Annotated in this window: 60 protein-coding genes; 34 read left to right on the forward strand and 26 right to left on the reverse strand. The window is 74.5% G+C overall.

Annotation, left to right across the window (positions count from 1 at the left end; all coding sequences use genetic code 11):
- Positions 1-214: 214 nt before the first annotated feature.
- The gene (locus ACWEQL_RS11835) at positions 215-946 is read right to left on the reverse strand and encodes an alpha/beta fold hydrolase (protein ID WP_452150059.1); all 732 of its coding nucleotides are present in this window, start codon (positions 944-946) and stop codon (positions 215-217) included.
- A 525-nt stretch (positions 947-1,471) separates the two neighbouring features.
- Here ACWEQL_RS11835 and ACWEQL_RS11840 point away from each other — a divergent pair.
- Positions 1,472-2,989 (forward strand): protein kinase domain-containing protein, encoded by a 1,518-nt coding sequence (locus ACWEQL_RS11840; RefSeq protein WP_452150060.1) that lies wholly within the window; start codon positions 1,472-1,474, stop codon positions 2,987-2,989.
- A 56-nt stretch (positions 2,990-3,045) separates the two neighbouring features.
- Here ACWEQL_RS11840 and ACWEQL_RS11845 read toward each other — a convergent pair whose 3' ends face one another.
- On the reverse strand, positions 3,046-3,282 hold the full coding sequence (locus ACWEQL_RS11845; protein ID WP_452150061.1) for a DUF6296 family protein: 237 nt from the start codon (positions 3,280-3,282) through the stop codon (positions 3,046-3,048).
- Positions 3,283-3,465: 183 nt separating this feature from the next.
- Between ACWEQL_RS11845 and ACWEQL_RS11850 the strand changes: the two genes are divergently transcribed.
- Entirely contained in the window at positions 3,466-4,434 is a 969-nt protein-coding gene (locus tag ACWEQL_RS11850; RefSeq protein WP_452150062.1) for an LLM class F420-dependent oxidoreductase, read from the forward strand.
- 58 nt (positions 4,435-4,492) lie between these two features.
- Here the strand turns inward: ACWEQL_RS11850 and ACWEQL_RS11855 are convergent, their stop codons facing one another.
- From ACWEQL_RS11855 to ACWEQL_RS11870, 4 genes are all read right to left on the reverse strand, one after another.
- Positions 4,493-5,074: a hypothetical protein gene (locus ACWEQL_RS11855; protein WP_452150063.1), complete on the reverse strand. Its 582-nt coding sequence runs from the start codon at positions 5,072-5,074 to the stop codon at positions 4,493-4,495.
- A 71-nt stretch (positions 5,075-5,145) separates the two neighbouring features.
- Positions 5,146-5,382: a hypothetical protein gene (locus ACWEQL_RS11860; protein WP_452150064.1), complete on the reverse strand. Its 237-nt coding sequence runs from the start codon at positions 5,380-5,382 to the stop codon at positions 5,146-5,148.
- Positions 5,383-5,429: 47 nt separating this feature from the next.
- A complete protein-coding gene (locus tag ACWEQL_RS11865) occupies positions 5,430-5,597 on the reverse strand; it encodes a hypothetical protein (RefSeq protein WP_452150065.1) in 168 nt (55 codons plus the stop codon).
- A gap of 34 nt (positions 5,598-5,631) precedes the next feature.
- Positions 5,632-5,988: a PRC-barrel domain-containing protein gene (locus tag ACWEQL_RS11870; RefSeq protein ID WP_452150066.1), complete on the reverse strand. Its 357-nt coding sequence runs from the start codon at positions 5,986-5,988 to the stop codon at positions 5,632-5,634.
- 227 nt (positions 5,989-6,215) lie between these two features.
- Between ACWEQL_RS11870 and ACWEQL_RS11875 the strand changes: the two genes are divergently transcribed.
- From ACWEQL_RS11875 to ACWEQL_RS11890, 4 genes are all read left to right on the forward strand, one after another.
- Positions 6,216-6,590, forward strand: coding sequence for a VOC family protein (locus ACWEQL_RS11875; RefSeq protein WP_452150067.1), 375 nt, complete (start codon positions 6,216-6,218; stop codon positions 6,588-6,590).
- Between the two features lie 177 nt (positions 6,591-6,767).
- Positions 6,768-6,962: a hypothetical protein gene (locus ACWEQL_RS11880; protein WP_452150068.1), complete on the forward strand. Its 195-nt coding sequence runs from the start codon at positions 6,768-6,770 to the stop codon at positions 6,960-6,962.
- A 184-nt stretch (positions 6,963-7,146) separates the two neighbouring features.
- Positions 7,147-8,040, forward strand: coding sequence for an SDR family oxidoreductase (locus ACWEQL_RS11885; protein ID WP_452150069.1), 894 nt, complete (start codon positions 7,147-7,149; stop codon positions 8,038-8,040).
- Between the two features lie 321 nt (positions 8,041-8,361).
- On the forward strand, positions 8,362-9,774 hold the full coding sequence (locus ACWEQL_RS11890) for an oxygenase MpaB family protein (RefSeq protein ID WP_452150070.1): 1,413 nt from the start codon (positions 8,362-8,364) through the stop codon (positions 9,772-9,774).
- Between the two features lie 56 nt (positions 9,775-9,830).
- Here the strand turns inward: ACWEQL_RS11890 and ACWEQL_RS11895 are convergent, their stop codons facing one another.
- Positions 9,831-10,382, reverse strand: coding sequence for a hypothetical protein (locus ACWEQL_RS11895; protein ID WP_452150071.1), 552 nt, complete (start codon positions 10,380-10,382; stop codon positions 9,831-9,833).
- A 349-nt stretch (positions 10,383-10,731) separates the two neighbouring features.
- On the opposite strand from ACWEQL_RS11895, the gene ACWEQL_RS11900 reads away from it, so the two are divergent.
- Positions 10,732-11,631, forward strand: coding sequence for a GNAT family N-acetyltransferase (locus ACWEQL_RS11900; protein WP_452150072.1), 900 nt, complete (start codon positions 10,732-10,734; stop codon positions 11,629-11,631).
- A gap of 131 nt (positions 11,632-11,762) precedes the next feature.
- Here the strand turns inward: ACWEQL_RS11900 and ACWEQL_RS11905 are convergent, their stop codons facing one another.
- Together ACWEQL_RS11905 and ACWEQL_RS11910 are read right to left on the reverse strand one after the other, a co-directional pair.
- Entirely contained in the window at positions 11,763-12,470 is a 708-nt protein-coding gene (locus tag ACWEQL_RS11905) for a response regulator (RefSeq protein WP_452150073.1), read from the reverse strand.
- Complete coding sequence (locus ACWEQL_RS11910) at positions 12,467-13,783, reverse strand: sensor histidine kinase (protein ID WP_452150074.1); 1,317 nt, start codon at positions 13,781-13,783, stop codon at positions 12,467-12,469. The genes ACWEQL_RS11905 and ACWEQL_RS11910 overlap by 4 nt, the downstream gene beginning before the upstream one ends.
- Before the next feature lie 258 nt (positions 13,784-14,041).
- Between ACWEQL_RS11910 and ACWEQL_RS11915 the strand changes: the two genes are divergently transcribed.
- Positions 14,042-16,249 (forward strand): MMPL family transporter, encoded by a 2,208-nt coding sequence (locus tag ACWEQL_RS11915; RefSeq protein WP_452150075.1) that lies wholly within the window; start codon positions 14,042-14,044, stop codon positions 16,247-16,249.
- 73 nt (positions 16,250-16,322) lie between these two features.
- On the opposite strand, the gene ACWEQL_RS11920 is transcribed toward ACWEQL_RS11915, so the two are convergent.
- Positions 16,323-17,828, reverse strand: coding sequence for a hypothetical protein (locus ACWEQL_RS11920; protein ID WP_452150076.1), 1,506 nt, complete (start codon positions 17,826-17,828; stop codon positions 16,323-16,325).
- Between the two features lie 634 nt (positions 17,829-18,462).
- Between ACWEQL_RS11920 and ACWEQL_RS11925 the strand changes: the two genes are divergently transcribed.
- Positions 18,463-19,035, forward strand: a complete 573-nt coding sequence (locus ACWEQL_RS11925; protein ID WP_452150077.1) for a hypothetical protein — start codon at positions 18,463-18,465, stop codon at positions 19,033-19,035.
- Positions 19,036-19,039: 4 nt separating this feature from the next.
- Here ACWEQL_RS11925 and ACWEQL_RS11930 read toward each other — a convergent pair whose 3' ends face one another.
- A complete protein-coding gene (locus tag ACWEQL_RS11930; protein ID WP_452150078.1) occupies positions 19,040-19,462 on the reverse strand; it encodes a MarR family winged helix-turn-helix transcriptional regulator in 423 nt (140 codons plus the stop codon).
- A 184-nt stretch (positions 19,463-19,646) separates the two neighbouring features.
- Between ACWEQL_RS11930 and eno the strand changes: the two genes are divergently transcribed.
- On the forward strand, positions 19,647-20,927 hold the full coding sequence (gene eno / locus ACWEQL_RS11935) for a phosphopyruvate hydratase (RefSeq protein WP_452150079.1): 1,281 nt from the start codon (positions 19,647-19,649) through the stop codon (positions 20,925-20,927).
- Positions 20,928-20,991: 64 nt separating this feature from the next.
- Here the strand turns inward: eno and ACWEQL_RS11940 are convergent, their stop codons facing one another.
- A complete protein-coding gene (locus ACWEQL_RS11940; RefSeq protein ID WP_452150080.1) occupies positions 20,992-21,546 on the reverse strand; it encodes a Uma2 family endonuclease in 555 nt (184 codons plus the stop codon).
- Positions 21,547-21,783: 237 nt separating this feature from the next.
- Between ACWEQL_RS11940 and ACWEQL_RS11945 the strand changes: the two genes are divergently transcribed.
- The 4 genes from ACWEQL_RS11945 to ACWEQL_RS11960 all read left to right on the forward strand — a co-directional run bounded on the left by ACWEQL_RS11945 (position 21,784) and on the right by ACWEQL_RS11960 (position 25,082).
- On the forward strand, positions 21,784-22,410 hold the full coding sequence (locus ACWEQL_RS11945; protein ID WP_452150081.1) for an NAD(P)H-dependent oxidoreductase: 627 nt from the start codon (positions 21,784-21,786) through the stop codon (positions 22,408-22,410).
- 109 nt (positions 22,411-22,519) lie between these two features.
- A complete protein-coding gene (locus ACWEQL_RS11950) occupies positions 22,520-23,233 on the forward strand; it encodes a VanZ family protein (RefSeq protein WP_452150082.1) in 714 nt (237 codons plus the stop codon).
- Between the two features lie 69 nt (positions 23,234-23,302).
- Entirely contained in the window at positions 23,303-24,007 is a 705-nt protein-coding gene (locus ACWEQL_RS11955; protein WP_452150083.1) for a response regulator transcription factor, read from the forward strand.
- Positions 24,000-25,082, forward strand: coding sequence for a sensor histidine kinase (locus ACWEQL_RS11960; protein ID WP_452150084.1), 1,083 nt, complete (start codon positions 24,000-24,002; stop codon positions 25,080-25,082). The genes ACWEQL_RS11955 and ACWEQL_RS11960 overlap by 8 nt, the downstream gene beginning before the upstream one ends.
- 34 nt (positions 25,083-25,116) lie before the next feature.
- Here ACWEQL_RS11960 and ACWEQL_RS11965 read toward each other — a convergent pair whose 3' ends face one another.
- Positions 25,117-25,470, reverse strand: coding sequence for a helix-turn-helix transcriptional regulator (locus ACWEQL_RS11965; protein ID WP_452150085.1), 354 nt, complete (start codon positions 25,468-25,470; stop codon positions 25,117-25,119).
- Positions 25,471-25,639: 169 nt separating this feature from the next.
- Here ACWEQL_RS11965 and ACWEQL_RS11970 point away from each other — a divergent pair, with 169 nt between their 5' ends.
- The 3 genes from ACWEQL_RS11970 (at position 25,640) to ACWEQL_RS11980 (ending at position 26,870) form a co-directional block, all read left to right on the forward strand.
- On the forward strand, positions 25,640-25,945 hold the full coding sequence (locus ACWEQL_RS11970) for a hypothetical protein (RefSeq protein WP_452150086.1): 306 nt from the start codon (positions 25,640-25,642) through the stop codon (positions 25,943-25,945).
- A gap of 10 nt (positions 25,946-25,955) precedes the next feature.
- Entirely contained in the window at positions 25,956-26,366 is a 411-nt protein-coding gene (locus tag ACWEQL_RS11975) for an STAS domain-containing protein (RefSeq protein WP_452150087.1), read from the forward strand.
- 72 nt (positions 26,367-26,438) lie between these two features.
- Complete coding sequence (locus tag ACWEQL_RS11980; RefSeq protein ID WP_452150088.1) at positions 26,439-26,870, forward strand: ATP-binding protein; 432 nt, start codon at positions 26,439-26,441, stop codon at positions 26,868-26,870.
- A 39-nt stretch (positions 26,871-26,909) separates the two neighbouring features.
- On the opposite strand, the gene ACWEQL_RS11985 is transcribed toward ACWEQL_RS11980, so the two are convergent.
- Both ACWEQL_RS11985 and ACWEQL_RS11990 read right to left on the reverse strand, forming a co-directional pair.
- The gene (locus ACWEQL_RS11985) at positions 26,910-27,131 is read right to left on the reverse strand and encodes a hypothetical protein (RefSeq protein WP_452150089.1); all 222 of its coding nucleotides are present in this window, start codon (positions 27,129-27,131) and stop codon (positions 26,910-26,912) included.
- A gap of 67 nt (positions 27,132-27,198) precedes the next feature.
- Entirely contained in the window at positions 27,199-27,480 is a 282-nt protein-coding gene (locus ACWEQL_RS11990) for a hypothetical protein (RefSeq protein ID WP_452150090.1), read from the reverse strand.
- Between the two features lie 291 nt (positions 27,481-27,771).
- On the opposite strand from ACWEQL_RS11990, the gene ACWEQL_RS11995 reads away from it, so the two are divergent.
- The 6 genes from ACWEQL_RS11995 (at position 27,772) to ACWEQL_RS12020 (ending at position 32,832) form a co-directional block, all read left to right on the forward strand.
- The gene (locus ACWEQL_RS11995) at positions 27,772-28,380 is read left to right on the forward strand and encodes a DUF2975 domain-containing protein (protein ID WP_452150091.1); all 609 of its coding nucleotides are present in this window, start codon (positions 27,772-27,774) and stop codon (positions 28,378-28,380) included.
- Entirely contained in the window at positions 28,380-28,601 is a 222-nt protein-coding gene (locus ACWEQL_RS12000) for a helix-turn-helix domain-containing protein (protein ID WP_452150092.1), read from the forward strand. Before ACWEQL_RS11995 ends, ACWEQL_RS12000 begins: the two co-directional genes overlap by 1 nt.
- A 152-nt stretch (positions 28,602-28,753) precedes the next feature.
- On the forward strand, positions 28,754-29,281 hold the full coding sequence (locus ACWEQL_RS12005; protein WP_452150093.1) for a SigE family RNA polymerase sigma factor: 528 nt from the start codon (positions 28,754-28,756) through the stop codon (positions 29,279-29,281).
- Complete coding sequence (locus tag ACWEQL_RS12010; RefSeq protein WP_452150094.1) at positions 29,278-29,979, forward strand: hypothetical protein; 702 nt, start codon at positions 29,278-29,280, stop codon at positions 29,977-29,979. Before ACWEQL_RS12005 ends, ACWEQL_RS12010 begins: the two co-directional genes overlap by 4 nt.
- Before the next feature lie 221 nt (positions 29,980-30,200).
- On the forward strand, positions 30,201-31,535 hold the full coding sequence (locus tag ACWEQL_RS12015) for a pectate lyase (protein WP_452150095.1): 1,335 nt from the start codon (positions 30,201-30,203) through the stop codon (positions 31,533-31,535).
- 751 nt (positions 31,536-32,286) lie between these two features.
- Positions 32,287-32,832 carry an ATP-binding protein gene (locus ACWEQL_RS12020; protein ID WP_452150096.1) on the forward strand — a complete coding sequence of 182 codons (546 nt, stop codon included), beginning with the start codon at positions 32,287-32,289 and terminating at the stop codon, positions 32,830-32,832.
- Positions 32,833-33,200: 368 nt separating this feature from the next.
- Here the strand turns inward: ACWEQL_RS12020 and ACWEQL_RS12025 are convergent, their stop codons facing one another.
- The 3 genes from ACWEQL_RS12025 to ACWEQL_RS12035 form a co-directional block, all read right to left on the reverse strand.
- Positions 33,201-34,034: a maleylpyruvate isomerase family mycothiol-dependent enzyme gene (locus ACWEQL_RS12025; protein ID WP_452150097.1), complete on the reverse strand. Its 834-nt coding sequence runs from the start codon at positions 34,032-34,034 to the stop codon at positions 33,201-33,203.
- Positions 34,035-34,179: 145 nt separating this feature from the next.
- Entirely contained in the window at positions 34,180-35,280 is a 1,101-nt protein-coding gene (locus tag ACWEQL_RS12030) for an alanine racemase (RefSeq protein ID WP_452150098.1), read from the reverse strand.
- Positions 35,281-35,418: 138 nt separating this feature from the next.
- A complete protein-coding gene (locus tag ACWEQL_RS12035; protein WP_452150099.1) occupies positions 35,419-36,102 on the reverse strand; it encodes an FMN-dependent NADH-azoreductase in 684 nt (227 codons plus the stop codon).
- Positions 36,103-36,193: 91 nt separating this feature from the next.
- Between ACWEQL_RS12035 and ACWEQL_RS12040 the strand changes: the two genes are divergently transcribed.
- Together ACWEQL_RS12040 and ACWEQL_RS12045 are read left to right on the forward strand one after the other, a co-directional pair.
- Complete coding sequence (locus ACWEQL_RS12040) at positions 36,194-37,129, forward strand: sigma-70 family RNA polymerase sigma factor (protein WP_452150100.1); 936 nt, start codon at positions 36,194-36,196, stop codon at positions 37,127-37,129.
- Between the two features lie 507 nt (positions 37,130-37,636).
- A complete protein-coding gene (locus tag ACWEQL_RS12045) occupies positions 37,637-37,858 on the forward strand; it encodes a hypothetical protein (protein WP_452150101.1) in 222 nt (73 codons plus the stop codon).
- 255 nt (positions 37,859-38,113) lie between these two features.
- On the opposite strand, the gene ACWEQL_RS12050 is transcribed toward ACWEQL_RS12045, so the two are convergent.
- The 3 genes from ACWEQL_RS12050 to ACWEQL_RS12060 all read right to left on the reverse strand — a co-directional run bounded on the left by ACWEQL_RS12050 (position 38,114) and on the right by ACWEQL_RS12060 (position 41,286).
- Positions 38,114-38,722 (reverse strand): SGNH/GDSL hydrolase family protein, encoded by a 609-nt coding sequence (locus ACWEQL_RS12050; RefSeq protein ID WP_452150102.1) that lies wholly within the window; start codon positions 38,720-38,722, stop codon positions 38,114-38,116.
- 192 nt (positions 38,723-38,914) lie between these two features.
- Entirely contained in the window at positions 38,915-40,225 is a 1,311-nt protein-coding gene (locus tag ACWEQL_RS12055; RefSeq protein ID WP_452150103.1) for a serine hydrolase domain-containing protein, read from the reverse strand.
- 449 nt (positions 40,226-40,674) lie between these two features.
- Positions 40,675-41,286, reverse strand: a complete 612-nt coding sequence (locus tag ACWEQL_RS12060) for a CGNR zinc finger domain-containing protein (RefSeq protein WP_452150104.1) — start codon at positions 41,284-41,286, stop codon at positions 40,675-40,677.
- Between the two features lie 103 nt (positions 41,287-41,389).
- On the opposite strand from ACWEQL_RS12060, the gene ACWEQL_RS12065 reads away from it, so the two are divergent.
- A complete protein-coding gene (locus ACWEQL_RS12065; protein ID WP_452150105.1) occupies positions 41,390-42,241 on the forward strand; it encodes an SDR family NAD(P)-dependent oxidoreductase in 852 nt (283 codons plus the stop codon).
- A gap of 129 nt (positions 42,242-42,370) precedes the next feature.
- Complete coding sequence (locus tag ACWEQL_RS12070) at positions 42,371-42,844, forward strand: DUF5680 domain-containing protein (protein ID WP_452150106.1); 474 nt, start codon at positions 42,371-42,373, stop codon at positions 42,842-42,844.
- Positions 42,845-42,953: 109 nt separating this feature from the next.
- Here the strand turns inward: ACWEQL_RS12070 and ACWEQL_RS12075 are convergent, their stop codons facing one another.
- On the reverse strand, positions 42,954-43,280 hold the full coding sequence (locus ACWEQL_RS12075) for a carboxymuconolactone decarboxylase (protein ID WP_452150107.1): 327 nt from the start codon (positions 43,278-43,280) through the stop codon (positions 42,954-42,956).
- Between the two features lie 377 nt (positions 43,281-43,657).
- Here ACWEQL_RS12075 and ACWEQL_RS12080 point away from each other — a divergent pair, with 377 nt between their 5' ends.
- Positions 43,658-44,056, forward strand: coding sequence for a DUF7144 family membrane protein (locus ACWEQL_RS12080; protein ID WP_452150108.1), 399 nt, complete (start codon positions 43,658-43,660; stop codon positions 44,054-44,056).
- A 312-nt stretch (positions 44,057-44,368) separates the two neighbouring features.
- Here ACWEQL_RS12080 and ACWEQL_RS12085 read toward each other — a convergent pair whose 3' ends face one another.
- The gene (locus ACWEQL_RS12085) at positions 44,369-45,421 is read right to left on the reverse strand and encodes an AraC-like ligand-binding domain-containing protein (protein ID WP_452150109.1); all 1,053 of its coding nucleotides are present in this window, start codon (positions 45,419-45,421) and stop codon (positions 44,369-44,371) included.
- 196 nt (positions 45,422-45,617) lie between these two features.
- Between ACWEQL_RS12085 and ACWEQL_RS12090 the strand changes: the two genes are divergently transcribed.
- The 5 genes from ACWEQL_RS12090 to ACWEQL_RS12110 all read left to right on the forward strand — a co-directional run bounded on the left by ACWEQL_RS12090 (position 45,618) and on the right by ACWEQL_RS12110 (position 48,271).
- Positions 45,618-46,244 (forward strand): DUF309 domain-containing protein, encoded by a 627-nt coding sequence (locus ACWEQL_RS12090; RefSeq protein ID WP_452150110.1) that lies wholly within the window; start codon positions 45,618-45,620, stop codon positions 46,242-46,244.
- A 235-nt stretch (positions 46,245-46,479) separates the two neighbouring features.
- A complete protein-coding gene (locus ACWEQL_RS12095; RefSeq protein ID WP_452150120.1) occupies positions 46,480-46,797 on the forward strand; it encodes a gas vesicle protein GvpO in 318 nt (105 codons plus the stop codon).
- Between the two features lie 53 nt (positions 46,798-46,850).
- Positions 46,851-47,297 carry a gas vesicle structural protein GvpA gene (locus tag ACWEQL_RS12100; protein WP_452150111.1) on the forward strand — a complete coding sequence of 149 codons (447 nt, stop codon included), beginning with the start codon at positions 46,851-46,853 and terminating at the stop codon, positions 47,295-47,297.
- A 3-nt stretch (positions 47,298-47,300) separates the two neighbouring features.
- Positions 47,301-48,011: a GvpL/GvpF family gas vesicle protein gene (locus ACWEQL_RS12105; protein WP_452150112.1), complete on the forward strand. Its 711-nt coding sequence runs from the start codon at positions 47,301-47,303 to the stop codon at positions 48,009-48,011.
- 8 nt (positions 48,012-48,019) lie between these two features.
- The gene (locus ACWEQL_RS12110; RefSeq protein WP_452150113.1) at positions 48,020-48,271 is read left to right on the forward strand and encodes a gas vesicle protein GvpG; all 252 of its coding nucleotides are present in this window, start codon (positions 48,020-48,022) and stop codon (positions 48,269-48,271) included.
- 115 nt (positions 48,272-48,386) lie between these two features.
- On the opposite strand, the gene ACWEQL_RS12115 is transcribed toward ACWEQL_RS12110, so the two are convergent.
- On the reverse strand, positions 48,387-49,631 hold the full coding sequence (locus ACWEQL_RS12115; RefSeq protein ID WP_452150114.1) for a L,D-transpeptidase: 1,245 nt from the start codon (positions 49,629-49,631) through the stop codon (positions 48,387-48,389).
- Between the two features lie 370 nt (positions 49,632-50,001).
- Between ACWEQL_RS12115 and ACWEQL_RS12120 the strand changes: the two genes are divergently transcribed.
- A complete protein-coding gene (locus tag ACWEQL_RS12120; protein WP_452150115.1) occupies positions 50,002-50,160 on the forward strand; it encodes a helix-turn-helix domain-containing protein in 159 nt (52 codons plus the stop codon).
- Positions 50,161-50,234: 74 nt separating this feature from the next.
- Here the strand turns inward: ACWEQL_RS12120 and ACWEQL_RS12125 are convergent, their stop codons facing one another.
- Both ACWEQL_RS12125 and katG read right to left on the reverse strand, forming a co-directional pair.
- The gene (locus ACWEQL_RS12125; protein ID WP_452150116.1) at positions 50,235-50,507 is read right to left on the reverse strand and encodes a transposase; all 273 of its coding nucleotides are present in this window, start codon (positions 50,505-50,507) and stop codon (positions 50,235-50,237) included.
- 16 nt (positions 50,508-50,523) lie between these two features.
- The gene (katG, locus tag ACWEQL_RS12130; protein ID WP_452150117.1) at positions 50,524-52,710 is read right to left on the reverse strand and encodes a catalase/peroxidase HPI; all 2,187 of its coding nucleotides are present in this window, start codon (positions 52,708-52,710) and stop codon (positions 50,524-50,526) included.
- Positions 52,711-52,893: the final 183 nt, after the last annotated feature.

Below are 52,893 nucleotides of genomic sequence, written 5' to 3' on the forward strand. Positions count from 1 at the left end.
CGGGGCTGTTCGTCGTGTCGGGAATCCTCGGCATCGTCAGGGGCCACCTGCAGAGCCGGAAGCTCGCGCTGCTCCTGTGAGCCCCCCCCCCCCCCCCGCGGCACGGTCATCGCGGGGGTCGCGCGCGATCCGCTCCGACCACGCCTTGCCCGGTGCGGCCGAGGTGGCGGACGTCCGTTCGCCTCGATCGCGTCACGATCGGGGCGTGACGCGTTCAGCCGCGAGCAGGTAGGTGCAGGGCGAAGCGGCGGACGGCATCGGTGAAGGCCTCGGGATCGTCGAAGTTCGCGAGGTGCCTCGCCCGCGGGATCAATTCGATGCGGGCGTGCGGATGCGCGCGGACGAAGGCCCTCTCGCCGGATCGGAAGACGGGGTCCTTCTCGCCGTTCAGGATGAGCACGGGAGCCGCCACATGACGCATCGCATTCGCGTCGAAGCGGCCCAGCACCTCTCCCCAGGCCGCCGGCAGCGTGTGGAAGGCGTAGCCGGAGCGGATGGTGGCATCCACCACCCCGGGTGGATAGAGCCGCCGCAGGAACCTGTCGTTCCAGCGGGTCAACCGGTCCGTCGGAATACGAGGGACGAGCCCGGCGACCAGCCGGTACGGGATCGCCCACGGACCACGCGTCGAGGCGCTGGCCCCCGCGAGAACCAGTCCCCGCAGCCTCTCCGGGCGGCGCCGCGCGAACTCCAGCGAGGCGTATCCGCCGAGCGAGTGCCCGACGACCAGAGCCGGCCCGTGATCGAGCGAGTCCACCGCGGAGGCGATGATCTCCGTCGCCGCGTTCAGACTCCAGGGCTGGGCGGAGCGCGCGCCGTGGCCGGGCAGGTCGACGGCGGCCACCCGGAAGTCCTCTTGGAGCGCGGCGAGCTGGGGGCTCCATTGGCCCGCGCTGAACCGCGTCCCGTGGACGAAGACGATGGGTGGCGCGTCTGCAGCCGTCATGAGTCCCCCGGATCCGCTCTGTCTACGGAGCGACTCTACCGGCGGGCGTTCCCCGGCGCCGGGACACGGAAATGCTGGCCGGCCCCGACGCTCGAAGGTGCGCCGCACCGCGTGTCCCGCCTCCACCGACTTCGGCCGGTCCCTTCGGAGTTCGACCGGCTGCCGGTACGGGCCGGCATCCTGCCCGGCGTATGTACGCTTCCGGGGACCAGGGCCCGAAGGTGCTGCCCGCCGTCATCCGCCACGACGACTGAGGCCGCCCCGCGCCGGGCGGGCCGGGTCACGGTCGGCGGGGAGGGGCGGGAGATCGCGGCGGTGATATCGTCCGTCGATCGACAACTGCGCTCCCGGACGTCCTCCGGGGGCACCATCGACGGCACCTCGCGGTCCGCGGCGGCGTCGAGCGGGGAGGGGGTTCCCGGTGGTTCCGTCACCCGCCGATCGGCGGCACCCGCGAAGGCCTCCGGCCCCGCGGGCGGGGAGGGCGGGCCGCGGTGCACCGGCGGGAACCATGAGAGGCCAGGCATGACGCGCGGACACGCCAGAAGCATCGGCGATGTCGTGGCCGGGCGGTTCGAGCTCAGGGAGCACCTCGGCGCCGGAGGGATGGGCACCGTCTGGCGGGCCCACGATCCGGCGCTGGAACGCGACGTGGCGCTCAAGGAGATGCGCTCGAACGGCCACGACGACCCCGATCGGGCCGCGCACATGCGCGAACGGGCGCTGCGCGAGGCCAGGGCCCTGGCCCGGATCAACCACCCCGGCGCGGTGGCCATCTACGAGGTCGTCGACGACCGGCCCTACCCGTGGCTGGTCATGGAGTTCGTCGACGGCACCCCGCTGGACGCCTTGCTGCGCGACGGCGCGCTGACCCCCGTCCGGGCCGCGCGCATCGGCCTGGACGTCCTGTCCGCCCTGCGGGCCGCCCACGCGGCGGGCATCCTGCACCGGGACGTCAAGCCCGCGAACGTGCTCGTCCGCCCCGACGGCAGCGCGGTCCTGACCGACTTCGGCATCGCCGCCCTCCAGGGCTCCCGCACCCTCACCGCCACCGGCGACCTCATCGGCTCCCCCGAGTACATCGCCCCGGAACTCATCCGCCGCGAGGAGGCCCCGGCCGGCCCGGCCAGCGACCTGTGGGCGCTCGGCGTCCTGCTGTACGTGTGCGTCGAGGGCGCGAACCCGATGCGGCGCGAGAGCGTCTGGGAGGTCCTCGTCGCCGTCTGCGACGAGGACGTGCCGCCCCCGCCGAACGCCGGCCCGCTCGCCCCCGTCATCTCCGCCCTGCTCACCAAGGACCCGGGCGGGCGGCCGGACGCCGAGGAGACCGCCAGGGCGCTCACGGCCGTCCGTGACGAGCGGCCCACCGTCGTGGAACCCGGCGCGACCACGGGCACCCGGGGGCCCGCCGACGCCGCCGACAACACCGGTGACGACGGTGAGCCGACCCGGCCCCTGCCGCGCCCCTCCGGTGAGAACCCCGAACCCGCCCCGGGCACCACCGTCGAACCGCTCCGCCCCACCACACCGGCTCCCGCCCGCGGGCGGCGCCTCACCTGGGCGCTCATCGCCGCCGCCGCGCTCCTCGCCGCCGGGGCCGGCCTCGCCACGGCCCTGCTGCCCGACGCGCACACCACGGCCACCCCCGCCCCCACCGGCCCCGCCGTCACCCCGTCCGCGTCCGCCGGCCCCACGCCGTCACCGTCCGCGGCGGGCCTGTGGATCGCCCAGCTCTCCGCGATCCCCCACGGCGCCGACCCGGGCGCCCGCGACAAGGAACTCCTCGCCACCCAGCGCCAGATCCCCGGCGCCAGGCTCCTCGACAGCGACGACTGGAAGTCCCTCCAGCCGGGGTACTGGGTGATCTACACCACCGGCGACTTCCCGGACGGCGACAGCGCCCTCGCGTTCTGCACCCAGTACGGCCGCAGCAAGTGCGCCGGCCGCTACCTCAGCCAGGACAAGGCCGACATCCGCTTCATCTGCCTACCCCCGACCACCTCCGGACAGCCCTCCACCCGCGACGGCTGCCACCGCCCCTGACCAGCGACCGCGCCGGCCTCCCGCCGCAGGTCCGGGCGCGGGTGCGCGCCGCATCGTCACGGCAGCCGCGCGGCCTGCAGGCACGGATGGGCGATCGTCCTGCCGGGTGTGCCCACCACCATGGCCACCTCACCGTTGATCTCCACCCGGAGCGTGCCGTCGGCGCTCTCCCGGACCAGGTTTCCCCCGGGACCGACGGCGTCGGTGACATGGACCACGACGACCGTCGGCGGGCCGTGTCCCGCGACCGGCCCCGGCAGGGTCACCGCGTAACGGCGGCTGAGGTTCCTCATGCCCGGCCTCCTCACTCCCCCGCGCCGTGCGACTACCCGCGCCACGGTGACACCACGCAGCCGTCCGACAGATCCACCGGAGCAACCGTTTCCCGCACGGGCGGCCGGAAACGAGGCCGCGCCTGTTGGCGGCGGGTGCCGCCCCCGGTGTGAGCGATGCGGCGATCGGGGCAGGCGCGGGGCATGGTGCAGATCGGATACACGATGATGACCGAGCAGCGCGGCCCCCGCGGGCTGGTCGCGGACGTGGTGCGCGCCGAGCGGGCCGGTTTCGACTTCTCGGTGGTCTCGGACCACTCGTTCCCCTGGCTGGACGAACAAGGCCACGCGCCCTACGCGTGGGCGGTGCTCGGTGCCGCCGCGCAGGCCACCTCCCGGATCCCGCTCATGACGTACGTGACCTGCCCGACGTTCCGCTACCACCCCGTGGTGGTGGCGCAGAAGGCCGCCACGGTGCAGTTGCTGTCCGAGGGCCGCTTCCGGCTCGGTCTGGGCAGCGGTGAGAACCTCAACGAGCACGTGGTAGGCCGGGGCTGGCCCGCGGTGCCGGTGCGCCAGGCGATGCTCGACGAGGCGGTGCAGATCATCCGGGCACTGTTCGACGGCGGGTACGTCACCCGCCGGGGCCGGTTCTTCGACGTCGAGGGCGCCCGGCTGTGGGACCTTCCCGACCGGCCGCCGCCGATCGGGGTGGCGGTGTCCGGGCCGGACTCCTGCGCACTGGCGGGCCGCCTGGCCGACCTGGTCATCGCCGTCGAGCCGGACCCGGCACTGGTCACCGGCTTCACGGAGCACGGCGGGGCCGGGAAACCGGCGGTGGGCCAGCTGCCGGTGTGCTGGGACACCGACCGGGACGCCGCCGTCCGCCGGGCCCACGAGCAGTTCCGCTGGTTCGGCGGCGGCTGGGAGGTCAACGCCGAACTGCCCGGGACGGCGGGGTTCGCCGCCGCGAGCCGCTTCGTCCGCCCCGAGGACGTCGCCGGGGCCATCCCCTGCGGTGACCGCATCGAGGACTTCGTCGAGGCGGTGCGGCCCTTCGTCGACGCGGGCTTCGGGGAGGTCGCCCTGGTCCAGGTCGGCGGGGACAGCCAGCCCGCCTTCCTCGACTGGGCCCGGGACACCCTGCTCCCGGTGTTGCGCGCGGCGTTCTGAACCCGACCGTGCCGGGCCGCACCGGGCCGAACGCGGTCCCCCTGCGGGGGGCCGTCCGTCAGCCGGGGGAAACCGTGGGAGAGTCGGCCACCGTCCCGCGCGCGATGCGGGCGCGGCCGTCGAACGGCAGGACGACGAGGTAGAGCAGGCCGGCGTCCTCGACCCGGGCCAGCGTGGTGGACGTGTCGCCCACCGCGAGCGCCTCGGCGGCCGGGCCGGCCTCCTCCGTCATCCGGTCGAGCCGCGCGTGGGACCGGGCGAGGTCCTTCGCCCGGCCGGTGATCCAGGTGGCGATCCCCGCGCCCCGGCGCAGCGCGGTGAGCAGGTCCGCGCGCAGCGGCCCGTCGTCGGCCTCCCGGAGGATCAGGTCGTGCAGGCGTTCCTGCCCGCACGGCTCGGTCGGCGCCGCCTCGGCCAGCGCCCGGCAGGTGCGGCACGACGCCAGGCCCTGGGGCTCGAAGAGGTGCAGGTACCACGTGAGGTAGCGGCCGCGGATGCCGCACAGCGTACGGCCCGTGCCCCCGGCGTGCTGGACGCCGGGCACGCCGTGGACCTCGACGGCGGGGAACTCGGCGGGTTCCCGCGCGGTGGCGAATGACCACGTCCGGACCGGGGCGTCGGTGTCGGGGGTGTCGGCCATGCGCAGCAGGATGTCACGCCGCCGACGGCACGGTCGCCGGCCCGGCCGCCGGCACCGCCCGCCGAGGGCGGCTACGTGCCCCCGTCCTCGCCCTCGATGTCGGCGGCGGTCCGGGTGGCTTCGGCGGTCGCGTCGTAGCGCTCGCGCGGCGGCTCGTGGTCCGGGGCCGGGGTGGGGGCGGAGCGGGTGCCCGACGCCCGGTCGCCGTAGGAGCGGTCGGCGCTGGCCTCGTGCTGCGGTCTGGCCTGGTGCCGCGAGTGGGCGGCGTCGCCCGGGGAGGGTGTGGCCGGCTTCCGGTGGTACTTCATGGTGCTCCCTGTGTCGTCGCCGGGCGGGCCGCGGGCCGGTACCGGTGTCAGCGGGTGGGTCTGCGGCTGCCGTGCTTGGCCCGGAGCGCGCCGAGCAGCAGGGCCACGAGGAATACGATGACGCCGATGACGAGCAGGTAGAGCAGGCCTTCGGCGACCGCGCCGATCAGGCCCAGCACGATCGCCACGATGACCAGCAGCAGGATCCATGCCATGGGGGGTGCCTTCCTTCTTCCAGGTCGGGTCGGGTCAGGGTCGGGCGAGGCGGCGTTCGCCGCCGGCGCCGGCGGTGTAGGGGCGCTGGTAGTGGGCGAAGACGGCTGGTTCCTGCTCGGCCGCCAGCACTCCGTCGGTGTCGATCGCCGGAGCGTCCTTCACCAGGGCGCGGGGGAAGGGCACCTTGAGGTAGCCGGGCCCGACCACGGCCTCCTCCACGGGGACGAAGACCAGGCGGTGGCGGGTCGGGAACCCGACGGTGACCGTGGCGAACGAGGGCTCCTCGGTGACCGTGTCCACGTAGACGGATTCCAGCGTGCCGATCTTCTTGCCGTCCTGGTCCAGGACGGGGTGCTGACGCCACTCCCGGATGTCGCCGATCCGGATCATCCGCGCCTCCCTCCGGTTCGACCCGCGTGGGCGAGGGGCTCCCGGGGTCTTCTCACCGGTACGGCCCCCGTGCCAGGTCGCTCCGTTCCCCTGACCATGGGGGTGATGGACCCGCGTCTACCCCGGCCGCCCGGGGCCACACCCGTGGTGCCCGAAGCGGCGTCGGCGGTGCCGCACGACCGCACGAGGAGGTCGCGGGAGCGACCGAGGAAGGACGGGTGCCGGGCATGATCCGGAAGTTGCAGGCGGTCGTGCTGGACTGCGCCGATCCGGTGCGGCTCGCGGAGTTCTACGCGGGCCTGCTCGGCGGCCGGGTGGTCCCCGACCCGCAGGACCCGGGCTGGGTCGAGGTCCACGGGTTCGAGGGGACGCCGCTGGCCTGCCAGCGGGTCGACGACCACCAGGCACCCCGGTGGCCCGGGCAGCAGCACCCGCAGCAGCTCCACCTCGACTTCGACGTGGACGACCTCGACGGGGAGGAGCGGCGCGCGCTCGCCCTCGGCGCGAGGGTCCTGGAGCGCACCGACCGGCTGCGCCCGGACGCCAACTGGCGCGTCTACGCCGACCCGGCGGGCCACCCGTTCTGCCTCTGCGTCCACTGAGCCCCGGCGGGCTCCGCCAAGACCTGTCCCGGCCTCGCGGCCGCCCCGGCGAGGGCCGTCATCGGCCCTCGCCGGGGCGGCCGGGGCGGTGTGACGGCGGCCGCGGCGGGTAGCCGCCTTCACGGCCCGGTGACGGGATCGCCCCGGCGGCGGGCCCCCTGCCGAGAGGAGAGGGCCGTGACCCAGCCCCAGCAGCACGAGCCGAAGGACCCCGCGGCGACACCGGAGACGCCCGAGTCCCGTATGACCGGCGAGGGTGGCCCGCCCCCGGAGCACGAGGAGGACAAGCGCGCCGAGGACGGGCCCGAGTACGCGACGACCGAACCCGCCGCACCCGTCGATGAGCCCCCGCCCCAGGAGCCGCCGGACTGACGGACCGTCCCGCGTGCCCGGCGGCGTCGGCCCCGGGTGCCGCGGGCAGGGCGCGCCACCCGCCTGCCGGAGCCCGCGGTGCGAGGGGCGGACACGGCGGTGACACTCGAAAGGCGTCCCGGGCTCTGTACAGGCGGTGCCGGCCCGGGCGCATCCGCTCACGAGAGAGGCCGGCCTGTCGGTGATGAGCGATCAGTACACCCCGCGCAACCCGGTGGAGCAGTACCCCGCTCCCCCGATGCCGGAGCAGTCCCAGCCCCACCCCGGCAGCGGCGGGGCCATGCGGCCCGCGCCCGACCACGGCGAGGAGACCTACCGCGGGTCGGGCCGGCTCGCCGACCGGGTGGCGCTGATCTCCGGCGGCGACTCCGGTATCGGCCGCGCCGTGGCCCTGGCGTTCGCCCGCGAGGGCGCCGACGTCGCGTTCTGCCACCTGCCCGAGGAACGGGAGGACGCCGAGGAGACCGGGCGCCTCGTGGTCGCGGCCGGCCGCCGGGTGCTCGCCGTCGCGGGCGACATCCGTGACGAGGGCTTCTGCGCGAACCTGGTGGACCGGTGCGTGGACACGTTCGGCGGCCTGGACGTGCTGGTGAACAACGCCGCCTACCAGATGTCGCGGCCCGAGGGGCTGACCGCCATCACCACCGAACAGTTCGACCGCGTGATGAGGACCAACCTGTACGGCATGTTCTGGCTCACCCGCGCCGCTCTGCCCCACCTGCGCCCGGGCGGGTCGGTCATCAACACCGCCTCCGTGCAGGCCTACAAGCCGAGTCCGCACCTGCTCGACTACGCCATGACCAAGGCCGCGATCGTCGCGTTCACCCAGGGCCTGGCGATGCAGCTGGCGCCCGACGGGATCCGGGTCAACGCGGTCGCCCCCGGCCCGGTGTGGACGCCGCTGATCCCGGCGACCATGGACGAGGAGAAGGTCGCCCACTTCGGTGAGCAGTCCCCCCTCGGCCGCGCCGCCCAGCCCGCCGAGATGGCCCCCGTCTACGTCTTCCTCGCCTCCCAGGAGGCCTCCTACATCACCGCCGAGACCGTCAACGCCACCGGCGGCACCCCGCTGCCCTGAACCGCCCCTCCCCGGGGCCGCCGGGCCGCGCCCGGGCCCGCCGGGGCCGACGGGGCCGACGGGCCGTCAGAGATCGTCGCGGGGCCGTTCCGGGCCGGGCGAGCTCTCCCCCAGGGCTCCATCGTTCACCCCGGAGGGTGATCGCGGCGGGGAAACGCGGGTGCCGTCAGGGGCCACGGGGTTAGGTTTCCCGGCGGGCCGCGTCGAGGGGCGCGCCGGCGGCCGGGCCGCACGGACGAGTGATCCACGGTGCCGCCCGGCCCGGTGGCGCGTTGTACGTGGTGCCGCTCCGTCCACCCCGTCCCCCCTTTGGAGTTCCCCATGACGTCCGCGCCCTTACCCGACCCCGACCCCCGCAGCCCGCTGCGCCGCGGTCTCGGCGAGTGGCGGATCGGGCTGGTGGCCTGGCGGTTGATCGTCCTGCAGGCGGCGCACCCGGCCGTGGCGGCCGGCATGACCCGGTACTCCACCTACCGGGCGCACCCGTGGCGGCGCATCGAGCACACCCTGGACAGCGGGGCGCGGCTGTTCTCCGCCGGGCCGCAGGAACGCCGCCTCGAAGTCGCCCGGCTGGCCCGCACCCACCGCCGCATCCAGGGCACCGACGAGGCGGGGCGCCCGTACACCGCCGAGGACCCGGCGGTCCGCGCCTGGGTGATGGTGACGCTGTACGAGGCCATCACGGCGATGCACGCACTGTCCGGCGCCCGGCTCGGGCCCCGTGAACTCGACGCGCTGTACGCGGAGTTCAGGGACGTCTGCGAGGCGCTCGGCATCCCCGGCGAGGCGCTGCCGCCGACCGCCGCGGACGTGCCGGCGTACATGGAGCGCCATGTGCGCGAGGTCCTGGAGTACGGCGACCTGGTGCGCCACCTGCTGTTCGAGATGCTGCGCGAGGCGCCCGCGCCGCGCCGGCTGGGACGGCTGCGGCCCCTGTGGCCGCTGCTGCGCATCGCGGCGGCCCGGGTGCTGAGCGGCCTCACGGTGGCGGACCTGCCGCCGGTGTGGCACGAGCGGTTCGGCACCCGCCCGGCCCGCTCCGCCGTCCTCCTGTCCTGGGCGGTGCACCGCGGCACCCGGCACGTCATGACCCGCCTGCCGGAGCACCTGCGCTACCGCCACCGCTCCCCCGTCGGCGGCGGACGACAACTCCCCCGGCGCACACCGGCCCGCCCGCTGCCGCAGCCCCGCGCCGCCGACTCCCGCCGGGCCCGCCTGGAGACCTTCTTCCACCAGGTGCTGGACCAGACCGGCGACGGACGGGTCGACACGGCCGACCTCCAGGCCATGGTCCACACCGTCTGCTGGCAGCTCGAACTGCCCGCCGAGCGGGAGGACGTCCTCTACGCCGCGTTCGAGACCTGGTGGCGGCAGCTGCGCCCGGCCATGGACGCCGACGGCGACGGCACGGTGGACTGCGAGGAGTTCGTGTCCGCGATGCTCGCCGGCCTCGACCGGGACCCGGCCTACCTGGACCTGGGCCTGACACCGGCGGTGCGCGCCCTGTTCCGGGCCGCCGACACCGACGGCAGCGGCCACCTGTGCGCCGACGAATACCGCGTCCTGTTCGGCGGCTCCCGGGTCCACCCGGCCGAACTCAACGACGGCTTCCGCCAGTTGGACACCGACGGCGACGGCCGGATCAGCGAGGAGGAGTTCGTCACCGCGTTCGCCGACTTCTTCACCGCCCGCACGGACACCGTCGCCGGCACCGCCCTCCTCGGCCGCCCCTGAACACCGGCCGGCGGGGGCACGTGGCCGGGCACGGGCCGGGCGGTGCCCCCGGGGCCCTAGCGGTAGTCCCTCTCGAAGCCGAGGGCCTCGCAGTCCTCGCGGGTGACGGCGTCCGCGCCCTCGCCCTCGAAGGCGGCGTAGCACTCGACCTCGCCCCGGTGGTCGTCCCCCACCACGACGGTGAAGATCTTGAGCATCCGTTCGCCGTTCACCCGCACCCGCAGGCCCGCGAAGGGGGCGCAGGGCAGGGTGCACACCTTGCTCCACTGGCGGTCGTTCGCGAAGGTGATGACGCTGACGCGCACCGGGACACCGGTTCGCGCCGTGCGTGCGGCGCCGGAGGGCTCGGAAAATTCGACGAAGCCGAGCGATGCGCACTCCTTCACGGTGGGTTCGTGCCCGTCGTCGCCCGCCACCACGCAGGTCACGGCGCCGTCGGGGTCGTCGACGAGCACCGTGACGACGTTCAGCACCTCGTAGGCGTCGACGCGCACCCCCATGCCGGGGAACGGGGCGAAGGGCAGGTCCAGGTCCCGTACCCAGCTCTTGCCCTCCGCCTCGATGAGGAGGCGCACCTCGAAGGGGCCGGCCTGGTCCTGGCTGCGCATGTGTTCCTCTCCCCGCCCTCACCGGTCGTCGGCCGCCGCCCCGGGGGCATCGATCCACCCGGTCCTGCGGCCGCACAGAGGCTAACAGCCGGCCCCGAAACGCCCCATCCCGGGCGGCGTTCGAGAAGCGTGGGCGGCGGATGGTGGCGAGCAGGCGCGAGGGGCGCGGAAATCCGTGGACGGACCGACGGACGGTCACGTACCGTGTGGCTTCACGCCCTGAGACGAACGGAAGGAGGCGAGTGCCGTGCGGTTCACACCTTTCCAGCGCTCCCTCTTCCGCTGTCCCGGCGTGGCACGTCAGTTCTGACCGGGAGCGCTCCGAGCAGCCTGTATCCCGGAGGAATCCATGACCGGTCCGGTCATCCGCGCGCTCAGCGCGAGCGACGCCCATCTCTTCGACGCACTTCCCGACCCCCTGGGCGCCCGTGAGGCCCATCGGCTCACCCGTTTCCGTCCCGAGTGGAAGCGCGTGGCCCTGCGCGACGGCGAGGTCGTCGCGCGCGGCGCGTGGTGGGGCGGCCCCGACGACGCGGAGCCCGTCAACATCAACTGGTTCGACGTGGCCGAGGGCGAGGAGGAGGCGGGGGCCGAGCTCCTGCGCTCCGCTCCCTGGCAGGTCGAACTGGAGATCAACCTGCCCGGCGGCTGGCGGGAGGAGCCCGGCCTGCGTGCCGGCGCCGAGGCGCGCTTCGCCGCCGCACGGGCCGCCGGGTACGAGCTCCTGGTGGAGCGCTTCCTGTACCGCTGGACCCCGGAGCGGGGTCTGCCCGAGCGGCCCGGACGCCTGCGCTTCAGCGCCGAACCCGACGACGCCGTGTTCTTCGACGCGTTGCGCCGCATCCACTCGGCCACCCTGGACGCCCACGCGCTCAGGGCCGTCGAGGAGGGCGGTCTCGACCGGGCCGCCCAGGAGGAGCTGGACTTCTTCCACTGGTGCCCCTCCCCGCGGGAGTGGTGGCAGGTCGCGCACACGCCGCAGGGCGACCTGGCCGGCATCCACATCCCGGCCCACAATCCCTCCGGCCCGACCATCGGCTTCATCGGGGTCGTCCCGGAGCAGCGCGGTCGCGGTTACGCCTTCGACCTCCTCGCGGAGTGCACCCATCTCCTCGTCGAGCAGGGCGCGGAGTTCATCGGCGCGGCGACGGACCGGGCCAACGTCCCCATGGCCGCGAACTTCGCCCGGGCCGGCTTCCCCGTCGTCCGTGAACGCGTCAACTTCCACCCGGCGGGACGGGCGGGCTAGCGAGGAGGAGTACGCGGTGAGCGGTCCGGTCCGGGGGCGGGCCCGGACCGCTCACCCGTGCCCGGCGGCGTGCCGGTCGGCAGGTGTGAACGTGCCCTTCGCGTCAGGTGACGCCCGGGCGTGGGCCCGCCTCAGCGTCCTTCGGCGGCGGCCGGGTCGGGGCCGGTGGTGCGGGCGGTGACCAGGCCGGATTCGTAGGCGGCGATGACCGCTTGGGCGCGGTCGCGGACGTCGAGTTTGGCGAAGAGGTTGGTGATGTGGTTCTTCACCGTGGAGTGGCTGATGTCCATCGCGTGGGCGATCGCGAGGTTGTCGAGTCCGGTGGACATCAGCCGCCACACCTCCACCTCGCGGGGCGTGAGGTCGCCGGTGGTGGCGGCGGGCGGGGGCGGGGCGCCCTGGGGGGTGCGGACGTAGGTGGAGATGAGGCGGGTGAGCAGGCGCGGGGCGACGGCCGCCTCGCCGGTGTGGACGGTGCGGATCGCCGCGCCCAGGTCCTCCGGGGAGACGTCCTTGGGGAGGAAGCCGTGGGCGCCGGCCCGCAGCGCGGCCACCACGTACTCGTCCATGTCGAAGGTGCTGAGCGCCAGGACGCGGCAGCCGGGCAGGGTGCGGGCCAGTTCGGCGGTCGCGCCGACGCCGTCCAGGACGGGCATGCGGATGTCCATCACCACGACGTCGGGGCGCAGCCGGTGGGCGAGGGTGACGGCCTGTCGTCCGTCCTCGGCCTCGCCGACGACGTCGAAGGCGGGGTCCGGGGAGAGGATGAGGGACAGGCCGCGGCGGACGAGGGGTTGGTCGTCGGCGATGAGGATGCGGATGGCCGGGGTGGTGGTCACCGGTTCACCTGCGCGGGCCGGAGGGCGGCGGCCCCGGTGGTGTCGGTGGTGTCGGTGTCGTGCGGGGGCAGGGGCAGGTCGGCGTGGACGGCGAAGCCGCCGTCGGGGTGGGGGCCGCATCGCAGGGTGCCGCCGTGGAGGGTGACGCGTTCGCGCATGCCGATCAGGCCGTGGCCGCCGCCGTCGCGGGCCGGGCCGGTGGTGGGGGGCGGGGTGGCGGGGCCGTCGTCGCGTACGTCGATGGTGAGGTGGTCCGGGTGGTGGGTGAGGTGGACGCGGACGCGGGCGGGTCCGGCGTGTTTGCGGGCGTTGGTGAGGGATTCCTGGACGATCCGGAACACGGTGAGGCCGAGGGTGGGTGGCAGGGGGCGGGGGGTGCCGTGGACGGTGAGGTCGGTGGGCAGGCCGTCGCGGCGGGCCTCGTCGACGAGCCGGTCGAGGTCGCGGACGCCGGGCTGGGGTGCGGGCGGGACGGTGTCCGGTTCGTCGCCGGCCCGTAGGACGTCGAGGAGTTGGCGCATCTCGCTCAGGGCGAGGCGGCCGGAGGATTCCAGGGTGACCAGGGCGTCGCGGGCGACGTCGGGGTTGGCGAGGTTGGCGCGGGCGCCGCCGGCCATCAGCTGCATGGTGGTGATGTGGTGGGCCACGATGTCGTGCAGCTCCCGGGCGATGCGGCGGCGTTCCTCGGCGACGGCGCGGTCGGCCAGCAGTTCGCGGTGGGCGGCCACCTGGCGCTGCCAGCGGGAGAACGCGAGGCCGGCGCCGGCCACCAGGAGGGCGGAGAACGGGGTGGAGACGGCGGCCTGCCAGGAGGGCGTGTGGAAGTGGCTCTGGCTCAGGAGCGTCACCAGCGAGGTCACGGCGGCCGCGGCGGCGGTCACCGGGAGGGGGCGGGCCCGGGCGACGGAGTAGAGGGCGACGACCAGGACGGCGCCGAAGTGGGTGGTCGTCGGCGCGGACAGGTCGGCGGCGGCGGTGAGCGCCAGGACGGCGGCGAGGGCCGCCAGCGGGCGCCGGCGCCGGGCGAGCAGGGGCAGGGCGGACAGGACGACGGCGAGGAAGCCGGGCACGCTGGTGCCCTGGCCGGTGTCGGTGTGGTTGAAGAGCAGGTAGCCGATCAGGTCGATGGCGCAGGCGCCGACGGCGACCAGGGCGTCGGAGTGGGTCCACGGCGTGCCGTCGGGGCGGCTGGCCGGTGTGCCGTCGGGCCGGTGCCGCGGCGTGCCGTCCGGCCGGCCACCCGGTGCGCCGTCCGTCGCGTTCGGCGGTGTGCCGTCCGTGGTCGCCCCTGGGCGCCGGTGCAGCCCGTTCAACTTGCCCCTCCTGGCTGATCAGCGGTGATGTCCCCATTCTGGCATCGGTGCCCGGGGCCGGACGTGGTCCCCGGGGCCGAGGGCGGGAGGGCGGACCAGGACCGTGGTCCTGGTCGCGGGCCGGTGGGGGTCCTGGGGCCCGGGGTGGGATCGTCCGTTGCCACGACGCCCGGCAGGGCCCGCGCCTGATGGTCTGGAGGCCGGCCGGGAACCCCCGGCGTCGAGGCCGACGTTCGCGTCGATGAGCCGGAGGGCATCGTGATCCGCGCACTGACCGGATTCTCCACCAGACACGCCTGGAAGGTCATCGCCCTGTGGGCGGTGCTGGGCATCGGGCTGACGTTGCTGAGTCCGATGCTGATGGAGCGTGTCACCCAGTCCCGGGCGGGTGACTTCCTGCCGGCCGGCTACGACTCGGCCGCGGCGTTGCGGATCGCGGAGGACGACTTCGGGGTGCGGCCCGACGCGACCACGGTGACGGTGCTGGTCGCCCGCGCCGACGGCAGGGCGCTGAGCGTCGCGGACCAGCAGCGGGTCGAGGCCGAGGCGGCGGAGCTCGCCCGGCGCCGGGTCGTCATGCCGAGGAAGGAGGACGATCCCGCCTTCCTGGTGCCCGATCACTCCCAGACCCCCCGGATCGCGCCGGGGGTGGTGGCGCCCGACCGGGGCTTCGAGCTGCTCTCCGTGGAGCTGACCGGGAGCGCCGCGAGCGAGGGTGTGCAGGGTGTGTTCCGGGCCTTCCGGGACTCGGCCCGCGCGCAGTTCGCGCAGGCCGGGATGCGCACCGGGTTCACCGGAGGTCTGGCGGAGGCCGCCGACACGGCGGACGCCAACCGGGGCGCCACCAAGCTCGCCGGCATCCTGGTCTCGGGGCTGATCGTGCTGCTGAACGTGCTGGTCTTCCGCAGTGTCCTCGCGGCCGTGCTGCCGTTGCTGGCGGTGGCCCTGATCGGGGGTGCGGCGGGCGGGGCGGTGGCCGGTGCGGCGGCGCTGACCGGGCTGAAGCTGGACGCCTCGACGCCGGGTCTGATCTCCGTGGTCCTGCTGGGCATCGGGATCGACTACCTGTTGTTCCTGCTGTTCCGCTTCCGTGAGCACCTGCGGGCCCGGCCGGGGCAGAACGCCCGTGAGGCGGCCGCGGAGGTGTCCGGGCGGGTGGGCACCGCGATCACCTCGGCCGCGCTGACCATCGTGGCGGCCTTCGCCACCCTGGGCGTGGCGAGCTTCGGGCAGTTCCGGGCGCTCGGTCCGGCGATCGCCGTCGCGGTCCTGATCATGCTGCTGGGCAGTCTCACCCTGATGCCGGCCCTGCTCGCCGCCTGCGGCCGGGCGATGTTCTGGCCCTCCCGCGCCCTGCGGCGCCCGGCCCGTGAGGGCCTGGCCGCCCGCTTCGGCGTGCTCCTCGCCCGCCGGCCGTTCGCGCTGGCGCTCGCCTGCGTCGCGCTGCTCGGCGCGCTGGCCGCCGGGACGGCCGGGATCCGGATGGACTACGGCCAGGGCGGCGGCTCCGCGACCCCGGCGGCGGCCACCGCCGCGGAGATCTCCCGGGCGCTGCCGGCGGGCGTGTCCGACCCGACGAGCGTGTACGTGGCCACCACGGACGGCGCCGCCCTCGACGGCGGCCGGCTCGACGGCCTCTCCCGCGCCCTCGCCCGTGTCGACGGCGTCGGCCAGGTCGCCGCGACCGTCCTGAACGCCGACCGCCGTGCCGCCCGGATCGACCTCTTCCTGACCGCCGACCCGCAGAGCCCGCGCGCCCGTGAGCTCGCCTCCGGGCCGGTGCGCGCCGCGGTCGCCGCCCACACGCCCGCCGGGACGCGCGCCCACGTCGGCGGCACGGCGGCCGTCTTCGCCGACATCTCCACCGCCGTCGACCGTGACCTGCGCATCGTCTTCCCGGTCGCGGCCGCCCTCATCGCCCTGATCCTGCTGCTGCTCCTGCGCAGCCTGCTCGCCCCGGTGGTGCTGATGCTCGCCGTCGGCCTGGGCTTCGCCGCCACCCTGGGCGCCGCGACGCTGCTGTTCCAGCACCTGCTGGACGAACCCGGCGTCAGCTTCACCCTGCCGCTGGTGCTGTTCCTGTTCGTCGTGGCCCTCGGCACCGACTACAACATCCTCATCACCGACCGGATCCGCGAGGAGATGCGTCACCCCGGCCCGGCCCGCGCCGCCGTCGCCCGCGCGGTGCGGCACACCACCCCGGCGATCGCCACCGCCGGCCTCGTGCTGGCCGGCTCCTTCGCCACCCTGGCGGCCACCCCGGGCAGCGAGCAGGTCGCCTTCGCGCTGACCCTCGGGATCCTGCTGTCCGCCCTCGTGCTGTCCCTGGCGCTCGTCCCGGCCCTGGCCGCCCTCCTGGGCCGGGCCCTGTGGTGGCCGGTGCGGCCCACGCCCCGTACCGCTACGGCCGTGCCAACCGGTCCGGCCGCCCCGGAGTACGGCGCGGAGCGCGTTCCCGTGCCCTGACCCGCCCGGCTCCGACGCCACAGGCCCGGCCCGCACGGTGCGGGCCGGGCCTTCCCCCCTCCGGTCCGCGGGGTCAACTCAGCTGGCCCGTCGACCGGTTGTAATCGACGATCGCGCCCGTGTACGAACCCGCCACCGCGGCGTGCACCGCTTTGAGGTACGACGCCCGGGCCGGGTTGTTGAGCCACTTCAGGAACACCGCGCACAGCTTCTCGTCCTGGAGGATCGACATCAGCTCGCGCGGGCTGCCGTTCGCCGTCAGCAGTTCTCGCGGTGGCCGGTTGTCCGTCTCCCACGCCCGCCCGGCCCACATCGCCGCCACGACCGTCGTCGACAGCGTGCGGCGAACCTCCACACTGCGCCGCACAGCGGTGTCGATGACCTCCTCGTCCTGCGTCCGGTCACCCGGCCTGAACAGTTCCACCGCGATGTGCACCAGCACCTGGGCGGCCGCCACGACCGTGTTGTGCTCGCCCGCCGCCTTGGCGCCCGCGTCGACGGCCTCGGTGATCAGGACGATCGCCCCGGCCGCCATGACGCCCTTGGCCTTGTCCGCCTCCGCCTCTTCCTTGTAGTCGGCGCGGGTACGGGCCGAGTCGAGCGTCGCGATCAGGGCCACCGGCCCGGCCAGCCTGCGCTTGATCTCCTCGCTGCGGTTGGCCAGGTTCTTCCGGGTGTCGCCGAGCAGCCGGTCGACGGTGAGCGTGACGTACAGCAGGTCCTCGGTGAACAGCGCCTCGTTCTCCGCCGGATCGGCCGCCAGCGCGCCCAGCACAGACCGCAGTGCCTGCTCCTCGAAGGCGGCGTGGAACTGCGGTATGCCCGGCGTGATCGCGTCCTCGAAGCGCGCCCGCACGTACGGGGTGGGCTGCGGGACGATGCGCTCGGGGGCGGCCGGGTCGAGGGCGAGGGCGACATCGTTGAGGTAGCCACGCACGATGCGGCCGAAAGCCGGGCGCAGCCCGTCCGGCAGGTCGTCGCCGACCGCGTCGTGCGCGGCCCGCACGGCGGCCGCGGCAACTGTGGACCCCTCCTGGGTGTGTGGGGTGCGGCGGTCGGCCTCGGCGGCGGCCGCCAGCAGTTCACCCACGGCCGCGTTGCCCGGGTGCCAGCGCAGCCGCACGCCCGCGCCGCTGAGGGAGGCCGGGTGGTTGCTGCCGCTGATGAGCGCGCGCAGTGTCTCCAGGTCCGGCGAGCCGCTCGGGGAAAGGTAGGCGCGGGCGGCGATCGGGTTCTTGGCGAGGGCCTGAACGGTCCGGGTGGACCGTTCCTCGGCGCTGGCGATGTGGAAGGCGGTCACGACGGTGAGCACGAGTGCGATCGCCCCGCCGAAGAAGAAGCCGGCGGCGGCCGCTTCCTCGTCGAACCCCGCTCCGAGGAGGCCGAACGCGGCGCCCAGCACCACGATGCCGAACAAACAGGCACCGGCGAGCGCGAGCTCGTCGGACAGCCCCCAGTCGATCAGGGTGCGCACGACCGGCATGAAGAGGTCGGACCAGATCCAGTTGCAGCAGACGTTGCGCCAGAGGAAGCAGTAGACGGGGAGGTACCAGAGGTAGTGCGCGATCCAGTCGATCACGTGACCCCAACCCTTCCGAGGGCTCGGTCGTTCCGGTGTGTCGGCGTGAACTGCCGGGCTTTGGAATGGAGTCGAGGAACCCGTTCAGGCGTTCGGATGTGCACCGAGGGCCCGGCGGTCCCGCAGGGCCTTCGTGTCTCGTAGCGGGGGCGGGATTTCAACCACGGCGCCTCTGGGCAATCGGTCCAGCGGGCCGCCGAGCCGTTCCACTCCGGTCGGTGGGATCACCATAGAGCGTCCCGAGCCGGCAGTGCCAGCAACTTCCGATCTGTTCACGGGGAGTTGGGCGGTGCGCGGATCCGGACGGACGCGCGGCCCGACCCTCCGGGGCCGCCAGGGGTTCTGCCGTATCCGTATCGCTACATCTCGGTTCGATTGCTTCGAAGGCCGGGGGCAGCTCCGGTTCGGTACCTGTGGAGGACGAACGAGGCGTCCCAGCCCTCCCGAAAGGCCAACTGCTCTGAAAATCAAGCTCATTTGCAAGGCCTGCCACGAGGACGTCGAGCTGCGCGACGGCGTTCTCGCCCGCCACTGGCGCGACAGCGAGCCGCCCTCGCCGTGCCCTGCCTCCTACGGCCCCGCGAACCGGGCCCGCCTTCCGACCCGTGCCGACGAAAAGAGGCGGGAGCTGAGGATGGCCTCACGGGCCCTGCGACGCCAACGGCTGCGCGCGGCGCACGACGCCGCCCGACTCGCGATGGACCCGCACGATGCCGATCCGGTACCGGCCCCGGCGCTGCTGCCGAAACACGAGGGCCGCTGGTACGTGGCCGTCATGCTGCCCGGAACGGGCCCGGCGGACGTCTGGCTGCCCGACATGACCCGGGGCGACCAGCGGCGGTACATCGGACGCTACCTCCCCAACACACACGGCCTGCGATGGAACACCGCGCGGCACTGCTGGAGCGTCCCCACCCGCCACTTCCGGGAGTTGGCGTCACACCTGCTGCGTTTCCACCCGACGATCATGCTGGGCCGCGAGTTCAACCCGAATGAGAGGTGCAACGGTTCCTGCCGGCACGCGACGGGACTGGACTGCCAGTGCTCATGCCTGGCGAAGTTCCACGGGAGGGGGCGGTGGAAGGCAGGGTGGGTCGAGGTGAGCGAGTTCGACACCCTCCACCGGGGGTCGTCCTGGCACTGGACCCTCTTCTCCCGGCACGGCGAGTCCCGACCCCGCTCTCTCCAGCGCGGGACGGGGGGCTGACCGGTCAGTACGCCGCGAGCCGCTCCACCAGGGCGATCGCCCGGGTCAGCGACTCCCGCTCCTCGTCGGTCAGTTCCGCCTCGATCGCCCGGGCGAGCCAGTCCGTCCTGCGTCCGCGCTCCTCCTCCAGCAGCGCCTGCCCCGCGGGGGAGAGTTCGACCAGGCTCTTGCGGCCGTCGGTGGGGTGCGCCCGGCGCATGATCAGCCCCTGGTCCATGAGCAGTCCGACGGCCCGGGCCATGGACTGCGGCCGCACCCGCTGGTCGGCCGCGAGTTCGCTGGTCGTCATCGCACCGCTGCGGTCCAGCGCGCCGAGGACGGCCACCTGGCCGAACGGCATCTGGTCCTCGAGCTTGACGCGGCGCGTGAGCTTTCCCATCGCGGTGCGCAGTTCGGCCGCGACGGCGGCGGATTCCGGAAGGGGCATACCGGATGTTAACGCAGCACAGGTGTACAGCGTGGCTGTACAGCTGGGCTGCGCAGCGTGACTGAACAGCCAGGCTAAACAGCATGACTGCACAGCATTGCTGTAGAGTCTGGCGCGCCGGGTCCCGCGCCACCGTCGCCGCAGCCGAACCCCGGCACGCACGCGACAACGGGAAGGGCTCCCCATGACCGCCATCACCTCCGTCACCGGCCGCCGCGTCCTCGACAGCCGGGGCAACCCCACCGTCGAAGTGGACGTGGAGCTGGCGGACGGATCCCTCGGCCGGGCCGCGGTCCCCTCCGGCGCGTCGACCGGTGCCCGCGAGGCCGTGGAGCTGCGCGACGGCGACCCGGCCCGGTGGCACGGCAGGGGCGTCGACCGGGCGGTGCGTCACGTCAACACCGAGCTCGCGGCCGCCGTCGTCGGGCGTGAGGTGGAGGACCAGGCCGGTCTCGACGCCGCCCTCGTCGCCGCGGACGGCACCCCCACCAAGGCCAGGCTCGGCGCCAACGCGATCCTCGGCGTCTCCCTGGCCGCCGCCAAGGCCGCGGCCGCCGCCCACCGCCTGCCGCTGTACCGCTACCTCGGCGGCTGCGACGCCCGGCTGCTGCCCGTACCGATGATGAACATCGTCAACGGGGGCGCGCACGCCGACAATCCGCTGGACTTCCAGGAGTTCATGATCGCCCCGATCGGCGCGGAGAGCTTCGCCGAGGCCGTGCGGATGGGGTCCGAGATCTTCCACACCCTGCGCCGCGACCTCCTCGCCGCCGGGCACTGCACCGGCGTGGGCGACGAGGGCGGCTTCGCCCCCGCCCTGCGCACCGCCGAGGAGGCCCTGGACTTCGTGGTGGCCGCCGTCGAGCGCACCGGCTACCGGCCGGGCACGGACATCGGCCTGGTCATGGACCCGGCGTCGTCCGAGTTCTTCCGCGACGGCGTCTACGACTACACCGGGGAGGGGGTGCGGCGCACGCCCGCCGAACACGCCGACCACCTGGTCGGGTTGATCGACGCCTACCCGGTCGTGTCGATCGAGGACCCGATGGCCGAGGACGACCTGACCGGGTGGCGGGACCTGACCGCCCGGGTCGGCGCCCGCTGCCAGCTCACCGGCGACGACGTGTTCTGCACCAACGAGGCCATCCTGCGCGAGGGCATCGCCTCCGGCGTCGCCAACTCCGTTCTGGTGAAGGTCAACCAGATCGGCACCCTGACGGAGGCCCTGGCCACCGTCGACACCGCCCACCGGGCCGGCTACACCGTCGTCATGTCGCACCGCTCCGGCGAGACGGAGGACACCACCATCGCGGACCTGGCGGTGGCCACGGGCTGCGGCCAGATCAAGACCGGCTCGCTCTCCCGCTCCGACCGCACCGCCAAGTACAACCAACTCATCCGCATCGAGGAGGAGTTGGGCGACGCCGCCCGCTACGCCAGCACCACGGCCCTGCGCCGCCGCTGACCCGCCCGTCCGTCCCGTGCCCGCCTCACCGCATCGGGCACGGGGGCGGCACCGGTGCCGGCGCTCAGAAGCCCGCGGTGTCCAGGGTGAGGTCGAACGGTTCCGGCAGGCGGATCGGCGTACCGAAGGGGTGCGGGCCCTCCACCACGGCGTAGCCGAGGTCGTGGGGCTCGGAGAACAGGGTGCACTCGCGGCTCTGCCGGTCGGCCAGCAGGTAGAGCGGGGCACCGTACTGGGCGTAGCGCTTGCGCTTGGTGATGCGGTCGGTGTCGCCGTTGGATTCGGAGGTGACCTCGACGACCAGAAGGGTCTGGTCGGGGGTGAGGGCGCCGGCGCCGACGGTCAGGTCGTCGGGGATGACGGCGATGTCGGCCATGTACCAGTTCGGGGAGCCGGGCAGGTCGAGGTTGCCGGAGCCGCTGATGCAGCCGAGTTCGTCGATCCTGGCGTCGAGCTGGCGGCGGATGCGCGCGACGATGCGCTCGTGGTCCCACATCGGTGACACCAGTACGATCCGCCCCTCGATGACCTGGGCCCATCGGTGGTCGATGAGCTGCACGGCGTACTTCAGCGCTGCCTCGTGGTCCACGTGGCCGTACGCGATGGGCTGTGCGCTCATGCTCGGCTCCCTGGATCGCACGGTGTCCGCCCCGGACGTCTACGGTTCCCACCGTACCGGCCCGGGGGTGTCCCCGGCGGCCACCCGGGGCCGGCACCGGCAAAGGGAGGGGGTCTGCGGACGGGCCCCGCGGGGCCGTCCGGGCCAGTACGATCGGCCCCGACGGTCACGTCGGCCACACGCGCCCCACGGGGGTTCGGTGGCCGAACCGGGGTGCGTGGAGGGGGAGGTACGGGCATGGGTGGGGCGACGGTCCGCAGGGTGGGGGTCTATCTGGCGCATCCGCGTCCCGGCAGTTTCAACCACGCGCTGTTCGAGGCGGTCGTGGACGAGCTGCGCGGGCCCGCGGGCTGCGAGGTGGTGGCGCACGACCTGTACGCGGAGGGCTTCGAGCCGCTGCTGACCGCCCGGGAGACCGGGACGGTCGCCGACGCCGCCGAGGCCACGGACCCCCAACTGGCGCTCCACCGCGCGCAACTGGCCGACCTGGACGCGCTGGTGCTGATCCACCCGAACTGGTGGGGCATGCCGCCCGCCGTCCTCACCGGCTGGGTGCAGCGGGTGCTCGCCCCGGGCGTCGCCTACAAGCTGGGCACCGCGGACGGCGAGCCCGCCGGACTGCTGCGCGCCGCCCGCGCCCTGGTGCTGAACACCTCCGACACCCCGCAGGAACGCGAGGACGGCGAGTTCGGCGACCCGCTGCAGCGCATCTGGGCGGCCTGCGTGCTCCCCTACGTCGGCGTGGAGGACGTGCGGCGCACCGTCTTCCGCACGGTCACCGACGCCCCGCCGGCCACCCGCGAGCGGTGGCTGCGCCAGGCGCGCGCCGAGGCCGCCGCCCTCCTGGAGCCGGCCGGCGGCTGAGCCCCGGCGCCCGGCCCGCCCGCGGAATCGTGTATCGCGGGGTCGTGTATCGCGGGCGTATCGGAAACCGCATACGCCCCCGCAACGGCCCCACCTCTCCAATGGGGGTATGAACCACACCGCGCCGCCTCCGCCGGCACCGCCCCGCCGCGCCCGCGGGATCGCGCTCGCCGCCCTGGCGCTCCTCGGCGCGGCGGGCGCCGTGTTCGTCCTGCGGCGCCCGCTCATGATGACCGCCCCGGCGTGCGCGGCCGGGCGGTGGCACGGCTGCCTCGACACGTTCAACGGGGTGCTGCTCGTCACGCTGGCCACGGTGCCCCTGGCCGTGCTGGCGGCGGGGGCGCTGGCCTGTCGCCGGCGGGCCGCCGGCACCGCGGGGGCGTGGCGGACGTCGCTGGCCGAGGTGGGCCTGGTCCACGGGACGGTGCCGTTCGTGTGGCTGACCATGATGCCGGGCGGCGGGGCCGGCGTCGTCCCGGCGCGGGTGAGCCTGGTCCCGCTGCGGGACCTGGTCACCATGGGGCCGCTCGGGATCGCCGGCAACCTCCTGGTGTTCGCGGCGCTGGGGTTCTTCGCCCCGATGCGGTTCGCGGCGCTCGCGTCCGTGCCCAGGATCCTGGCGCTGGGGGCGGGCTGCTCGGCGCTGGTCGAGACCGCGCAGTACGTCCTGCGCCTGGACCGGGTGTCCTCCGTGGACGACGTGCTGGTCAACGCCGCCGGCGCCGTCCTGGCCGCGCTGGCCTCGCGCCGCTGGTGGCGCACCACCGCGCAGGCGCCCTCGGGGCGGCCCCGCCCGGTGCCGGCACCGGAAGCGGCGGGCTGAGCCCGTGCGTCCCACGGGCCCGCGTCCCCGCGTACATCGGCGGCGGACCCGGCTGCTTAGGCTTCGGACATGCGTGTACTGATCGTGGAGGACGAGCCCCACCTGGCCGAGGCCGTCCGGGACGGTCTGCGGCTGGAGGCGATCGCCGCCGACATCGCCGGCGACGGCGACCGCGCCCTGGAGCTGCTCGGCGTCCACTCCTATGACCTCGCGGTCCTCGACCGCGACATCCCCGGCCCCTCCGGTGACGAGGTCGCCCGGCACATCGTCTCCTCCGGCAGCGGCATCCCGATCCTCATGCTCACCGCCGCCGACCGGATCGACGACAAGGCCTCCGGGTTCGGCCTCGGCGCCGACGACTACCTCACCAAACCGTTCGACCTGCGCGAGCTGGTCCTGCGGCTGAGGGCGCTGGACCGCAGGCGCGCGCACGCCCGGCCCCCGGTGCGCGAGATCGCGGGCCTGCGGCTGGACCCGTTCCGCCGGGAGGTCTTCCGCGACGGACGCCACGTCGCGCTCACCCGCAAGCAGTTCGCCGTGCTGGAGGTCCTCGTCGCCGCGGAGGGCGGGGTCGTCGGCGCCGAGGACCTGCTGGAACGGGCCTGGGACGAGAACGCCGACCCCCTCACCAACGCCGTGCGCATCACCGTCTCCGCGCTGCGCAAACGGCTCGGCGAACCGTGGGTCATCGCCACGGTGCCCGGCGTCGGCTACCGCATCGACACCGGCACCGACAGCCCCCGCTCCGATGCCCCCGGCCGTCCGGGTGCCTAGACGCCCCGGGCCCAGCGCCCGTCTCAGGCTCACCCTCAGCTACGCCGGCTTCCTCGCCGTCGCCGGCGCCCTGCTGCTGAGCGTGGTGTGGGCGTTCCTGCTGCGGTACGTCCCCGACAACTCGCAGGGCCTGCTCGGGATCTCACCCAACCGTTACCTGCTGGTGCACACCTTCGCGCCCGCCGCGGCCGTGGCGATGGCCTTCCTGCTGGTGTTCGGCCTGGTCGGGGGCTGGATCCTCGCCGGACGGATGCTCGCGCCGCTCGACCGGATCGCGGAGGCGGCGCGGCTGGCCGGGAAGGGGTCGCTGTCCCACCGGATCCGCATGGAGGGCCGCCGGGACGAGTTCCGCGAACTCGCCGACGCGTTCGACTCGATGCTCGACCGGCTGGAGTCCCACGTCGCCGAGCAGCGGAGGTTCGCCGCGAACGCCTCCCACGAACTGCGCACCCCGCTGGCCGTCTCGCGCGCGCTGCTCGACGTCGCCCGCAAGGATCCCGCCCGGGACCGCGACGAGATCATCGAACGCCTGCACGCCGCCAACACGCGGGCGATCGACCTCACCGAGGCCCTGCTGCTGCTCGGCCGCGGCGAGCGCGGGAACCTCCCCCGCGAGAACGTCGACCTCTCCCTCCTCGCCGAGGAGGCCGCCGAGACGCTGCTCCCCCTCGCCGAACGGCGCCGGATCACCCTCGATGTCACCGGCACGGCCGCCCGGACCAGCGGCTGCGCGGAGCTCCTGCTGCGGATGGTGACCAACCTCGTCCAGAACGCCGTCGTGCACAACCTCCCCGCCGGCGGCACCGTGACGGTCCACACCGGCACCCACGGCGACAGCGCCGTACTGCGGGTCGCGAACACCGGCCGACGGCTCCCCCCGGAGCTGGTCCCCACCCTCACCGAACCCTTCCGGCGCGGGGCCGAACGCGTGCGCACCACCGACGAGCACGCCGGCGTCGGCCTGGGCCTGGCCATCGTGCACGGCGTCGTCCGCGCCCACGACGGCACCCTCACCCTCGCCCCCCGTGAGGACGGCGGTCTCCTCGTCACCGTCCGCCTCCCCGCCACGCCGTAGCCACCGGCCTCCGCCGCCCGGCCGCGGCAGCGGGTCAGCCCCCGGCGGGCCCCGGCGCCGCGGACACCGGGTTCCCGTCGTCCGCCTGCGCGTAGGGGCGCAGGAGGGTGGCGAGGAGTTCGGCGACGGTGGGGCCCGCGTCGGCGGGGTGGCGCAGCTGTTTGCCGGCGATGACGCTGTAGTGGTTGGTGCGGCCGCGGCGTTCGTGGCTGAGGTATCCGGCCTGTTCGAGGTCGGTGATGATGCGCTGGACGGCGCGTTCGGTGAGCAGGCAGCGGGTGGCGATGTCGCGTACGCGGATGCCGGGGTCGCGGGCGATCTGGACCAGGACGCGGGCGTGGTTGGTCAGGAAGGTCCAATGCCGCTCGGGAGCCGTGCCGTTGTCCATCCCTCCACGATAGGACCTTCCTTTCACGGCTGCCGAAACACGACAGCGAATTCGTGCAATGGTTGACATGTCTGGTGAACGGGCGAACAGTGGAGGGACAGCCGTTCGTATCGCCACCGCCGCGGATCCGTGCGACGGCCCCCGTCTGGAGATGGTGTGCGTGGACCCGATGAGCAGGGAAGGACTGGAGCGGCTCAGGTCCCGGCTGGCCGAGCGGATCGGCGCGCCCTGCGAACACGGGCAGGACGCCTGCCGGGTGGAGCCGCTGCGCCGGCAGGTGCGCCACGCGGTGACCGGCATCGACGCCTACCTCGGCGCCCTGGAGGCGGGCAGCGGCACCGCGGTGGGGCTGCGCGAACAGGCGCTGGACCTGTGGCGGGGCCTGGAGCGGATCGCGTCCGCGTGGCCCGATCCGGACACGACCACCGCTGCCGGCGGGGCCCTGGCGGCCGCGCGGCCCGTGCCCCTGGACTGAGGAGAACGGTGTGCTCGCCTGCCTGAAGTCGGAGACCGTCCGGATCGGCGGCGCGCTCGTGTGCTCCTTCGCCGGGGACATGATCCTGGACAGCGAGCCCGGCGCCGCCCAGGCCCTGACCGCCGCCCTCGACCAGCGCCCGGACCTGCTCGCGGTCGACCTCTCGGGCGTGGAGCTGTTCACCTCCACCGGCCTCAACCTGCTCCTGGTCACCCGCCGGCGCGCCCTGGCGGAGGGCGTGCCGCTGGTGCTGATCGCCCCCTCGCGGCAGACGGCGCGGGTCCTGGAGCTGACCGGGACCACCGCGCTGTTCCCGGTCCGCGCCACCGTCGGGGACGCCCGGGCCACCGTCGGGGACGCCCGGGCCATCGCCGGGGACGCCCTGCGGCATCACCCACCGCGCACCTCCCCCGGACCCTGAGTGCATGGCCCCGGCGCGAGTGGGTAGCCGTCCCGGTCGGACACGAGACCCGCCCGAAGCCCGGGGTCCGCCATGCACACCGACATCCACCGCGCACCCGTACGCCGCCACCGGCACCTGGCCTTCACCGCCGGCACGCTGCCCGTCGGCGAGGGGCTGGCGTTCGTGCGCCGGACCCTGGCCGACTGGTACCTCGCCCCCTCGCCGTCCGGGGACGACGTCCAGCTCGTCGCCGCGGAACTGCTCACCAACGCGGTGCGCCACGCCGGCGGCGCCACCGCCCTGGACCTCGCGCAGTACGGCGCCCGCCTGCGCATCACCGTCACCGACCCCGCCCCCGACGCCGGCCTGCCCCGCCCGGGCCCCCACCGGCCCGGCCGGATCGGCGGCCACGGCCTGCTCATCGTCGACCGCCTCGCACCCCGCTGGGGGACCTCCCCCACCACCGGCGGCAAGACCGTGTGGGCCGACCTCCCCCTGCCCCCGGCCGCCGGGCCCCGCTGAGCCGGGGCATCTCCCCCGGCGCGGGTCTGCTCGGTCCGCTCAGTCCACCCGCAGGATTCGGGAAACGTAGATCCGTGGCGGATCCTGCCCCTCGTTCACCACGTACTCCACCAGCCCCAGATCCCGGCGCAGCGGCGCCGAGTGCATGCCGGGCCGGCCGGGCACCGGCATGCTCAGGTGCGGGAACGGGTTCTCGCGCAGGTCGACCAGGAACGCCACGACGGCGGAGAACACGTCGGCCGGCGTGCCCGGGTCACTCAAGAACTCCTCGACCGCCGGGGAGAGGGTGAGCGGGTCGCCCTCATCGTCGGGAACTCGCCGAAGTCGCTCACAGGGCCCCGAGACGGCGCAGGACCGCGGACGCCGAGGTGCCGGGGGCGGTGCCGGCCTGGACGGCGGCGTGAATCCGGTCGCCCTCCGGGTCGCGGTAGAGCTCGGCCCGCAGCCACCATCGACGCAGGACACCGCCGATCGTCTCGTCGTCGGCCTCACCCATCTCGCGGTAGAACTCCATCCGCTGCGCCGGGGGCAGGGCCGCCGCGACGCCGTCCGGAGTGCGGGCGATGGGCCGACGTCCGTCGTGGTGGCCGTGCGCGGGTGCGACACTCACCGTTCCTCCAGATGATCTCGTGCGGGCTGGCCGGGACCAGTGTCCCCCACTTCAACTTCCACCCACCACCTTCCCGGTGGTTCACGCGGGGCGGCCTCGCGGGGCGATGGGCCGGGCAGGCGGCGCGAGTTCGGTGAAAGCGCCCCCGCGCCGTGCGCGCCCCGGGACCGGCGGCACCGTTCCCGCCCCGTCGGGGGTGGCGGGGCCCTGGCGGGGCCGATTGGCCAGACATATCGTTTTTCGATAACATCGAAGAACGATATGCCACTGGCGCTGAAAGGCGGGGGAATCATGAACGACACGTCCTGGTGGACGCGGGCGACGGACCACATCCTGGAGCTGGCCCTGGGGGTGGCCCTGGTACTGGTGGGGCTGGTCCAGATGGTGCTGCCGGTCCTGGGGGTCAGCACCCCGTTCGCGGCGGCGCACTCCCGCGAGGTGCGCCTCGACGGTGCCGCGCGGACGCCGGGGGACGTAGCATCCGGTGGCGTGACGCTTCGCGGCTCCGACCACGCCGAACTGGCCTTCGCCGACCCCGGCCTCGGCCAGCGGCTGCTGCTGGCGCTGCCCGGGCTGGTGAGCGGCCTGCTGGTCGTCGTGATGCTCGCGGTCCTGCTGCGGATGGCCCGCACCTTCCGCGACGGCGACTTCTTCGTGCCGCGCAACACACGGCACCTCACCCTGGTCGCCGGCGCGCTCATGCTGATGGGCACCCTGGTCCCGCTGCTGGAGATGACGACCACGAACCTCCTGGCCCGCGACCTGCCGATGGCGGACGCGATCGCACCCGCCCACGGCTTCGCCGTCCAGCCCGTCTTCCTGGCGCTCCTGGTCAGCGCCGCGGCCGGGGCGTTCCGCGCCGGCACCCGCCTGCGCGACGACACCGAAGGGTTGGTCTGATGCCACCGGAGGACCCGCACCGGATCGAGTGCCACCTCGGCCGCCTGCTGGACGAGCGCGGCATGACACTGGCCGAACTGGCCGCGCGGGTCGGCGTGACCGTCGCCAACCTCTCCATCCTGAAGAACGACCGGGCCAAGGCGATCCGCTTCAGCACACTCACCGCGATCTGCCGCGAACTCGACTGCCAGCCGGGCGATCTGCTCACGTTCGCCGACTGACGCCCACCGGCCCGCACGCGGGCCCGCCCGGGCGCCGGGAGCGCGCCGGCCCGGGGACCGGCTACCCTACCGACCGGTAGGCAAGCAGGCCGCCCCCGTCCGATCCGCCCTGGCGCCGGGGCCCGCCCGGCGCAGTGAGGGGCCGCACGAACATGATCGCCGACGAGGCGTCCGCGGAGTTCCGCTCCTTCTTCGAACGTCACCACGCCGAACTGGCACGCCTGGCACACCTGCTGACGGGCGAGACGGACGCCGCGGACGACCTGGCGGCCGACGCGATGCTCGCCCTGTGGACGCGCTGGGACACCGTCCGGCGCGCCGACTCCCCGCTCGCCTACGCGCGGGGCACCGTCGCCAACCTGGCCCGGGCCCGCATCCGCGGCGCGACGCGGGAACGGCGCCGGATCCGGCTGTTCTGGTCGCGGCACGCCGAACCGGCCCGCGGACCGGACGTCGCCGCCCTCCTCACCGTACGCGCCGCCCTGGAGCTGCTGCCCTTCCGCAAGCGGGCGTGCGTGGTGCTGCGCCACGCCTTCGACCTGTCGGAGAGGGAGACCGCGCAGGTCCTGGGAGTGACGGTCGGTACGGTCAAGAGCCAGACCTCCAAGGGTGTGGCGGAACTACGGCGGCTGCTCGGCCAGAGCGCCGCCGACCAACTGGTGGGAGGCGCGGGCCGGTGACGGGCGACGACATGCGTGACCTGCTGCGGCGGGCGGCCGAGGACCACCGGCCCGACCGCGCGAGGATGCTGGCCAGGGTCGAGCGCGGCATGACGCGACCCGGCGTCAGGCCCTCACGCCCCCACGGCGGCGCCCGCACCCGGTGGCCCAGGGTCGCGCTGGCCGCCGCGGCCGTGGCCGCCGTCGTGACGGCGGCCACCGTCATCGCCTCACCCGGCACCCCGCCCGGGCCCTCCCCCGTGGCACCGGCGTCCACCGTGTCCGCGGCGCCCACCATCGCCACCGGCCCGGCCACGCCCGCCGCCCGTACCGAGGACGGCCCGCTGCGGGCCGACGGCGCGCTGGACCCGCACAGCATCCCCTCGTGGTCGCAGAGCAACCTCACCCTCGACACCCGGGAGCCCCTGACGGCGCTCACCGTGGAGATGAGGATCGCGCTCGGCCCCGGGCTCGCGGACACCGGCCACTGGCAGACCGCCCCCACCGAGGACTTCACCGTCACGGTGGCGCAGGAGTCCGGCTTCCTCGTCTACCGGTGGACCCTCGGGCCGGGCCGCACCCTCCCCGTCGCCCGGCACGTCTTCGCCGCCCAGTACAACCACGCCGACGGCGGCCGCGACACCGGCGCCGACGGCTACCGCGTCGACGCCGGCGCCAGGGCCACGGTGTGGGGAGGCTTCGCCCCGGCCGCCCGCTGAGACGGCCACCACCGGGGCCGGGCGGGGCGCGGGCAGGGCGCGGACAGGGGCGGAGAAAAAGGCGGGCGGGCGCGGCAACCTTTCCCCCGCCGGCGGCAACCAGGGTACGGACACCGCGCCGACGAGGCGTCAGAACGCGGGCGGCGCGGTGCCCGCCCCGGTCCGCCGCGCCTCGCGGCGGGCGGGGCCCTCCCCGCACCCGCACCGATTGGAACGTGAAGATGAGCAAGCGAGCCATCCGCCCCCGACGCGGCAGGATCGCAGCACTGGGCGGCGTGGTCGCACTGGTGGCGGCCGGCGTCGGCGGCGGCCTGTGGGCCGGGGCGAACGCGGCCGCCCCGACACCCCGGCCCGGCGCGTACACCCTGGTGAGCGCGGCCGGCGGCCAGTGCCTGAACGCCCCCACCGCCCCCGACGCGGACGGCGCGGGCGACGACGGGCAGCTGCGCCAGGAGCCCTGCGGAGGCGAACGGCAGGTCTGGCACCTGGCCGCCGCCGGTGACGCCCTCACCCTGACCGCCGCGGACGGGAACTGCGCCGCCGTACGGGACGCCCGCACCGGCGCGGGCGCGCCCGTCCAGCTGGAGCCGTGCCGGACGGGCGCGCCCGCGCAGCGGTGGACGGCGAAGGCCGTCGACGGCGGCTACCGGCTGGTGAACGCCGGCAGCGGCAAGTGCCTCGCCGTCAAGGACGGTTCGGCCGCGGCCGGGACGCCCGTCCAGCAGAACTCCTGCGACTCGGCTGCGGGCAAGCGGTGGCAGCTGAAGCCCGCCGCCACCACGCCCGATCCGACGGGCGCACCGACTGCCACCCCCACGGCCGCCCCGACCACCACCGCTCCCACCGTCCCCACCGGGGCCGTCCCGGCCTGGCCCACCCCCAAGGGCGACGACGTCCCGCTGACGGCGACCCGCACGGTCGACAAGCTCTTCGACGGCGGCGGGCGGCGGTTCGTCGGCCGGGGCGCGCTGGGCAGCGGGAGCCAGTCGGAGAACCAGCCCCCCATGTTCGAACTCACCGACGGCGCCGTGCTCCAGAACGTCATCCTGGGCGACCCCGCCGCCGACGGCGTGCACTGCACCGGGACCTGCACGCTGCGCAACGTCTGGTGGGAGAACGTCGGCGAGGACGCCGCGACCTTCAGGGGCACCTCCCCCGCCCAGACCATGACCGTCGACGGCGGCGGCGCCCGCGGCGCCTCCGACAAGGTCTTCCAGCACAACGGCCCGGGCACCTTCGTGATCAAGAACTTCCGGGTCGAGGACTTCGGGAAGCTCTACCGCTCCTGCGGCAACTGCAAGACCCAGTACCCCCGCCACGTGGTGATCGACAACGTCATCGCCGGCGGCCCGGGCAAGGCCCTCGTCGGCATCAACGCCAACCTCGGCGACAGCGCCAAGATCTCCCGCCTGACCATCACCGGGGACGCCGAGCGGCGGATCGCGGTGTGCAAGCGCTACGAGGGCGTCACCAAGGGCGAGCCGAAGGAGACCGGCAGCGGCCCCGACGGCACCCACTGCCGGTACACCCCGGCCGACGTCACCTACCGCCCCTGACCGACGTTCCGGCCCCGGTACGCACCCGGGTGTCCGGCCGCCGCGGCGGTCGGACACCCGGGACGCCGCGGCGGGCCCGGGACGTCGGTGGCACGCCCGCCAACCCTTGCGACGCGCGTAGATCGGGGTATATCGTCCTTCGGTAGCGGAGGAATAGTCACCAAAAGCGACTATCACCGCTGGTGATCAACGCGATCGTGGCCCGGTCCTCACGGAAGTGGACCTTGAACGGGCGGATCGGGGGCGTCGCGCCGCCCGACCGGGCAGGCCCCGCGTCCGACGTCCGTCCCCTCCCGTCCGCAGGACCCCCGGGCACCGGAGGGCCGCCGCCACGAGCGGCGGCCCCGGCCGACACCGCACCGATCACCGCACCGGCACCGGCGCGCGTCGAACCGACGCCTCACCCCGGAACGCGCACACCCCCGGGCGCACCCGCCCGCCAACCCCGGCCGGCGCCACCGCGAAGGCGGCCCCGGTACGGCGCCACCGGACACCGCTCCGACCCTGCGGCGCTCCGACCCCACGGGCCGGCCCGCCGCCCGCTCCGCTCCCCCGGCCTCCCGCGGCTCCCGGGAGCCGGCGCACCACCGATCCCGCCCGGAAGGCGGGCCCACGACCGTCAGCACCCATCCGCAGCACCTGGTCCGCGCCACCGCAGGAACCTCCCGTCCCACAGGGGGCGCCGACCGCCACCGGTCCCGGACACCGCCGTCCACCGGCCGCGCGGCCTGCCCCGACCGAGGGGAAGATCATGGAAGTCCACCGCGAGAGCGGCCCCACCGCAGGGGACGGGTGCGAGAACGCGCTCGTCCCCGGGCCCGACCACCCGCAGGAGCTGTGGCGCTCCACGCTCGGCCGGCCCCACCCGTGCCGCTCCCGCCACGTCGGCGAGCTCCAGTTCCACGCCCAGATCCGGGTGGGGCCCGCCGGGGAGTTCGCCCGCGTCCTGCGCAACGCCGCGGCCGACCTCCTGCGCGCCTGGGGATCCGGCGACCTCGTCGACACGGTGAAGCTGCTGCTCAGCGAGATCTTCACCAACGCCGTCCGGCACTGCGCGGGCCGGCCGGCGGACGGGTCCGGCCAGATCCACGTCACGCTCTGCCAGAGCCGTGACGCGTTGACCGTCAACGTCGAGGACCCCGGCGGCGACCTCCCGGACCCCGCACGCGTGAAGGACCCCGGCCCGGACGCCGAGAACGGGCGCGGGCTGCTCCTGCTCCAATCCCTGGCCAGCGTGTGGGGGGCGCACAGCACGCAGCGCGGGAAGACCGTGTGGTTCGCCCTGCAGCGCGCCTGAGGACGCCCGCTCCGTACCCGGCCCGGCCGCCGTCCGGCCACCGGCCACGGCGGCCACGGCGGATCGCCGTGGCCGCACCGATGCCCACCGGCCGGGCCCGGCGCGTGGCACGCGCGCGGGGCGCGGGTCGGTGGTCCCGCTCGGGTCGATCGTCAGGGAGAGGGCCCTGCGGATCCCGGGCGGGGGAAGGCCTGCGGGCGGGCGCGGTGCCACCGACGTCACCGCGCCCGCCCGAGGGGACCCACGTCGGGCCCCGATCCGCCGCCCGGCACCCCGCTTCCGCCGGCACCGGACGGGGCCCGACGTGGACATGGCGACGCTCGACCGCTCGACCGGGCAACCGGGCAACCGGGCGGCGGCGGGAGCGCTCAGGGGGCGGCGAACAGGGCGGGGAAGGACGGGGCCAGCCACGGGCGCCGGCCCCAGGCGAGCACCTTGCCCCGCAGGAGGGCGTCGGTGGCGCTGTAGCGGCCCAGGGCGATGAGGAGGAAGGCCACCGGTTCGGTGAGGATCGTGCAGTCCGGGCGCCGCGGCGGGTGCTCGTCGACCACGGCGGCGCCGTCGGTGAAGGTCACCGCGAAGCCGTCCAGGCCGCGCACCCGCAGCCGGTAGCAGGCGCTGTGGCCGGCCGCGGCGCGGGCGTCCGCCACCCGGGGCATGGCGGTGCGCAGGAACGGCATCGCCAGGGCGACGCGGTGCCGGTCGATCGGGTGCGGGCGTCCGAGGGCGCGGGCGATGTCGTAGAGGTGGCCGAGCATGTGGGTGAGCAGGTAGGCGCCGAGGGTGTCCAGGTCCATCGGGCCGAGCGGGGTGCGCACCGGTTCGGTGCCGGCCCGCGGGCCGGCCGCCGCCGTGAACTCCCGTGCCCACCGGGCGATCTCCCCGGCGAGGACGGCCGTGTCGCGCTGCGGGCGTTCGGCCAGCGAGGCCGCGTTCGCCGCGGCCAGCGAGGCGGGGGTGCCGTCCCCGTACGGGCGTTCCTCGCCGGCGGCCAGGGCGGCCATCAGTTCGTTGGCCATCGCCAGGTGGGCGGCGGCCTCGGCGACCGTCCACCGGGCACCGGGGATCGGGGTGTCGCCGCGGCCGCCGGCGAGCAGGGCGACGGCCTCGTCGCCGACCGCGGTGAGCGCCGCGAGGAGCGCGGTGCGCGCGGTGACGCCGGGGCCGTGCCGAGGGAGCGGGTGGGTCATGACGGTGAACACTGGCCGACTCCCCCGCCGCTGTCCAGACCCGGGGCGCGGCCGGGCGGGCGCCGCACGGGGTCGCCCGGGCAGCGGCGCACCGCCCGTACGTCGACACGGGCGGGGGCTCCACCGGCCCGGGTGGCGCCCCCGCCCGTACCGCGGGTCAGCCGTTCTTGCCGCGGGCGGCGACGCGCCAGCGTTCCACCAGCTCGCCGTCGCGGACGACGGCGACGTCGTCGACGAGGTTCACCGCGACGCACACGTGGTTGGGGATCACGCGCAGGCGCTCCCCGAGGGCGGGCAGGTCGTCGCCGTCGGGCCAGGCCACGGTGGCGTGGTGCTCGGACAGCGCGGTGATGCGGGCCTCGGGGTGGTCCATGAGCCGGCCGAAACCGGTCGCCCACGCGGCCCGGTCACCGCCGAGGACCTTGCTGCCCGCGTCCAGGACGATCCGCCGGGGCGCGGTGTCGTCGCCCTCGTGCCGGCTGACGACGCTCGCCGCGACCGTCAGCGCGATGTCCGCCGTCGCGCAGCGGCCGAGTTCGAGCTGCTGGGCGTCGCCGAAGACGTAGACGCCCGGTCGTGCCTCGGTGACGGCCGTGGCGGCGGTCAGTTCCGCGGTCGGGGTGGATCCGCCGCTGACCCGGGTGATCTCGAAGCCGGCGGCGGTGAGGAGTTCGGCGGCCCGGGCGAGGGACCGCTGTTCCTCCTCGGCGGCCTTGGCGGGCATGCCGGGGGCGTAGCCGTGGCCGGGGAAGGTGAACACGCCCGCGACGCGCAGCCCGGCGCGGGCGGCGGCGCGGGCGACGGTCACGGCGCTCTCCGGGTGGACGCCGCTGCGGTGGTGGCCGCTGTCGATCTCGACCAGGACCTCGATGGTGTCGGCGGCGGCGCCGAGGTGGTGGCCCGCGGCCTCGGCGGCCTCGGCGGAGTCCGTGCCGATGGCGATCCGTGTGCCGGCGGCGAGGCGGCGCAGCCGCTCGGCCTGGCGGGGGCCGATCCACAGGGGGTAGGCGATGAAGAGGTCGGTGGCGCCGTGTTCGGCGAAGACCTCGGCCTCGCCGATGGTGGCGACCGTCAGTCCGACGGCGCCGGCGGCGAGCTGGCGGGCGGCGATCTGCGGCAGTTTGTGGGTCTTGGCGTGGGGGCGCAGGGTCAGGCCCTTGGCGGTCAGTGCCGTGGCCATGCGCGTGATGTTCCGTTCGAGGACGTCCAGGTCGACCATGATGTCCGGGGTGTCGATCTGTGCCGGGATTATGCTCATCTGTTTCCTTTTCGACTCTGATCTCACCGGACGTGCTGCTCCTTCGTAGAGGATATGTTCGAGTTCGAGCGGTTCGTGCGGGGCGGGCCGGTCGGTCCTCGGGCCGGTCGGCCGGTCTCCGGGTGAGGGGGCCGGGGGTCAGGAGGCGGCCAGTTCGTCCAGGGCGGCCCGGGCATCGGCCAGGGAGCGGTCGGCGAGCGGCTTGAGGGCGTTCAGGGCGGGGACGTCGTCGGCGCGGGTGAGTTCGGCGGTGACGATGTGCAGCCGCTCGGCGCGGACGCCGAGGCCGGTGAAGTACGCCCGCAGGTAGGGGATCTGGAAGTCGAGGCCCTCGCGCGGGGTGCCGGGCCCGTAGCCGCCGCCCCGGGCGGCCGCGATGACCACCCGGGTGCGGCGCAGCAGGCTCTCGCCGGTGTCGGGGTCGGTGTGGGCGCCGGGGAAGGTGACGCGGTCGATCCAGGCCTTGAGGGTGGTGGGGACGGTCAGGTTGTACATCGGGACGCCGAGCAGGACGGTGTCGGCGCCGAGCAGTTGGTCGATCAGGGGGCGGGTGAGGTGCCATTCGTGCCGCTCGTCGGGGTCGGCGGCGAGGGCGGCGATGTCGGCGAGCGGGACGGGGCCCTTGTTCCCGGCGCGGCGGCCGAGCCTGGCGTAGGCGGCGCCGGGGGTGGGGACGGGGTCGGCGGCGAGGTCCCGGTGGTGGTGGCCGGCGGCGCCGTGCCGGGTGCGCCAGGCGGTGGCGAAGCGGGCGGTCAGGGCGCGGGTGACGGAGTCGTCGGTGCTGGTGCTGGAGTCGAGGTGGAGCAGGGTGGTGGTGGTCACAGGGTTCTCCGGTCACGTGGGTGGTGGGCGGATCGTCATCGGGGTGGATCCGTCATCCGGGGTGACGGGCGGGACGCGGGGAAGGTGACCGATGGTGCGGGGCGGGGTCGTGGACGGGACGGTGGTGGCGTGTTTCGAGGCCGAGCGGGGGCGGTTGCGGGCGTTGGCGCAGCGGATGCTCGGGTCGACGGGCGAGGCGGAGGAGGCCGTCCAGGAGGCGTGGTTGCGGCTGGGGCGGGCGGGTGGCGAGGAGGTCGCGAACCTGCCGGGGTGGCTGACCACGGTGGTCTCGCGGATCTGTCTGGACGTGCTGCGGGCGCGGGCGGTGCGCCGGGAGGAGCCGGCCGGGCCGGGGCCGGCGGACGTCGAGGACGGGGGCGCGGACCCGGAGCGGGAGGCGCTGCTGGTGGAGTCGGTGGGCCGGGCGCTGCTGGTGGTGCTGGAGCGGCTGGGCCCGGCGGAGCGGGTGGCGTTCGTGCTGCACGACGGGTTCGCGGTGCCGTTCGAGCAGATCGCGCCGATCGTGGGGCGCAGTCCGGTGGCGGCCAAGAAGTTGGCCAGCCGGGCCCGGCGGCGGGTGCGCGGGCCGGCGGTGGCGGTGCCGGAGCGGTCGGTCGGGCACCGGCGGGTGGTGGAGGCGTTCCTGGCCGCCGCCCGGGGCGGGGATCTGGGTGAGCTGGTGGCGGTCCTGGCGCCGGACGTGGTGCGGCGCGCGGATCCGGCCGCCCTGCCGGCGGGGCTGGCGCCGGTGGCGTACGGGGCGCGGGCCGTGGCCCGGGAGAGTGTGGTGCTCGGCCGGCGGGCCCGTTTCGGGGCGGTGGTGCTGGTGGACGGGGTGCCGGGCATCGTGATCGCCCCGGGTGGCCGGTTGCGGCTGGTGGTGCGGGTGGCGGTGGAGGACGGGCGGGTGGCCGGCTTCGAGGTGGTCGCCGACCGGGGGCGGCTCGCCGCCCTGGAGCTGGCGCTGCTCCCGGAGGAGGTGCCGTTCGGGGCGGGCGGGGCGGCGGCGGGCGGGCTGGGCCGGTAGGCGGGGCACGGCCGGCACGGCGGGTGGTTCACGTCCGTGCCCGGGGAGGCCGCGGGCTTGGGCCGGGCCGGTCGTGGCCGGGGGGAGGGGTCGTCGGGTGTGGCGGCCCCTCCCCCCGCGGAACGCGGTGCTCTAGCCGATCGGGAGGCCGCCACCCAGTCCGCCGAGTCCGCCGAGAAGGCTGCCGAGAAGGCCCTGAAGCGCGTCCATTGTGCGACTCCTGTCTGTGCGTGTCGGGGACCTGAACCTTGACCGACCGCGCCCGCGGGTCACGGGAGGCGGGGCCCGGTCACCACCCGGGCGGGCCAGCGGAAGCACCCGAAGGCAGCCCCCGAGCCCCTCCGGCGCGCCCCTCCGGCGGGCCCGTCCGGCGGGCCGCCCGGCCGCGGGCGCTGACACGCTCACGGACGGTGCAGGATCCGTGACCTCACGGGCCCCGTCGGATAGGGATGACCCCCGGCCCGTCACCCGCCGGATCCCGTCCCCCGTTCCCGAAAGGGCCCCGTCATGTTCGTGAGGAAGTCCGCACTGGTCGCCGCAGGGTGCGCCCTGCTGCTCGCCGCCCCTCTCGCCTTCGCCCAGCAGGCCGCCGCCGCCAGTGGCAGCAACGGCCCCAAGACCCCGGAGGAGGCGGCCGCGTGCAAGGCCGTCACCGCCGCGCTGCTCGGCGGCTTCGGTTCGATGCTCGGCAACGCGGTCTGCGTGGTCCGGCCCGACACGGGCGAGTGACCGAGGGCCTGTCCCGCGCGTGATCCGGCGGCCGTTCCCGATGCCGCGTCGGTGTCCGGGACGGCCGCGGCGGCTGGGCGGGGGCCGCGGGAGTTCGGACGAGGCGAAGGGAGCGCCCGTGGGCGGCGCAGCGCCGTTGACCGCGTGGGACGTGCGGGAGTCGGGTCCGGCCGGCGCCCCGCACCGGGTCCTGCTGCTGCCCGGCGGGATCACCGGCCCCGGTCACAGGCCTGTCGGAGGCAGGTCGGGGGCCGGTCAGAGGTCGGTGAGTTCGCCGAGGCCGAGGGTGCGCAGGGTGTGGTCGGCCATCCGGCGGTGGCCGACCGCGTTGGGGTGGGCGGGGTCGTCGAGCCACGGGATCGGGTCGGCGCCGTCCGGGAACCGGGCCCGCCAGTGCGCCTCGTGGTCCACCAGCAGCGCGCCGGTGTCGTGGGCGATCTCGCGCACCGCCTCGCAGTAGGCGGGCAGTTCGGCCCGGGCCTGGCGGCCGCTGAAGCTGGTGAGGACGGGCGTGTGCAGGACGATCTGCGCGCCTTGCGTACGGGCGACGATCTCCCGCATCGCCCGGTGGAACCCGGCGATGCCCTCGCGTCCGGCCCGGGCGTCGTTGGTGCCGAGCGAGACCGACAGCACGTCGGGCGCGAACCGGCCGATCAGGTGGTCGTAGGCGGCGAGGACGTCGGTGGCCCCCCACGCCGACACCCCGGTGTTGACCACGATGTCGGTCAGCCGGTCCAGCTGCCAGCGGATCCGCTCGTGCAGGTGCTCCACCCAGCCGCGGGCGCCGTAGGTGTGCAGGACCGCCTGGGTGATGCTGTCGCCGGTCATCACCCAGGTCATCGGCCTGTCGGCCAGCTCGATCACGTGGCGCTCCCCCCGCGTCGTGGAGCCGGCGGCGCTCTGCCCCGGCGGCGAGGCGATCATATCGGCGGCGGGGTGCGGCGGCGGGGTGCGGCACCGGCGCCCCGGGCGGGGAGGACGGCGCCGGACGGGCCGCGGCCGTCCCCGGCCGGGAGAGCGTCACGGTGCCCCGGCCGGGGCCGTCGTGCGGGTGGGTCAGATCCGGCTGTCCTCGACCGCCGGGATCACCGTGTCGGACGCCGTGGGGCTCGCGCCGTCCGACTGCTCCGGGCTCGGGTTCGTCCTGGGCGCGGGGGTGGCCGGCTTCTTGCCGCAGAACGCCGGCTCCAGCGCGCCCATCAGACCCTGGGTGACCGCGCCGTTGTTGGAGGCGTTGGCGAACACCACGACCGTGCGGTGCCCGTCCGGCGTGGTGAACGACTGGGTCTGGAAGCCCTGGACGATCCCGCCGTGCCCGTACACGTCGCCGCAGCTGAGCGAGATGCGGCGCAGCCCGAGGCCGTAGGAGATCTTCGCGGTGGGGGTGGGGAGGGCGGCCTGCATCTGGCGCAGTGACGCGTCGGAGAGCAGGCCGCCGGCAGGGCCGGCCATGAGGGCGGTGAGGAAGGTGTCGAGGTCGCGGGCGGAGGAGATGACGCCGCCGGCGGCCCAGAGCCAGGAGGCGGTCTGCTCGGTGGAGTCGAGCAGGGGCTTGGTGCGGTCGTCGTTGGTGAGGTAGCCGGTGACGTGGGCGCCGCGGATCTCCTGGTCGGGGACGACGAAGGAGGTCTCGCGCAGTTTGAGGGGTCGCAGGATGCGTTCCTTGAGGACGTCGGCGTAGGGGCGGGCGGTGAGGTGTTCGACGGCGAGGCCCAGGAGGACGAAGTCGGTGTTGGAGTAGGCGTACTTGGTGCCGGGCGGGTACTGGATGCCGTGCTTGACGGAGATCGCGACGAGGTCGCGGGGGTCGTACACGGTGGTGCGGATGCGGGCCTCGAACGCGGCGGTGGTCTCCTCGCCGGCCTGTTCGAGGAGGTCGTTGGTGTGGTCGTAGACGCCGGCGCGGTGTTCCAGGACCTGGCGGCCCGTCATGAGCCAGTCCGCCGGCAGGGTGTCGGCGGGGAGGTAGTCGCGCAGCGGCCTGTCGAGGTCGATGCGGCCTTCCTCGGCGAGCTGCAGGATGAGGACGGAGGTGAACATCTTGCTGTTGCTGCCGACCCGGAAGCGGCGGTCGGCCTTCATCGGGGTGCCGTCGAGGTCGGCGTTGCCGACGCTGATGGTGCGGTTGACCGCGGGGTTGTCGTGGTCGCGGACGACGGCGAAGGCGCCGGGTGCGCCGGCGTTCATGGTGGTGCGCAGGGCGGCCAGGACCGCGGCGCTGTCGGGTGCGGGTGCGCTCGCGGTGGTCTTGTCGGCGGCGCCGGCGGTGGCCTGGTCGGCGGCGGCCGCGTGGGCGGCGCCGGTCGTCAGGAGGACCGCGCCGGCCGCGGCGACGGCGAGGGGGCGCATGAGCCTGGTCTTCGTCATATTCCTCTGCTCTTCGGCTGGCTGACGTCGCGTCGGACGACGTTGGTTCGGCGACATACTAACGACCGGTCGAAGGGGTCGCGGCGGACAGGGTCGGCCGGTGAGGCGGTCGTTCGGCCTGCGGGTATCGCCGGGCGGCGGGTGGTGGTGAGGGGCGGGCCGCGCCGGGGCGGTCCCGCCCGAAGGGGCCGTCGTCCCTACCCGGCGCGCGCCCGCCCACTGCCCGATCGGGCGCCGCCCCGGCTCTCGGGGAAGGCCGGCAGGTCCTGGTGGAGTTCCTCGCGGTGGGTCACGGAGATCTTGTGGCCGGCCCTCGGGTACGCGCGGTGGAGGGCGGCGCGGGCCGGGCGCGGTGAGCCGGGAGGTCATGCCGGCGCGGGCCGGCGCGGCGTCATGGACCGGGCGGAGCAGGGGTCGGCGTGCGCCGTTCGTCGCCGGGAGGGGCGCTCTCACGCCTCGGTGGGTGCGTCGCCGTCCTGGCGTCGGAGCCGGCGGTGTTTGCGCATGGACACCTGGGAGCCGCAGCCGGTGCTGCAGTAGAGCCCTCCCCCGTTGCGGGTGCGGTCGAGGAAGCCGAAGTGGCACGGGGGGTTGCGGCACGCCTTGACGCGCCTCCAGTCGCCGCTCTGCGCGAAGGTCGTCACCGCGGCCAGGACGGTGCCGAACACGCGCGGCACCCCGCTCTGCGGGGAGGCCAGCTGCGCGCCGTCGGCCGTGACCACCGTCGCCAGCGGGTAGAGCGAACCCACGCGCCGCAGGTGCCGTTCGGCGCGCAGCAGCGGCTCGCCCAGGCTCTCCTCGTCGCCCGAGTGCGCGAGCAGCACGGTCACCAGGGCGTCGCGCAGCTCGCGCGCGACCGCGGCGTCGGCGTCGGTGGCCACGGTTTCGCCGGCGAACTCCTCGTGCTGCGCCAGCCATGCCGCGAACGAGTCCCCGTCCGCGAACAGCTCCCGGCGTCCCGATCCGTCCGCGCGGGTGTTCACGAACGCGAGAACGGTCTCCACCGTCGGCGTGACGGTGCGCGGGCTGGGTTCGGGGGATCCGGCTGGCACGGCGGTCATCCTCCCACAGTACAGCAGCATGGTCAGCGCTAACTCGGATAGCAGGCAACCGTCGATGCGATCCCGGTTGACTCGTTGCGAGCTAACAGCTTACGGTCGCAACATGAATGGAACATCCAACCAGCAGACCCACCCCCGTACCTGGCTGATCACCGGCGCGACGTCCGGCATCGGCCGCGAACTGACGCTCCAGGCACTGGAGAACGGCGAGAGCGTCGCGGCCCTCGCCCGCGACACCTCCCCCCTGGACGACCTGGCGCGGGCGCACGACGGGCGCCTGCTCCCGATCCGGGCGGACGTCCGTGACGAGCGGGCCGTCCGGGACGCGGTGGACGGCGCGCTCACACGGTTCGGCCGCATCGACGTGGTGGCCAACAACGCCGGATACGGACTGTTCGGAGCCGTCGAGGAGGCCTCCGACACCCAGGCCCGCGCCGTGTTCGACACCAATGTCTTCGGAGCGCTCAACGTGCTGCGCGCGACGCTGCCGGTGCTGCGCGCCCAGCGCCGCGGGCACGTCCTCCAGGGCTCCTCGGTCTACGGGCAGTCCGCCCACCCCGGCGTGGGCCTGCTGGCCGCCACCAAGCACGCGCTCGAAGGACTGTCGGACGCGCTCGCGGCCGAGGTCGCACCGCTCGGCATCAAGGTCACCGTCATCCAGCCCGGGCTGACCGCGACCCCCTTCCTCGCCAACCTCGACGTCGCGGCCGGCCTGGACGACTACGACCGGACCGTCCGCGAGGTCCACAAGGGCATCGGAGAGCTGCCGGCGTCCGCGTTCTCCGCCGCGGCGCGCATCGCCGCGGGCATCCGGACCGCGGTCGACAGCCCCAACCCCCCGCTGCGCCTGGCCCTCGGCACCTCCAGCGCGACGGCCATGCGCCCCGCCCTGGAGGCACGGATCGCCGACCTGGACGGCTGGCGGCAGGTGACCGACGCCGTCGACGCGCGGTAGGCCGCGCCCGCCCCGGGTCGAAGCCGCGGCGGACGGCTTCGACCCGCCCCCCGACCACCACCGCCGCGCGGCCGGCGGGGACCGCCGGGGCCGGGCACCGCTGTCGGTGGCGCCTGGCAGGATCCGGGCATGAGCGATCTCAGCGACGCGCGAGAACTGAACGCCTTCGTCGTCCGGGCGAAGTCCGCGACCTACGTCGGCGGGCGGGGGCAGGTGGAGCCGGGGCGCACCGGCTCCCACGACCTGGAGTACCGGGAGGGTGAACTGGTCTACCGGGACAGCTACTTCGGCGGTACGGACTTCCTCGGACAGGAGAGCGTGCACGTCGGCGGCCGGCCGGTGTGGGGCATGAACTACTACGGCTACCTGCTGACCGGCTCGATCACCGCGTTCACCGCCGGGGAGACGATCAAGGCCGCACTGAGCGCCATGTACGGCGAGGGACGGTTTCTCGGCGGGTTCCGGTACGAGGTCGGGGGGCTGGTGTACGTGGACGAGAGCGTCGGGGAGGTGGAGCGCTTCCGCGGGGTGGAGCACATCCTGGCCGCGGGCGGCGAGCGGGTGTACGAGCTGCGTTACCACGGTGGGCGGATCCTCGACTGAGCACGGCGGCGCACCCGGTGGGAACGCGCGAGGGCCCCGCGACCGCTGGAAATCAAGCGGTCGCGGGGCCCTCGCGCACGTCCCACCGGCCTGCGGCGGTGGCGGCGTCCTACATGCCGCCCTCCATCTCGGCCTCGGCCACGGCGATGGCGATGCCGAGCGCCTCGGTGATGTGGGTGGCGGCCGACATCACCCGGGCGGTGCCGACGATCGGCGCGATCGCGACCAGCACGTCCTGCAGCTGACTCGCGGTCATGTGCTCCCTCATCGCCGGTTCGAAGTGCGCGAGGTAGGAGACGGCCGGGGCGTCCATCGCCGCCAGCGCGGCGATCCGGGTGAGGATCATCATGTCGGGGGCCAGGCCGCACCGCTCGATCGAGTCGGCGGTCATGGCCATGAGGGTGTCGAGGACGGGGGTCTCGGATGTGGTCGGCATGTCCGGTCATCTCCACGGGTCGTTGTGGTGGTCGGTCCTGTGCTCGATCCGTACCTCGTGCGAGGCCGGGGACGTCCGCGCCGGGCGCCCTCGTCCGACCGTAGGCAACCGCCACCGGCACCGCACGGACACTGGGCCACCCGGGTGGCCCACCCGGGGCCGCGCCCTGACGGGTGACCCGGTGCGCCGTCCGGCGTACGCGCTGGTCGGGGGCCCGGCGGGCGGGTCCCGGCGGGGCGGGGCGGCGGTGGCGGCGCCGGCGGGCCCGTGATCTCCGGAATGCAGCCGTATCGCGGTCATGGCACTTTGGTCATGGAAGGCCTCCGAGCGGGTCGCCCGCGCATCGGGCGACGTCATCTCTCCGAAGGAGCCCGAGCATGGCCAGCAATGTCAGCCGCAAGCCGTTCGCGACCGGTTGGACCACCTTCGCGGGATGCCTGATGATCTTCGGCGGGACGATGGCCGTCTTCCAGGGCATCGGCGCCATCGTCAACGACGACCGGTACGTCGTCACCGGCAACTACGTCTACAAGTTCGACGTCACCGGCTGGGGCTGGCTGCACCTCATCCTCGGCCTCGTCATCGTGGCGGCGGGCTTCATGCTCTTCACCGGCGCGATGTGGGCCCGGATCCTCGGTGTCGTCGCCGCGGGACTCAACATGATCGCCAACTTCCTGTGGCTGCCCTACTACCCGTTCTGGGCCATCGTCCTGATCGCCATCGACGTCTTCGTCATCTGGGCGCTGACGGCGGGCACCCACCGGGAACGGGCCTGACCGACAGGCCGCCCCGGCCGAACCCCGGAACCGCCAGCACCCCAGAACTCCAGAACTCCAGAACCGCAGAACCGCGACGCCGCTGCCGGCCCGGTACCCCACCGGGCCGGCAGCGGCACGTCGACGGCCGGACACGCCCCGCCGGAAGGGGAGGAGGAGCGGGCAGAAGGACGGGCACCGGCACACGTGGGGGTGCGTGCCGGCGCCCGGCGCCCCAGGGCCCCCGGTCGTGATCGCCTCCCCCGATACGAGGGCCGCCCACCGGTGCACGGCGGCCCCGGCGATCACGACCGGTGCCTGCGGGACAGGAGCCTACGAGCGCCTGGCCTGCGGGGGTACGCGAGGCGTGCGGTGTTCCTCGACATCGCGTGCGGCCAGGCAGAGGAGGTCCCGCGCCGGGCCGCCCGACGCGCGCTCGCGGTACTCGGTGGGGGTGACGCCGTACGCCTCGCGGAAGGTGCGGGCGAAGGCGGAGGCGCTGGTGAAACCCCAGCGGGCGGCGATCTCCTGGACCGGGCGGGCGCGCAGTTCGGGGCGGGCGAGTTCGGCGCGGCACCGCTCCAGCCGGCGCCGGCGCACGGTCGCCGCCACGCTCTCCCGCCGGTCGCGGAACAGCTCGTACAAGGTCCGCAGGGACAGGCCGTGGTGGGCGGCGATCGCCTGCGGGGTCAGCCGCGGGTCGGTGAGGTTGTGGTCGATGAAGGCGTCGATCCGCTCCCGCAGGGCCTGCGCCCGCGCCTCGGCGGGCAGTTCGTCGGGGGTGCCGAGCTGCTCGGCGAGGCAGGCCGCCGTCAGGTCCAGGGCGATCCGCCCCATCCGGGCCAGGTCCTCGGGCCGGCACTCGGGGCCGTGGGCGGTCAGCGTGGTCAGGTAGTTGGCGAGGATCGCGCCCAGGCCGGTACGCGCGCTGATGCGCCGGGCGAGCAGACGGTCCATCTGCGGGGCCGGCAGCGGCAGGGCCGTCCTGGGCAGGTGCAGGATGACGGAGTTCGAGCGGCCGCCCCGGTCACCGCAACCCGCCACCTGGGGACGGGAGCTGTTCCAGAGCACGAGGTCACCGTCGAGCAGACCCGAGTCGTTGCCCTGCTGGGAGATCCACATCGGATTCCCGGTCACCAGGGCCAGCTGGTACTGCTCCGGGTCGCCCCGGCGGATGTGCGCGGGGGTGCGCTTGGAGTCCAACGGCGAGTGGGAGAACGTCGACACCTGCACCGCGCCGAGGTCGAGCACGGACACCTCGGCCTCGAAGTCGTCCGCGTGGTCACTGCGCAGCCCCACGGGGATCAGGGAGCTGGCGACCACGTCGTTGAACCAGTCGAACCTGTCCGCCACCGCCGCGTCGGCGGCGGAAACGCTGCGCCACATCGCTGCCCCCTCACTCGTGCACCCGGTCCTCGACGACGGAAAGCGCAGCGCGCGTCCCCCCGCGGCGCCCGCACGCGCCGCACGTCGGTGGATGATCTTCCCACGCCCGCAGAGCCCCGCCGGACCGGCGCCGGCGTGCCTCGGCGGCCGGGGCGGGTGTGCCTGGCGGCCGGGGCGGGCACGGGATAATCGGGGCATGGGGCAGGCGGAGCGCGAGGGTCACGAGGACGGCGGCGGGGAAGCGGCGTGCTGGCTGGAGCAGGTGTGCCCGCGGTGCGGGCGGCTGCGGGACGAGTGCGGGCACGGGCCGGACGACGCGCCCACGGCCCCGCGCCGGGTGGCCGGGGTGCCGGGGCGGGACCGGGACGCGCAGGGGCGGGCCCGTAACGGGCGGCCCCGGGACGGGCTGGGCCGGCCGCTGCCGTACGGGAGCCAGGGTGCGCCCCGCCAGCCCGAGGGTGTGGTGCGCTCGGCGGAGCGCACGCTCCTCGAGGCGCAGCGGCTGCTGGACGCCGGGATGCCGTTCCACGCCCATGAGGTGCTGGAGGACCGGTGGAAGGCGGCTCCGGCGCAGGAGCGGGAGCTGTGGCGGGCGTTGGCCCAGTACGCGGTCGGGCTGACGCATGCGGCGCGGGGCAACGCGAAGGGCGCGGCGGCGTTGCTGGCCAGGGCGGCGCGGGGGCTCGCGCCGTTCGAGGGGCGGGCGCCGTTCGGGGTCGACGTGACGGGGATCCGCCGGTGGGCGGGGCGGCCCGAGGCACTGTCGGGCGTGGTGGCCGGGGAGGTTCCCGCGCTGCGCCGGCGCCCGCCCGCCGGCGGGTGAGTCGGCGGCGGATCCTCGACGTCCGGGTGGCTCGGCGGCGCCGTGTTCGGGCGGGTGCGTGGCCGGTCCCTCCTCCGGGCCGCGCCGGCGTCCACCGGCCCGCGAAGGAGCGGTCCGGGACCGGGCGGGTTTACCTGGTGCCGCGGGGGTAGGCGCGAGCGAAGCGGAAGGACGATCAATGCCTCGTTACAACGACGGCGACGAGGGGTCGCCCGCGAGGAGGCCCCGGCAACGCGTGGCGGGAGCCGGGAAGGGTGAGCCGGCAAGCCGCCCTGCCCGCAGGAGCCGCGCGCGGTTGTCGGTGGCGACGGTCATGCGAGCGGCGCTGGAACAGCTGGAAGGGCTGCTGGGCAGGGTGCCCGAGTCGGTGTCCGGTCTGAGGCGTACGGATGAGGGCTGGCAGGCCGATGTGGAGGTCGTGGAGGTGGAGCGGATTCCCGACACCGCGAGCATCATCGCCAGCTACCGGGTGACGCTCGACGAGGACGGGGAGCTGCTGGGTTACGAGAGGACGCGCCGCTACACACGTGACGAGATCGACCGCCGCCGCTGAGAGGGCGGCCCCGGTCGGCCCGCGTAGGAGGCGCGTCCGTGGAAGGAAGCGCAGTGACTGTAGTGCCGCAGAGCGGCGGTGGTGGTGCGGTGGCCGGGGCGAGGGGCTCGGGCACGCTGTACGACGTCGTCGAACTGATTCTCGACCGGGGGCTGGTCATCGACGTGTTCGTGCGGGTGTCCCTGGTGGGCATCGAGATCCTGAAGATCGATGCCCGCATCGTGGTCGCCAGCGTGGACACCTATCTGCGCTTCGCGGAGGCGTGCAACCGGCTGGACCTGGAATCCGGGCGCAAGGCGCCGGCCAAGCTCCCGGAGCTGGTCGGCGAGATCACCGAGGGCGGTGCCCGGGGCAAGAGCAAGGGCGCGCTCACCGGCGCGGTGGAGGCGGTCACGGACGCCATCCGCCAGCGCTCCGGGGACGAGGAGGAGGAGCCCGAACCGGTCGAGCGACGTGAACGGCCGCGCTCCTCGCGTCGCGCACGCCCCCGGGAGGAGTGAGTCATGGCCGTCTACGTCTACGCGATCGCCGACGGCGGCCATCCGGCGCGGCTGGACGGCCTCGCCGGTGTCGGTGATCCCCCCGAGGAGCTCACGGCCCTCGAGGAGTCCGACCTGATCGCGGTCGTCAGCTCCGTTCCCGACGCGCTCCGGGCCCGGCGCCGTGACGTCATGGCGCACCAGGGCGTGCTCCAGGACCTGATGGCCGACGGCCCCGTCCTGCCCCTCAGGTTCGGCACGGTGGCCGGCGGGTCGGATGAGGTCCGGGCCACGCTGAAGGAGAACGCCGGGTTCTACCGGGAGCGGCTGCGGGCGCTCACGGGATGCGCGGAGTACCTGCTCAAGGCGTCCTTCGACGAGGAGGTCGTGCTCCGCCGGATCCTGCTGGACTCCCCGCAGGCGCAGCAACTGAACGAGGAGAGCCGACGCACCGGCAGCACCGACGTGAAGCTGCGGCTCGGTGAACTCCTGGCCGGACAACTGCAGGAGCGGGGCAGGGCGGCCGCCGCGCAGGTCCATGACGCCGTCGCCCCGCTCGCGCGCGAGATCCACGAGAACGAGCCCCACGGGGACGACGTCCTCAGTTTCTCGCTCCTGGTCCAGGAGGAGCGCCGTGAGGAACTCCTCGACGCCGAGGCGGACCTGGCCGAGCGGCTGGGCGAGGGCGTCCGGTTCAGACTGCACGGTCCCCTGCCGCCCTACAGCTTCGTCTAGGACACGCCATGGGTCTGATCACCGGGCTTCTGATGCTGCCGCTGGCTCCGGTACGCGGGGTCGCCTGGGTGGCCGAGCAGGTGGCGAACGCCGCCGAGCAGCGGTACTACGATCCCGCCCCCGTCGAGGAGGCGCTCAAGTCGCTCGAACAGGAACTGGTCACCGGGAGGATCGGCGAGGAGGAGTTCGACCGGCGTGAGGAGGAGTTGCTGGACGAACTCGACGAGATCCACCGGTTCTGGGCCGAGCGGCAGGGGTGAGCCCCGCGCTCCCCCGGGGCCTTCGGCTGCCCCTCGGCGCCGTCCCCGGCCACGACGCCCCGGCCCCGGCCCCGGCTGAACCGGGGCCGGGGCCGGGCGGGGGCGGGGGCGGGGTCTACCAGTTCGCCCAGGGGAGGTTCCAGCCGCCGAGTCCGTTGTCGGGGGCGACGGTCTTCTCCTTGGTGTTGACGACCTTGACCACGTCGCCGATCAGCGAGCCGTTGTAGAACGCCCCGGCGGGGGAGGTGTCGCTGCCGCCCTCCACGTCCTTGAGCGAGACGCAGCCGTGGCTGGTGTTCGCCTTGCCGAACGGGTCGTTCTTGTACCAGTAGTTGCCGTGGAAGTAGGTGCCGCTGCGGGTCAGCCGCATCGCGTGCGGGACGGCGGGCATGTCGTACTCGCTGCCGAGGCCCACGGTGCGGGAGTTCATGCGGGTGACCCTCTCCTTGGACATGATCACCATGGTGCCGCCCCAGGAGGGGTGCTTGTCGTCGCCGAGGGTGGCGGGCACGGTGGTGGTGACGCCGTCGCGCACGGTCGTGAGCGTGTGGGCGGCGGCGTCCGCGGTGGACACCTGCGAGCGGCCGATGGTGAACGGCTCGTCCTTGTCCACGTCCCCGTAGACGCCCGGGGAGACCTCCACGCCCTTCAGCCGGTAGTGGATGGTGACCTTGGTGCCCGGCTTCCAGTACTCGGCGGGGCGGAAGTCCAGCCGGTTGTCGCCGAACCAGTGGCCCTTCACCTCGGTGCCGTTGTTCGTCTCGAAGGTGATCGCCTTGGCGACGGCGTCCTTGTTGGTGACCTTCCCGCTGAAGTCCACCTTGACGATCATGCCCACGCCGTAGGTCTGGCCGTCGGCGATGTTGTCGTTGGTGGACACCTGCTTGTCGGGCGTGAGTGTGGTGAAGGCGGTGGTGGAGGCGGCCACGAGGCCGTCGGCGTCCTTGGCCTGGGCGTTGACCGTGTACGCCGTGCCGGGTGCGAGCGCGGCGGCGGGCTTCCAGCCGGTGCCGTCCGGGGCGATCGAGCCCTGGACGGGCCTGCCGTTCTTGTCGGCCACCTCGACCGTGGTGAGCGTGCCGCGGGAGACGGACACCCGCAGCGCGTTCGGTGCCACGCCCTGGGCGCCGTCCTTCGGCTCGACGTCCAGCACCGCGGCCGACGTCCTCGCCGTGGCCGCGGGCGCCGTCGCGCCGGGGTCGGCGGCGCCCGCGGCCGGGGCCGCCTCACCGCCCTTGTCCTGGTCGCCGCCGCAGGCCGCGGTCATCACCAGGACCGCGCCCATCGTCAGTGCCACCGCGCCGCGGTGGAGGCGGCCGGTGGTGCGTATGGCGGTACGGGCCGCCCGAACAGTCCTCACAGTTGCTCCCTCTCGGTGTTCACCGGCAGCTTGATCGCCGGTTCGTCCCGGTCGCGAGGGCCGACGGCCGATCAGGGACGCGGGAACGGCCGCACCGCCTCTGACCTGGGTGGATGCAACCTTCCTGGGACGCTTCCGTGGGACGGCGGGGCCGCGTGGGACGGCGCGGGACGGCGTCCGCGCGGCCACGTACGGGCGCGGCCGGGGGAACCGCCCGCCGCCGGGCGGCGTGATTGTCCGACGCGGCCCGCACCCGGCGCGGCCGTCGGGCCGTCGGGCCGTCGGGCCGTCGGGCCGCGATCGCGGCTCGGGAACCCGGAAGCGGGAGCGGGGGCCGGCAGAGGAACCAGGGTCGGGGGAGACAGGGGAATTGAGGGAGACGGACGCGGTCGCGCAGCTGCTCCAGGAGCTGAAGAGCCGCTCGGGGCTCAGTTACGGCGCGCTGGCGACGAGACTGCACCTGAGCACGTCGACGCTGCACCGCTACCGGGACTCATCGCAGTGCACCGGGCTTTCAGCGCGGTGGTGAAGCGATTGCGAGTCCTGCTCCGACGCCGGCGGCTGGCACCCTCCCGCACTGTGGACGTCGCCCATCGCAGGCGTTCAGGCCGGGCGGTTCTGCTGCTCGATGTACCGGCGGACCATCGACAAGGGTGCGCCGCCGACGGAGCCGGCGACGTACGGGCCGGACCGGAGGCGCTGTGCCCGCCGGTGGTGCTCGACCGGGTCGGGGAACTCCTGACGCGTCCGGCGTGAGCTGACGCCCGCCGATCGGCGGGTGCGCCCGGGAGCCGAACCCGTACCGGCCCTGACGGGCGATGCGGCGGTGCCCGGCCGGCCCCCACCGGGGCCTGCCGGGCACCGCCGCCCGCTCACGCGGCAGCGCGGGCGCTCAGCGCAGGTCGAAGCGGTCGAGGTTCATCACCTTGTCCCAGGCGGCCACGAAGTCCCGCACGAACTTCCCGTCCGCGTCGGCGCTCGCGTAGACCTCGGCGAGGGCGCGCAGCTGGGAGTTGGCGCCGAGGACGAGGTCGACGGCGGTGGCCGTCCACTTCTTCTCGCCGCTTTCGCGGTCGAGTCCCTCGAAGACGTTCGGGTCGCTCTCCGAGGCCTTCCAGCGGGTGCCCATGTCGAGGAGGTTGACGAAGAAGTCGGTGGTCAGCGTCTGCGGGCGGTGGGTGAGGACGCCGTGGGCGAGGCCGCGGGGGCCGGCGCCCAGGGCGCGCATGCCGCCGAGGAGGACGGTCATCTCGGGGGCGGTGAGCGTCAGCAGGTTGGCCCGGTCCAGGAGCAGGGTCTCGGGGGCGAGTTTCTCGCCGGTGCGCAGGTAGTTGCGAAAGCCGTCCGCCCGCGGTTCGAGGACGGCGAAGGACTCCACGTCGGTCTGGTCCTGGGAGGCGTCGGTGCGTCCGGGCGCGAAGGGGACCGTGACGGGGTGTCCGGCCTCGCGCGCGGCCCGCTCCACGGCGGTGCAGCCGCCGAGGACGATCAGGTCGGCGAGGGAGATGCGGCGGGCGCCGGGCGTGGCGTTGAAGTCCTGCCGGATCTCCTCCAGGCGCCGTAGCGTTGCGGTGATCTGGGGCTGGTCGTTGGCCTCCCAGTCCTTCTGCGGGGCCAGGCGGATCCGGGCGCCGTTGGCGCCGCCGCGTTTGTCGGTGCCGCGGAAGGAGGCCGCCGAGGCCCAGGCGGTGGTGACCAGGTCGGCGACGTCCAGGCCGGAGTCGGTGATGCGGTCCTTGAGGGTGGCGATGTCCTGGTCGGTGACCGGTTCGCCGTCGGCGGCGGGGATCGGGTCCTGCCACAGCTGCGGTTCGGGCACCCACGGGCCGAGGTAGCGGGAGAGGGGGCCCATGTCGCGGTGCAGCAGCTTGTACCAGGCCTTGGCGAACGCCTCGGCGAGCTGGTCGGGGTGTTCGTGGAAGCGCCGGCAGATGGGGCCGTAGACGGGGTCCTGGCGCAGGGCGAGGTCGGTGGTCAGCATCATGGGGGCGTGCCGCTCGGCGGGGTCGTGCGCGTCGGGCACGGTGTTCTGCGCGGCCGCGTCGACGGGCTTCCACTGCTGGGCGCCGGCGGGGCTGGTGGTCAGTTCCCACTCGTAGCCGAACAGGTTGTCCAGGTAGCCGTTGTCCCAGGTGGTGGGCCTGTTCGTCCAGGCGCCTTCGAGTCCGCTGGTGAGCGTGTCGGGGCCCTTGCCGCTGCCGTAGGTGTTGTGCCAGCCCAGGCCCTGCTGTTCGAGGGGGGCGGCCTCGGGTTCCGGGCCGACGTAGGAGGGGTCGACGGCGCCGTGGCACTTGCCGAAGGTGTGGCCGCCGATGATGAGCGCGGCGGTCTCCTCGTCGTTCATGGCCATGCGCGCGAAGGTCTCGCGGATGTCGACGGCGGCGGCGAGCGGGTCCGGGTTGCCGTTGGGGCCCTCCGGGTTGACGTAGATCAGGCCCATCTGCACGGCGCCGAAGGGGTTGGCGAGTTCGCGTTCGCCGCTGTAGCGCTCGTCGCCGAGCCAGGTGTCCTCGGGGCCCCAGAAGATCTCGTCGGGCTCCCACACGTCCGGGCGTCCGAAGCCGAAGCCGAACGTGGGCAGGCCCATGGACTCGATGGCGCAGTTGCCGGCGAAGACCAGGAGGTCGGCCCAGGAGATCGCGCGGCCGTACTTCTGCTTGACCGGCCACAGCAGTCGTCGTGCCTTGTCCAGGCCGGCGTTGTCGGGCCAGCTGTTGAGGGGGGCGAAGCGCTGGGCGCCGCTGCCGCCGCCGCCCCGCCCGTCGGCGATGCGGTAGGTGCCGGCGGCGTGCCAGCTCATCCGGATGAACAGCGGCCCGTAGTGGCCGTAGTCGGCGGGCCACCAGTCCTGCGAGGCGGTCATCAGCGCGGTGACGTCGCGTTTGAGCGCGTCGACGTCGAGGGTGGCGAACCGCGCCGCGTAGTCGTCGTCCTCGTCCATCGGGCTGGAGAGGGGCGAGTGCTGGTGCAGGACCTGGAGGTCCAGCTGGGCGGGCCACCAGTCCCGGTTGGTCCGGGGGCGGGTCCGCGTGGGGGTGGGGGAGGGAATTGCCGGGTTCTCGCTCTCGCTGCCGGACACGTCCGCCCTCTCTTCCTTGACTTGGGTTTGTACGGTTTCGCCCGTATGGTCCCGCACCGTGGCCCGCACGGCGGGGAGAACACGCGAAACCCCTCCCCCACCGCCGCCCCGGGCGCGGCCACTGCGGGGGCGGGTGGGGGGCCGGGGGCCGGGTGGGGCGGGCACAATGGCGTGCCGGGGGGT

This window comes from Kitasatospora sp. NPDC004240 (assembly GCF_053603215.1).

Excerpts from the sequence above, each read along its gene's own strand:
- ACWEQL_RS11835 (WP_452150059.1), bottom strand. The coding sequence starts at position 946 with ATGACGGCTGCAGACGCGCCACCCATCGTCTTCGTCCACGGGACGCGG.
- ACWEQL_RS11840 (WP_452150060.1), top strand. The coding sequence starts at position 1,472 with ATGACGCGCGGACACGCCAGAAGCATCGGCGATGTCGTGGCCGGGCGG.
- ACWEQL_RS11845 (WP_452150061.1), bottom strand. The coding sequence starts at position 3,282 with ATGAGGAACCTCAGCCGCCGTTACGCGGTGACCCTGCCGGGGCCGGTC.
- ACWEQL_RS11850 (WP_452150062.1), top strand. The coding sequence starts at position 3,466 with ATGGTGCAGATCGGATACACGATGATGACCGAGCAGCGCGGCCCCCGC.
- ACWEQL_RS11855 (WP_452150063.1), bottom strand. The coding sequence starts at position 5,074 with ATGGCCGACACCCCCGACACCGACGCCCCGGTCCGGACGTGGTCATTC.
- ACWEQL_RS11860 (WP_452150064.1), bottom strand. The coding sequence starts at position 5,382 with ATGAAGTACCACCGGAAGCCGGCCACACCCTCCCCGGGCGACGCCGCC.
- ACWEQL_RS11865 (WP_452150065.1), bottom strand. The coding sequence starts at position 5,597 with ATGGCATGGATCCTGCTGCTGGTCATCGTGGCGATCGTGCTGGGCCTG.
- ACWEQL_RS11870 (WP_452150066.1), bottom strand. The coding sequence starts at position 5,988 with ATGATCCGGATCGGCGACATCCGGGAGTGGCGTCAGCACCCCGTCCTG.
- ACWEQL_RS11875 (WP_452150067.1), top strand. The coding sequence starts at position 6,216 with ATGATCCGGAAGTTGCAGGCGGTCGTGCTGGACTGCGCCGATCCGGTG.
- ACWEQL_RS11885 (WP_452150069.1), top strand. The coding sequence starts at position 7,147 with ATGAGCGATCAGTACACCCCGCGCAACCCGGTGGAGCAGTACCCCGCT.
- ACWEQL_RS11890 (WP_452150070.1), top strand. The coding sequence starts at position 8,362 with ATGACGTCCGCGCCCTTACCCGACCCCGACCCCCGCAGCCCGCTGCGC.
- ACWEQL_RS11895 (WP_452150071.1), bottom strand. The coding sequence starts at position 10,382 with ATGCGCAGCCAGGACCAGGCCGGCCCCTTCGAGGTGCGCCTCCTCATC.
- ACWEQL_RS11900 (WP_452150072.1), top strand. The coding sequence starts at position 10,732 with ATGACCGGTCCGGTCATCCGCGCGCTCAGCGCGAGCGACGCCCATCTC.
- ACWEQL_RS11925 (WP_452150077.1), top strand. The coding sequence starts at position 18,463 with ATGGCCTCACGGGCCCTGCGACGCCAACGGCTGCGCGCGGCGCACGAC.
- ACWEQL_RS11930 (WP_452150078.1), bottom strand. The coding sequence starts at position 19,462 with ATGCCCCTTCCGGAATCCGCCGCCGTCGCGGCCGAACTGCGCACCGCG.
- eno (WP_452150079.1), top strand. The coding sequence starts at position 19,647 with ATGACCGCCATCACCTCCGTCACCGGCCGCCGCGTCCTCGACAGCCGG.
- ACWEQL_RS11940 (WP_452150080.1), bottom strand. The coding sequence starts at position 21,546 with ATGAGCGCACAGCCCATCGCGTACGGCCACGTGGACCACGAGGCAGCG.
- ACWEQL_RS11945 (WP_452150081.1), top strand. The coding sequence starts at position 21,784 with ATGGGTGGGGCGACGGTCCGCAGGGTGGGGGTCTATCTGGCGCATCCG.
- ACWEQL_RS11950 (WP_452150082.1), top strand. The coding sequence starts at position 22,520 with ATGAACCACACCGCGCCGCCTCCGCCGGCACCGCCCCGCCGCGCCCGC.
- ACWEQL_RS11955 (WP_452150083.1), top strand. The coding sequence starts at position 23,303 with ATGCGTGTACTGATCGTGGAGGACGAGCCCCACCTGGCCGAGGCCGTC.
- ACWEQL_RS11965 (WP_452150085.1), bottom strand. The coding sequence starts at position 25,470 with ATGGACAACGGCACGGCTCCCGAGCGGCATTGGACCTTCCTGACCAAC.
- ACWEQL_RS11970 (WP_452150086.1), top strand. The coding sequence starts at position 25,640 with ATGAGCAGGGAAGGACTGGAGCGGCTCAGGTCCCGGCTGGCCGAGCGG.
- ACWEQL_RS11980 (WP_452150088.1), top strand. The coding sequence starts at position 26,439 with ATGCACACCGACATCCACCGCGCACCCGTACGCCGCCACCGGCACCTG.
- ACWEQL_RS11995 (WP_452150091.1), top strand. The coding sequence starts at position 27,772 with ATGAACGACACGTCCTGGTGGACGCGGGCGACGGACCACATCCTGGAG.
- ACWEQL_RS12000 (WP_452150092.1), top strand. The coding sequence starts at position 28,380 with ATGCCACCGGAGGACCCGCACCGGATCGAGTGCCACCTCGGCCGCCTG.
- ACWEQL_RS12005 (WP_452150093.1), top strand. The coding sequence starts at position 28,754 with ATGATCGCCGACGAGGCGTCCGCGGAGTTCCGCTCCTTCTTCGAACGT.
- ACWEQL_RS12015 (WP_452150095.1), top strand. The coding sequence starts at position 30,201 with ATGAGCAAGCGAGCCATCCGCCCCCGACGCGGCAGGATCGCAGCACTG.
- ACWEQL_RS12020 (WP_452150096.1), top strand. The coding sequence starts at position 32,287 with ATGGAAGTCCACCGCGAGAGCGGCCCCACCGCAGGGGACGGGTGCGAG.
- ACWEQL_RS12030 (WP_452150098.1), bottom strand. The coding sequence starts at position 35,280 with ATGAGCATAATCCCGGCACAGATCGACACCCCGGACATCATGGTCGAC.
- ACWEQL_RS12040 (WP_452150100.1), top strand. The coding sequence starts at position 36,194 with ATGGTGCGGGGCGGGGTCGTGGACGGGACGGTGGTGGCGTGTTTCGAG.
- ACWEQL_RS12045 (WP_452150101.1), top strand. The coding sequence starts at position 37,637 with ATGTTCGTGAGGAAGTCCGCACTGGTCGCCGCAGGGTGCGCCCTGCTG.
- ACWEQL_RS12055 (WP_452150103.1), bottom strand. The coding sequence starts at position 40,225 with ATGACGAAGACCAGGCTCATGCGCCCCCTCGCCGTCGCCGCGGCCGGC.
- ACWEQL_RS12060 (WP_452150104.1), bottom strand. The coding sequence starts at position 41,286 with ATGACCGCCGTGCCAGCCGGATCCCCCGAACCCAGCCCGCGCACCGTC.
- ACWEQL_RS12065 (WP_452150105.1), top strand. The coding sequence starts at position 41,390 with ATGAATGGAACATCCAACCAGCAGACCCACCCCCGTACCTGGCTGATC.
- ACWEQL_RS12070 (WP_452150106.1), top strand. The coding sequence starts at position 42,371 with ATGAGCGATCTCAGCGACGCGCGAGAACTGAACGCCTTCGTCGTCCGG.
- ACWEQL_RS12075 (WP_452150107.1), bottom strand. The coding sequence starts at position 43,280 with ATGCCGACCACATCCGAGACCCCCGTCCTCGACACCCTCATGGCCATG.
- ACWEQL_RS12080 (WP_452150108.1), top strand. The coding sequence starts at position 43,658 with ATGGCCAGCAATGTCAGCCGCAAGCCGTTCGCGACCGGTTGGACCACC.
- ACWEQL_RS12085 (WP_452150109.1), bottom strand. The coding sequence starts at position 45,421 with ATGTGGCGCAGCGTTTCCGCCGCCGACGCGGCGGTGGCGGACAGGTTC.
- ACWEQL_RS12090 (WP_452150110.1), top strand. The coding sequence starts at position 45,618 with ATGGGGCAGGCGGAGCGCGAGGGTCACGAGGACGGCGGCGGGGAAGCG.
- ACWEQL_RS12105 (WP_452150112.1), top strand. The coding sequence starts at position 47,301 with ATGGCCGTCTACGTCTACGCGATCGCCGACGGCGGCCATCCGGCGCGG.
- ACWEQL_RS12110 (WP_452150113.1), top strand. The coding sequence starts at position 48,020 with ATGGGTCTGATCACCGGGCTTCTGATGCTGCCGCTGGCTCCGGTACGC.